We start from the raw sequence: 56,877 nt of genomic DNA, 5'->3' as shown, positions 1-56,877 counted from the left end.
CATCTGCCGGCTACGGCTGGCACCACGGTGCTGGCGTTGATCGGGCTGTTCAATGTATTCGGCACCTACACGGCCGGCTGGCTGGGTGGGCGCATGTCCAAGCCGCGTTTGCTCACCGGCTTGTACCTGTTGCGCGCGGTGGTGATCGTGCTGTTCCTGTGGGCGCCGGTCACCGAAGTCACGGCTTACCTGTTTGGCATGGCAATGGGGTTCCTGTGGCTGTCTACCGTGCCGCTGACCAACGGCACTGTTGCGACCTTGTTCGGTGTACGCAACCTCTCGATGTTGGGTGGGATCGTGTTCCTGTTCCATCAACTCGGTTCGTTCCTCGGTGGCTGGTTGGGCGGGGTGGTCTATGATCGAACCGGTAACTACGATTTGATCTGGCAAGTGGCGATTCTGCTCAGCCTGCTCGCGGCGGCCCTGAACTGGCCGGTGCGTGAACGGCCAGTGGCGCGCGTGCAGGCGCAAATGGAGGCGGCATGAGTGCAGCACTGCGGTGCACGGCCCTGGTGGCAGGGCTGATGTTGTTGCTGTTGGCCTGGTGGGGCTGGCAGCACGGCGGCCTGGCGTTGATGCAGTTGGGCATGGCGATCTGTTAAGTTCTATGTCTGAACCCATGCGAGGACTTTTCACATGTTGATGCGCTGGCTCGCTGTACCCGTCCTGATGGCTGCTGGCAGCGTGGCCCTGGCCGCCAGTTGCCCGCCGTTGCTCGAGGGCCAATTGCCCAAGCTGCGGGCCAAGGAATCCATTGACCTGTGCCAGCGTTTCGCGGGTAAGCCCCTGGTCATCGTCAACACGGCGAGCTTCTGCGGCTTCGCCCCGCAATTCAAAGGCCTCGAAGCGTTGTACCAGCGCTATAAGGGCCAGGGCCTGGAGGTGATTGGCGTGCCGTCCGACGACTTCAAGCAGGAAGCCAAGACCGGCGAAGAAACCGCCAAGGTCTGCTACGTGAACTACGGCGTGACCTTCACCATGACCGAACCGCAGAAGGTCAAGGGACCGGACGCGGTCAATTTGTTCAAGGTGCTGGCGCAACAGACCGACGCGCCGCCCAAGTGGAATTTCTACAAGTACGTGGTGGATCGCCAGGGCAAAGTCATCGCCAATTTTTCCAGCCTGACCAAACCCGACAGTCCGGAGTTGATCGAAGCAGTGGAAAAGGCGTTGGCGTCCAAACCCTGATCGCCGCCCATTGAAAAGCCCCGCCTCCTGTACAGGAGAGCGGGGCTTTTTTATACCGCAACGAATCAGAAGCGGTAGGTCATGCCCAGGCCGAAACCGTTGGCACTGTTTTCATACTTGGCGTTGTAGCTGGCCAATTGGTTGGAGCGTGCAACCTTGACGTCCTCTTCCTTCAGGTAGGAGTAGGCCACGTCGATGGTCATGTTCGGCATGACCTCGTAGCCCAGGCCCAGACTGAAGATGGTGCGGTCGCCGGTAGGAATGCGCGGCGAGCGATCAGTGTTGTTGGTCGGCGACTGGTCGAACGTCAGGCCGGTACGCAGCACCACTTGCTTGGTCAGCTGGTACGAAGTACCCAGGGCGTAAGCCCAGGTGTCGTGCCAGTTCTGGTCTTCCTTGATGGTGCTTACCAACGCTGGGGCCAGCGCACCACCGGTTGCGCCGGTGACACCGTCGTTCTTGACGGTGATGTCTTTCAGGCGGCTCCAGCGGGTCCAGGTTGCACCGGCATAGAGTTTCCATGCGTCGGTCAGGTCTTGGGTCACCGACAGGTCGTAGGACTCAGGCGTATCGATCTTCAGCGAAGCGTCGTAACGGTTGCTGCGCAGGAATGGAGAGGTCGCGGTCGGCGCGGTGACTTCGGTGTGGCCCTCCAGCTTGTAGCTGACCTTGGAGTGATAGGTCAGGCCGACGCGGGTGGTATCGGTGGCTTGTACCAGCACACCGACGTTGAAACCCAGCGCGGTGTCGTCACCCTTGATCTTGATATTGGTGTCCGGCGCGGCAGGGTTCAGCGTGATGTCCGATTCCAGGGTGCCGCCAATACGGTTGATGGTCGGGCCGAAGCCGACGGAAACGCGATCGTTGAAGGCGTAGCTGACCGTTGGTTGCAAGGTGATGACTTTCACTTCGCTCTTGCTGCCAAAGCCACGGCCCTGGAAGCCGCTTTCGTAGTCGGTTATCAGGCCGAACGGCGCATACACGCCAAAGCCGACAGCCCACTGGTCGTTGAGCTTATTGGTGTAGAACCCAAAAGGTACGGCGGTGAATGGCACCATGTCGCCTTTGTTGCTGCCACGAGAGCGACCGCTTGTGTCGCTGAGATCGGTAGAGGCATCGATGGCTGCAACACCGCCGGTGATCTGCTGGCCGTTCAGGCGAGCCATACCGGCAGGGTTACCGTAGACAGTGCTTGCGTCATCGGCAGAAGAAGAGCGACCTGCGAAGCCAGTACCCATTCCGCTGACGCTCTGTTCGTTCAGGGCGAAGCCGCTGGCGAACAGTTGGGAGGAGGCCATGGCAACGGCGAGGCTAAGTGTGGTCTTGAGCATTACTTTTTTCATTATTAGAACTCCGTGTGATCACCGCTGCGGAAAGTATCAATAAATTTAACATCGCGCTATAGGCTGTAATGCAGGAGATAGAGCGGTTTTGTAGGACAATCCGACCAAATTTCCGGTTTTTTGGCGAATCTTGCAATTTGCCCGGTCAACAGGCCACCTGTTTCATTGGGCTGACACAGCTTTGCCAGGCCTGGGAGAAATCTCGCAGGCGGCCTTGAGGGTGAAATATTTCTTTCCAGATACGTGCCATCGCCAATACATCGCCGGGCGCGGGCAGGGCAGGACGGTGTTGTTCCACCAGCAACCAGGCGATTGCCGTGGCGTAACGCAGGTTCACCGTCAGTTCCAACTGGGGCGCACTGAGGAACGCATGTTGGCTGGCCAACCCGCGCACCAGGCTTGCACGTTCAGGGTCGAGTGCCAGGTAGGTATCCCAGAGGGCGCGATGACGTGGTTCGGTGATGCTGTAGAGGCCATGGCCGCGTCGATCATGCAGGGCCGAGCCCAGTTCCGACTGGCTCGCGGCGATGCCCAGCAGCAGGGCTTCGGCGGTCGGGTTATGGCGGCCGAGGTACAGCAAGGTCGGCCTGATCACATAACGACACAATTCGCTGGCGGCAATACCCATACAAACCTCAGTCCGTGGGAATGAATGACGAGCCTGAGAAGGAGGGCTTGGCAGCGGTGGATCGGATCTCAGGCCCGTCGCAAGCGGATCATGCCGCTTGAGTTGAAGTGTAGTGTCATATTCATCCTGTAAAGGACTGTTTTTAAAACATCTTCTTTATCCGGTTATAACGTTTATATCTATTCGTGCTTAGTAAAAAATTCCGCGAGTAAATACCAGGCAATAAAAAACCCTGTTTTTCAGACAGGGTTTTTGTGTTTCAGCGACTCGGGTCGATCAGGCGATCAGTGCCTGACGGGTACGCTCGATCACGGCCTGCAGCGGTTCTGCGCTGGAGTATTGATCGGGGTACAGGCGTTCGCTGTGACGTGCGATGCCGTGTTCGTTGACCAGGGTGAAGCTGAAGCAGCCTTTGCGAGCGGCCATGATCAGGCAGTTCATTGGGGCAAAAGCGTTGGTGAGGGTGCGGATGGCATCCTGAGTGTGGATTTGAGCGTTCATATTATTGGTGTTCCTACAAATGACACGGATAAGAACCGTGCAACGTTAAAACGTTCCAGAAACGCTGATCACCATTGATCAAGCGAAAGAACCTAGTCTGGAACAAAGCAGCCAGTTTGAAGCGCTATTGGATTAGGCGCGCTTGGGCTGGCAGGTAGGTACTTAGGAGGGCAGGCAACACAACAGGGGCAAAGGTTCTGGGCCCAGGGTGAAGATCCTGATCAATTTGCAGGTTGGTTCGGTCAGAGTATGCAGACTTCGCGGCACCCTTTGCTTGTTCAAAGGCAGTGTCGTCGCAAGTGATACCTGGAAACCATCGAGGTGGTCGATCCCATGAAGTTCTAGGGATATGTCGACCAGAATTGACTTTCAGCTTGGTACTAACGCTGCGGATAGTAACGGATCAAAACAAGGAAAGGAAGTGGCTTGGCAAAAAAACCATCAGCCGTCCACCCTCCAGTTTCCTGGCAGTAACATTTCCTGAGCGTGTCGGATCAAAAAACGCCGGGGATATAACCGTTGGCTGGGTACTTGTGCACATTAGTCGCAGCGCCGGTAACTTCGCTGGTAACTGTCCTGAAGCCTGCCCATTTGCCTGCAATCAAAATTTAAGTCAATGAAAAATCTCGCTTTTTTTTATTGGTGAAAAAATCGTCAGTTTGACTGCGGCCCCCATTCCATGGGCCTTTGCGCGAGTTAAAGGCGGGTTGTCCACTGAGTTATCCACAGCTTCTGTGGATTGTCCCAAGCGCTTGCTCTAGAACGGGCGTGCCGGGTTTTTTCAGCTTTACCTGTACGAAAAAAAGAGTAGAGTGGCGCGCCTTCCGTTCTGTCCCACAGTGCTTTATGAAGTTTCGCTCAGTATCACCTTCTGTTACCGACACTCCCCAGACTGTTACCGCGCCCAAGCGTTTCTCTTTGAAAGTCGCCTTGTGGCTCCTCGACAGCCCGCGCCTGGGGCAGAGTACCAACGTCAAGCACCTGGCTGGCCGCCTGCTCAAGCAGCCTGCCCGCGAAGGCGTGGTGGCCGCGCAGAGCCGCCTGGGCCAATTGATGTGCCGTGAGTGCGAAAATGCCCGCGACCGGCGCATCGGCCAGGATCTGTTGCGTTCGGCGGCCCGCGCCGGCGACCGTCGCGCCCAGCGCGAACTGGGCCAGGTCGAAGACTGAGCTGTCCTCCCGGGCATTGCTTGGTTAACCTTGCTCTTTTTTGGTGATGGCAGAAATGGCTATGGTTTTCGACTGGACCAGTGTCGCCCTCGGGCTTGCTGGCGCCGCGCTGCCGTTATTGGCGTTGTGCTGGCAGATTCAACGACGGCTGACCGCGCGCACCACCGGCTGGGAATTGCTGGAGGAGCGCCTGGCGACCGCGCAATTGGCCCAGGAAGGGCTTGCCGCCCAACTGGACGCCAGCCGCGACGAAATCAGCGATCTGAGCCACGCCAATGCCGCCAAGCAGGCCGACCTGGCTGCGGTGCGCCGCGAAGTCGAGCTGTTGCAGATCGACCGCGATAACGCCCGCGACGCCGCCCACGCCTGGAACCTGGACCGCAGCGCCAAGGAAACCGAGCTGCGCCGGCTTGACGCCTTGGCCGCCGCCTTGCGCGCCGAGCTGCGTGAACAGCAGGATAGCCATCAACAACGCCTCGCCGACCTGCAGGGTTCCCGGGACGAGCTGCGCGCGCAGTTCGCCGAACTGGCCGGGAAGATTTTCGATGAGCGTGAGCAACGCTTTGCCGAAACCAGCCAGGAGCGCCTGGGGCAACTGCTGGACCCGCTCAAGGAACGCATCCAATCCTTCGAGAAGCGCGTTGAAGAAAGCTACCAGAACGAAGCCCGCGAGCGGTTTTCCCTGGCCAAAGAGCTTGAGCGCCTGCAGCAATTGAACCTGCGCCTGTCGGACGAAGCCACCAACCTGACCCGCGCCCTCAAAGGCCAGAAAACCCAGGGTAACTGGGGCGAGCTGATCCTCGAGCGGGTGCTGGAGCATGCGGGCCTGGAGAAAGGCCGCGAATACCAGACCCAGGTCAGCCTCAAAGGCCCGGATGGCGAACGCTTCCAGCCCGACGTGCTGATCATGTTGCCGGGCGACAAGCAGGTGGTGGTGGACTCCAAGGTCAGCCTGACCGCCTATCAGCAGTACGTTGCGGCGGATGACGAGGTAATTGGCCAGGCGGCGTTGAAGCAGCATGTGCTGTCCTTGCGCAATCACGTCAAAGGCTTGGCCGGCAAGGATTACAAGCGCCTGGAAGGTTTGCACAGCCTGGATTTCGTGCTGCTGTTCGTGCCGATTGAGGCAGCGTTTTCCGCAGCGCTGCAAGCCGAGCCGAACCTGTTTCAGGAAGCCTTCGACCGTCATATCGTGATTGTCAGCCCCACCACCTTGCTCGCCACCCTGCGGGTAATCGATAGCCTATGGAAGCAGGAACGCCAGAGCCAGAACGCCCGGGAAATCGCCGAACGCGCCGGTTGGCTGTATGACAAGTTCGTGCTGTTTATCCAGGATCTGGACGAAGTAGGTAACCGCTTGCAGCAGTTGGACAAGGCTTACAGCGCAGCGCGTAACAAGCTGACCGATGGACGCGGGAATCTGGTCAGCCGCACCGAGCAACTGCGCCTGCTGGGCGCGCGTGCCAGCAAAAGCCTGCCGGCGGATTTGCTCGAGCGCGCGATGACCGATTCGGATGGCGTGGCGCATTCCCCTGAATAAAACATGATCAAAATGTGGGAGGGGGCAAGCCCTAATGCCAGTCAGTTAAGGCTTTTTGTAGGAGCGAGGCGGGCGGCTAGCCCTTGCTCGCGAAAAACTCACAGGCACCGCGTTCATTCAGAAAGCACGCGTTATCGTTGACGTTTTTCGCGAGCAAGCTCGCTCCTACAGACGGCGGTGTACCCTTAACTGACTGGCATTAGGGCTTGCCCCCGATTGCGGTGGGTCAGCCGAAACATCTATGACTGACACTCCCTCATTGGGGCATAGGTATCTACACATTTTTGTAGCAGCAGCCTACGCTAACCACGATGCGAAGCGAGCCGCTCTTGATCTTGCTCTTGATCTAGGCGCCCCGTTAAACCACGCTGGCCGTAATCCGATATTGATTTGGCGGGTAAACCGGCAGGGATGCCGGTTTAGCCGCCCCGCGCCATGGATGGCGCGTGGCGGCGGCCCCCCAAATCAATGTCGGATTACGGGCACACCGAGCCTAGGCGAGGTGCCGAGTGGTGGGGCAAGAGCGTTTTGCTTACTTTTGCGCTTTTCAAAAGTGAGACGCCGTAAGGGCGGAACCCATAGCAGCCGTTACCGCAGCAACGGATATGTACTCGCTCTGATCCAGCATCTCGGTCGGCTGTCAGGCCGCCATCGGGAGCAAGCCCCCTCCCACATTTGGAACGCGGGGCATCAGTTATAGAGGCTTCGGGTCCCGAGCCGCCACAGGTTCAGGGCCATACCAAAGTTGTGTAGATACCCATGGCAATTGGGAGCAAGCCCCCTCCCACATTTTTATCGAGTACATCCCGTCTACAGAGGCAGGTGCCTACTTAACAGCGCCCGCAACGCCGCCGGCTTCACCGGCTTGGCCAGATAATCCAGCCCTGCTCCATGCACCTGCGCCACCATTTCCGGGCGCCCGTCTGCACTGATCACCACGCCGGGAATCGGCTCGGCCAATTGCGCCCGCAGCCAACTCATCAGTTCGGTGCCGGTTTCGCCGTGGTCCAGGTGATAATCCACCAGCGCCAGTTGCGGGCGCATGCCTTCGGCCAACAGGGCCGCGCACTCGGCCTGGCCGGTGGCGGTCCAGACTTCGCAGCCCCAGCGCGTCAGCAGGCTGCGCATGCCGATCAAGATACTTTCCTCGTTGTCCACACACAGCACCCGTGCGCCGCTCAAGGGCACGCCGTTTTCTACGGTGGCCTTTGGCTGCGGGCTGACCTGGCTGCGGGCCAGCGGCACACGCACGCTGAACACGCTGCCCTTGCCCGGCCATGAACGTACGCTCAGGCGGTGGCCCAGCACGCGGCACAAACCGTCGGCGATCGCCAGACCCAGGCCCAGGCCCTTTTCGGCGCGGGTCTGGTGGCTGTCGAGGCGCTTGAACTCTTCGAAAATCACTTTCTGTTTATCCGGCGGGATGCCAGGGCCACGGTCCCAGACTTCCAGGCACAATTGGCCCTGGCGGCGACGCACGCCCAGCAGCACCGGGCCATCGGCATAGCGGAAGGCGTTGGTCAGGAAATTCTGCAGGATCCGTCGTAACAATTTGATGTCGCTGTCCACCCGCAGGCGACTGCCGCGCAAACGAAAGCGCAAACCCTGTTCATGGGCGAGTGCCTTGAATTCGGCGCCCAGGGTGTCGAACAGCTCGTTGAGGACAAACGGCTGGCGTTGGGGATTGATCTTGCCGTTTTCCAAGCGCGAGATATCCAGCAGGTCGCTGATCAGATCCTCGGCCGAGCGCAGTGAACTGTCCAGGTGCTGCACCAGTTGCCGGGCCTCGCTCGAGAGGCCTTCGTGCTGGTGGGAGAGGGCGGCGGAGAACAGCCGCGCGGCGTTCAGCGGTTGCATCAAGTCATGGCTGACGGCCGCCAGAAAGCGGGTCTTCGACTGGCTGGCGGATTCGGCCACACCCTTGGCCTCGGTCAACGCGACATTGAGTTGCGACAGTTCATGGGTGCGCTCGGTCACCCGTTGTTCCAGGCCTTCATTGGCCTCGGTCAGCGCTTGTGCGGCTTCGCGGAACGCGGTGATGTCGGTGAAACTCATGACGAAACCGCCACCGGGCATCGGATTGCCGATCAGCTCGATCACGCGCCCGTTGGGGAACAAGCGCTCGGAGGTATGCGCACGGCCCTGGCGCATCCAGTGCAGGCGTCGCGCCACATGCACTTGGGCTTCACCGGGGCCGCACAGGCCGCGCTCGGCGTTGTAGCGAATAATGTCGGCAATCGGCCGGCCGACACTGATCAAGCCGTCGGGGTAGTTGAACAGCTCCAGGTAGCGTCGGTTCCAGGCCACCAGCTTGAGCGACTGGTCAACCACGCTGATGCCCTGGGTGATGTTCTCGATCGCGCCTTGCAGCAGGGCGCGGTTGAACTGCAGTACCTCGGACGCCTCGTCGGCGATGCGTACTACGTCCTCCAACTGCATTTCCCGTCCTTCAATCGCCGCTTTCACCACTGCTCGCGTCGAGGACGCACCGAGCACGCCCGCCAGCAAACGCTCGGTGTGGGCGATCCAGTCGTTGTCGGCATTCTGGTTGGGGTTGAAGCCTTTGCCCTGGCGATAGGCGAAACGGATAAAGCTCTGCTGCGCCCGTTCTTCGCCGACAAAGCGTGCGGACAAGCTGAGCAGGTCGCTGATCTGTACCGACAACATGGAGCGAGCGCTGGTGCGCTGGCTGGTTTCCTGGCCGATGAAGCGGCCGGCCTGCCAATGCTCGGACACCCGCGTGCGCGACAGCATCGACACCCACACGAACAGCGTGAAATTACCGGCAAGCGAGAATACGGTGCCCAAGGTCAGTGAGGTCACGGAAAACCCGAACGGGTGCGAGTGCATCCAGGTCAGGCCGGGGAAAAGGCTCAGCGACCAGCCCAGGCTTTTCGCGGTCACCGGTAGGACCAGGGTGTAGAACCACAGGAAGGTACCCGCCGCCAAGCCCGCAAAGACCCCGCGCCGGTTGGCCTGCTTCCAGTAGAGCGCGCCGAGCATCGCCGGTGCCAATTGGGTCACGGCGGCAAAGGCGATCTGGCCGATGGTCGCCAGGCTTGCGGTGGAGCCCAGCAGCCGGTAACTCACATAGGCCAGCAACAGGATGATCACGATGCTGACCCGGCGCACCGACAGCATCCAATGGCGGAACACTTCAAAGGGTCGTTCGGCGCTGGAGCGGCGCAACAGCCAGGGCAGCAGCATGTCGTTGGAGACCATGGTCGACAAGGCGATGCTGGCCACGATCACCATGCCGGTGGCCGCCGAGGCGCCGCCGATGAACGCAAGTACCGCGAGGGCCGGGTGGGCTTCGGCCATCGGCAGGCTGATCACGTAGGAGTCCGGCAGCACCGAACCGGGCAACAGCATCTTGCCGCCCAGGGCGATGGGCACCACGAACAACGCGGCAAGGATCAAATACGCCGGGAACACCCATTTGGCCAGGCGCAAGTCCTGCGGGTCGATATTCTCCACCACCGTCACATGAAATTGCCGGGGCAGGCAGATGATCGCCATCATCGCGACGCCGGTCTGCACCACCATCGACGGCCAGTTGATGGTCTCTTTCCAATATTCCTCCAGGCGCGGTGCAAGCATCGCCTGGCTGAACAGATCGCCGAAACCGTCGTACAGTCCGTAGGTCACAAACGCACCGACCGCCAGAAACGCGAACAGCTTGACCAAGGATTCAAAGGCAATCGCCAGCACCATGCCCCGGTGGTGTTCGGTGGCGTCGAGGTTGCGCGTACCAAACACGATGGTGAACAGCGCCAGCACCAGCGACACAATCAGCGCGGTGTCCTGGGCCCGGGTGCCCGTGGTGTCGGGTCCGGAGCCGATCAACAGGTTCACGCCGAGCACGATGCCCTTGAGCTGCAGGGCGATATAGGGCAGTACCCCAACCAGGCAGATCAACGCGACCACGACCGCCAGGGATTGGGATTTGCCGTAGCGCGCGGCGATAAAGTCGGCGATGGAGGTGATGTTTTCCTGCTTGCTGATCAGAATCATCTTCTGCAGCACCCAGGGCGCCAGCACCAGCAACAGCACCGGTCCCAGGTAGATCGGCAAGAACGCCCAAAGCTGTTCGGCAGCCTGGCCTACGGCGCCGAAGAAGGTCCAACTGGTGCAATACACCGCCAGCGACAGGCTATAGACCCACGCGCGCACACGCGGCGGCAGCGGCGCATGGCGGCGGTCACCGTAAAAGGCGATGGCAAACATGATGGCCATATAGGCCAGGGCAACGGCGGCGATCAGCCCGCTGGACAGCGTCATGGTAACTCCGAGCATAAGAACACCGGGCATTCCGGGCCCGGTTGGACAGTCTCGCATGATGCCTGGGGTTAGTCAGTGTCGACCAAGGTCGTGTGAGGGCGAATGTCGCAGGCGTGTTCAGCGAGGGGGCAGGGTTTTCTGGCGCAGGATGTAAATCGTCACCAGCACCGCGCTGGTCAGCATGAAGCCCCGTGCCCACGGCAATGGCACCAGGTAGCAGGAAATGGCGATGCTCAGCCACATCAAGCCGATGGCATAGACCTTGCCCTTGAGCGGGATGCCGTTACCGTCGAGGTAATCACGAATCCACGGGCCCAGGCGCGGGTGGTCCACCAGCCAGTGGTAGAAACGCGGGGAGCTTCGAGCGAAGCAGGCGGCAGCCAGCAGGAGAAAGGGTGTAGTCGGCAATACCGGCAGGAAAATGCCGATCACCCCAAGCGCTACGCTAAGCCAGCCGACGGCCAGCAGCGCGTAACGCAGGAGCGGCGAACGCTTGCCCATGGGGTCCACGGGCAAGCGACTCAGTGGTGACGTGGCTTGAGGATCGCCGGTTTTTCGTCAGGCGCGTTGCACAGCAGGTACAGCGCGGTGAGGGCTTCGGGGATCTGCACGATCATATCGTCCATCAGGTTGGCGTCGGCGGCGATATCGGAAAACTCCGGCTGGTCGTCGAACAGGCCCGAACCGACCATGATCGGCAGCAGCATTTCGCTGACTTCTTCCTCGGCGGTTTCGAACCAGGCGGCTTCGCGCAGGAATACGCCTTCCATGAAACCAATGCACCAGCCGCGCAGGTCGGAGTCGTCCGGGTCTTCACCCAGGTCCAGCTCGCAAGGCAGCTCGAATTCTTCATCGGAGGCCAGTTGGCGACCGATGTGGGCCTTGAGGGCCAGCAGGGTGGCTTCGATTTCTTCGCGCTGGGCGTCGTCGGCGTAGTGAGGTTCTTCGGCGAACAGCGCGTCGATCCATTCACGCTCGGGCACGTCTTCAGAGCAGATCGACAGGGCGGTCAGGTAGCCGTGGGCGGCCACGTAGTCCAGCGCCTCGTCATGCAGCTCATCGGCGTCGAGGAAGGCTTGCAGGCGGGTTAGTTGCTCAGCGAAGGACATTGAAGGGCTACCTTGGGAATAAACGATGCTGAATTCTAGGCTTTCTTGAGCGCCCAGGCCAGCCGCACGGCATTTTTGCCCGGTTTTAGACAGAGGCGCTCTATTCGTCAGTCGCGCCCTTTGCCGGTGAACGCTCGGGTATACTGCCGCGTTTTGTGATGCCCCTGCAGGCCACGCAGCAATCCGGGAAAACTTCGCTTACGGATTATTTTCCATGAAAGCGGGTTTTTTCGGCCAGCCTGTACAGAGGGATTTGCGCACCATTTTGGAGTTTTACATGCTCGAGCAGGCTCAACGCGTCCTCAAGGACATCTTCGGCTACGACAGTTTTCGTGGCCGCCAGGGTGCGATCATTGAGCGCGTGGCCAATGGCGGCGATGCCCTGGTCCTGATGCCGACCGGTGGCGGCAAATCGTTGTGCTTCCAGGTGCCGGCGCTGTTGCGCAATGGCCTGGCTGTGGTGGTGTCGCCGCTGATTGCATTGATGGACGATCAGGTCGCCACCCTGGAAGAACTCGGTGTCGCCGCCGCTGCCTTGAACTCCACCCTGAGTGCCGAGCAGCAGCGCGACCTGGCGGCGCGGATCAAGCGCGGCGAAGTGAAGATGCTCTACCTGGCACCGGAGCGGCTGGTGCAGCCGCGCATGCTGGCATTCCTGCAGAGCCTGGAAATTGCCCTGTTCGCCATCGACGAAGCTCACTGCGTATCGCAGTGGGGCCACGATTTCCGCCGCGAGTACCTGCAGCTGGGCCAACTGGCGGAGCTGTTCCCTGATGTGCCGCGTATCGCCCTGACCGCCACCGCCGACAAGCGTACCCGCGAAGAGATCGTCGAGCGCCTGCATTTGCAGAACGCAGAGCGCTTCCTGTCGAGCTTCGACCGGCCAAATATTTTCTACCGCATCGTGCCCAAGGAGCAGCCGCGCAAGCAGTTGCTGGCCTTCCTCTCGGAACGGCGCAGCGACGCGGGTATCGTCTATTGCCTGTCACGCAAGAAGGTCGATGAAGTCGCCGCGTTCCTCTGTGAACAAGGCTACCCGGCGCTGCCTTATCACGCCGGTTTGCCCAATGAAACGCGCTCGGCACACCAGAAGCGCTTCCTCAACGAGGAAGGCCTGATCATGGTGGCGACCATCGCCTTCGGCATGGGGATCGACAAGTCCAACGTGCGTTTCGTGGCGCACATGGACCTGCCCAAGTCCCTCGAGGCCTACTACCAGGAAACCGGCCGCGCCGGCCGTGACGGCCTGCCGGCGGATGCCTGGATGGTCTACGGCCTGCAAGATGTGGTGATGCTCAAGCAGATGCTGCAGAACTCCGAAGGCGATGAGCGCCACAAGCGCCTGGAGCAGCACAAACTCGACGCCATGCTCTCGCTGTGCGAAGAGACCCGCTGCCGCCGCCAGACGCTGCTGGCGTATTTCGACGAAGACATGCCGCAACCGTGCGGCCACTGCGACAACTGCATCGACGGTGTGCAGACCTGGGACGCCACCGAGCCGGCGCGCCAGGCATTGTCGACGATCTACCGCACCGGCCAGCGCTATGGCGTGGGCCATCTGGTGGATGTGTTGCTGGGCAAAGACAACGAAAAAATCCGCAGCTTCGGCCACGAGAAACTCTCGGTCTACGGCGTCGGCAAGGCCCGCGCCGAAGGCGAATGGCGCTCGCTGTTCCGCCAGATGGTCGCGCGCGGGCTGGTCGACATCGATATCGAAGGCTACGGCGGCCTGCGCTTGAACGACAGTTGCCGGCCTTTGCTCAAGGGCGAAGTCAGCCTGGAGCTGCGCCGCGACCTCAAGCCGCAGACCACCGCCAAGAGCAGCACCAGCCAGGCCAGCCAGCTGGTGCGTGGCGAAGAGCGCGAACAGTGGGAAGCCTTGCGTACCCTGCGGCGCAAACTGGCGCAGGAACACAGCGTGCCGCCGTATGTCATCTTCCCTGACTCCACATTGCTGGAGATGCTTCGCGAGCAGCCCACCACCATGGCCGAGATGGCCAGGGTCAGCGGTGTGGGAGCGCGCAAGCTGGAGCGTTATGGCCAGGCATTCCTCGAAGTACTCGGCGGCCAGGTCGAAGCACCGAAGGAAATCGCCGATATTCGCCACGAGCTGATCAGCCTGGTTCGCGCCGGCATGACCCCGATCCAGATCGCCGGCCAGCTGCAATGCTCGGAAAAGAACGTGTATACGTTGCTGGCCGAAGCCATCGGCAAGCAGCAATTGTCGTTGGAGCAGGCTCTTGATTTGCCTGAAGATTTGCTCGGTGAAATCCAGGATGCATTTCTCGACGGGGAAGGCGAATTGCCACCTGTCGCGGAAATCGCGCCGTTGTTTACCGGGCGTGTTCCCGAGGGCGTTTTGTACTGCGTACGCGCCGCTTTGCAGTCTGAATTCGAAATTTAGTGTGCCAATTACGACAATGTAACGAATCAGTACATACGGGGCCTTGCCTACTGGCATGGCTCATGCTTAGCTGACTAATAATTAGCCACACTTTGTTTTCAGTCTAAAACATGAGTTTTTTATGCCGTTAACCGATCAACACCGATTTGGCATGCAGTTGGCGCAAATGTCCCGAGGTTGGCGCGCCGAGTTGGACCGCCGTCTGGCGGGGCTGGGCTTGTCCCAGGCGCGATGGCTGGTACTGCTGCACCTGGCCCGTTTTACCGAAGCACCGACTCAGCGTGAACTGGCACAAAGTGTCGGGGTAGAAGGCCCGACCCTGGCGCGTCTGCTCGACAGCCTGGAAGGCCAAGGCCTGGTTCAACGCCAGGCAGTAGTGGAAGACCGTCGCGCCAAACGTATCCTGTTGTGTGATACCGCTCGGCCCCTCATCGACCAGATCGAGACCATTGCCACGGCGTTGCGCCATGAGCTGTTTGTTGGGGTGGACGAAGAGGATTTGCGCGTATGCATGCGCGTGCACGGGCACATTTTGGCGAATCTGGAAAAGTCCTGATTCCTGACACAACGACGATCAAAGTGTGGGAGGGGGCTTGCCCCCGATGGCAGAGTGTCAGTCAGGTATTCATTGACTGACACACCGCCATCGGGAGCAAGCCCCCTCCCACATTTTTTATTCTGCGTTGTGTCAGAAAGTCTGGCCCAGGTTCAGATACACCGCTTTCTGGTTGTCATCATTGAATCCATAGCTGAAATTCAGCGGGCCCAGCGGTGTATCGAAGCCCAGGAAAACACTCGCCGCGTTGATATACCCGCTGTCGAACTGGTTGTCGTTGTTCCACGCCCGACCCCGTTCCACCGAGGCTCCCAGGTACAACGGGAAATCCAGCGGCAGGTACGAGCGCGGTGTCAGCCGGCGGTAGTACACCGCGCGCATCAGGCTGACGTTCTGGCCCGAGATCGCGTCCTCGCGAAAGCCTGACAATTGCCGTGCGCCACCCAACAGGAAGCTGGAGATCACCACGTCGGATTTATCCAGGGTGCGTCCGTAGCGTCCGCCCAGGATCAACGTGTCGGGGCCGTGACTCATGGCTTTGTCCAGCTTGAACTCCCACTGGCGGTAGCGCTGGTCGGAACCCAGCCCCGGCTCGAACTCACGGTAAGCCAGGGCGATGTCTTCGCCGGTGTGCGGGAAGTACACGTTATCGAAAGAGTCGAACGAGTATTTCAGCTCATAGAAGCCCTCGCTGAAACTCACGCTCGGCAGGTCGCGGTCGCCGATACGCACGTCCGCCTTGCCCCAGGCTTCGCCCACGCCAAAGCGAATCTCGCCGCTGTTGCCGATCTGCCGCCCGACGTTCAAGCCGAAACCGTAGCGCTCCAGCCGATATTCCGAGATGGGGTCGTTGTCCATGATCAGCTCGACGTTCTGCGCCTGGGCACGGATGTAGGGCGCGACGAAGTAGCGCGAGCCTGTGTCCATGGGTTGGTAGAACTCGCTGTACAGCTCCTGGCGATCACCGATCTGCACCCGCGTCAGCCATTCGGCGCCGAGGCGGTTGATACCGTTCATCCGGTAGCTGGCGCCAAGGTTGAAGGCGCTGTCGCCGCGCATGTCATCCGACAGGTTCAAACCCAGGCGCAGGTAGTCGGTGCCGCTGCGCTTGCCGCGTGCGCTGATGACCAGGGTATTGTCCTTGGCTTTTTTCACCACGCGGTATTGCACCTGTTCGAAGTAGTCGAGGCCGTACAGCGTGCCCATGTCCGATTGCAGGCGGCCGAGGTTGAGCGGTTCGCCCAGCTCCTGGCGGATGTAATAGCGGATCACGTCGTCGCTGACTTTGGAGTCGTTTTCCACCTTGATCGCAGTGATGATCGGGGTGCGTTCGCCGGGCGTGCGCGCGGCGGTCAGTTGCGGGTCTATCGGTTCGGCGGGCCGCAGGTGCGCCAGGCGCAGGTCGAGGGCACGCGTGGCGCGGTAGCCGGCATCGATCATGTCCTTGGCGCGGCCGAAATCCGTCACGCCGTAGGCTGCCAGGGACGGTTGGATCAACACGTCCCTGGGGTGCAAGGCCTTGAGTTGTTCCTCGGAATTGCGCCGGGTCATCAAGGTGATGGACTGGTTGAGCACATCGACCACGGTCGCCAATTGCTTGCGTGAGCGTAGCGGTGTGCCGATGTCCACCACGATGGCGATGTCGACGCCCATTTCCCGCGCCACGTCCAGGGGAATGTTGTCGGTCATGCCGCCGTCCACCAGCAGGCGCCCGTCCAGCTCTACCGGAGCGAACACGGCGGGGATCGACATGCTGGCGCGTATCACCTGGGGCAGGTGGCCCTTGCTGAACACTACTTTTTCGCCGGTGGTGATGTCGGTGGCCACAGCCCGGAACGGAATCGGCAGCTTGTCGAAGTTACGCGTGTTGCTGCTGTGGGCGAACATGCTTTCCAGCAGCAATGCCAGGTTCTGGCCCTGGATCACGCCCAGCGGCAGGCCGAGGCTGCCGTCGTCGCGAAAGCTGAGTTTCTGTTTGACCAGGAAATCGCGGTCATCCTGCTTGCGCCTGAACGGCACGTCTTCCCGGGGCGGTGCATCGGACAATGCCTGTTGCCAGTCGATATTCAGGGCGAGCTTCTCCAGCTCGTCGATCTTGTAACCCGAGGCGTACAGCCCGCCAATCACCGCGCCCATGCTGGTGCCGGCAATCGCGTCAACCTGGATGCCCTGTTCTTCCAATGCCTTGAGCACACCGATATGGGCCAGGCCACGGGCGGCGCCGCCCGACAGCACCAGGCCGATTTTCGGGCGCGGGCTTTCAACGGCGTCGGCGAGAAGGGGGAGCAGGCAGAGGAACAGGCAGGACAACAGGCGGCGCATCATGAATCTCGAGGCTGGGCGATAAAGGCCGGTATTATAGCCATGCGATCCACTGACGCCGTCACGCAGGAGCCTTTCACGTTATGTCCGCAAGCAAACCCGAGATCGTCATCACCTATTGCACCCAGTGCCAGTGGCTGTTGCGTGCCGCCTGGCTGGCCCAGGAATTGTTGAGTACGTTTGCCGAGGATTTAGCCAAGGTGTCCCTGGCGCCCTCCACCGGCGGCGCGTTTCGCATCACCTGCGACAACGTACAGATCTGGGAGCGCAAGGCCGATGGCGGCTTCCCGGAGGCCAAGGTGCTCAAGCAGCGCGTGCGCGATCAGATCGACCCGCAGCGCGACCTTGGGCATAACGACCGTACGCCGTGACGTCAGGCCGCAGCCGGCGGCTTGGCCTGGCTGGCGCTGCCCATCAGGCCGGAAAGCACGATGGCGACGATAATCAGCGCGCCGCCCAGCAGCATGCGCAGGGTGGGCGTCTCGGCGAACAGTAGCCAGGCCACGGTGATGCCATAGACCGGTTCCATGGCAAACACCACCGACGCGGTGCGCGCCTTGATCACCGCGAGGCTGGCGACAAACAGGCTATGGGCCAGGCCGGTACAGAACACGCCCAGCAGGCCGATCCACAGCCAGTCCAGCGCACGCACGTCCGCAAGCCCCGGTGCCGCCACGGGCAACAGGCACGCAGCAACCACCAGGTTCTGGCACAACGCGGCCTGTACCGCCGGAATGCGCCCGGAGCTGGCGCGGTTGTTCAGCGACAGCAACGAGAACAGCAGCCCGGAAGCAATTCCCCACAGCAGGCCGCCGGTGGCTTCGCTGGCCAGGTTGAAGTCCGGGGTGACCAGCACCAGCCCCACGGTGACCAATACCACCAGCAGCACTTCATTGGCGCGAATGCGCTCACGGAAAATCAACCCTTCGAGCATCACCGTAAACGCCGGGAAGGCGGTAAACCCCAACGTTGCGACCGCCACGCCGGCCACTTTTACCGCAATAAAGAACGTCACCCAATGCGCCGCCAGCAGTACACCGCTGACCAACAAGCGCTGCCAGTCACGCCACTCAAGCCTCTTCCAGGGCGCGTTGCTGGCAAAGCGGGCAAAGACCGCCAGGGCTATCACGGCGAACGCGGCACGCCCGAATACGATGATGGCGGGGGAGGCGGCCGCCAGTTTGCCGAAAACACCGGTGAGGCCAAACATCAATGCGCCGATATGCAGGGCGCCGAGGGCTGAGCGGGGAGTCATTGCGATCCTTGGACCAAGGGGTAACAGGGGCGCAGTCTACAACGCCTGGTGGCGAATGCGCTGTCATCAGACTGACGCACAGCTGTCATGGGCTATTCACTGCCGGGGCGCAAGCTCGCGAAAACAGCGTCGAGGGACACCCATGACCCGTGCCGAATTCGCCAAGCCCAGCCGCAAGCAACGGGTGCGTACCCTGTGGATTTCCGACGTGCATCTGGGCACTCGGGATTGCCAGGCTGAGCACTTGTCGCACTTTCTCAAGGGCTACCACGCCGACAAGGTGTATCTGGTCGGCGACATTATCGATGGCTGGAAAATGCGTGGCGGCATGTATTGGCCGCAAGCCCACACCAACGTCATTCGCCGCCTGCTGACCATGGCCAAACGCGGCACCGAGGTGATCTACGTCACCGGCAACCATGACGAGTTTCTAAGACGCTATTCCAAGCTGATCCTGGGCAATATCCAACTGGTGGACGAGGCCGTGCACGTGACCGCCGACGGTCGCCATCTGCTGGTGATCCATGGCGATCAGTTCGATGTGATCACCCGTTATCACCGCTGGCTCGCCTTCCTGGGCGACTCGGCCTACGAATTCACCCTCACCCTGAACCGCTGGCTCAATCACTGGCGAGCGCGCTATGGCTATGGTTATTGGTCGCTGTCGGCGTACTTGAAACACAAGGTGAAAACCGCCGTGAGTTTTATCAGCGATTTCGAAGAGGCCATCGCCCACGAAGTGACCAAGCGTGAGCTGCACGGGGTGGTGTGCGGGCATATTCACCATGCCGAAATCCGCAAGGTGGGGGAGGTGGATTACCTCAATTGCGGCGATTGGGTGGAGTCGTGCACGGCGTTGATTGAGCACTGGGATGGGCATATCGAGTTGTATCGGCTGGCGGATGCGCAGGCCAGGGACGCGCAGTTGAAAGCTGAGATGGTTGTAGGCTAGAGGTCAACTCAATCCAAATGTGGGAGGGGGCAAGCCCTAATGCCATTCAGTCAAGCGTACACCGCCCTCTGTAGGAGCGAGCTTGCTCGCGAAAAATGTCAACGATAACGCGTGCTTCCTGAATGAACGCGGTGCCTGTGAGTTTTTCGCGAGCAAGCTCGCTCCTACAAAAAGCCTTAACCCCTCCCACATTTAGTTCCCGGTTTATTCAGTTGGAGACGTCGGCGATGGCCTGGGCCAGCAGCGTCAAGCGCGTGGCGTCCACCCCCGCCACGTTGGCCCGTCCCGTACTGACCATATACACACTGTGCTTTTCACGCAGTTGCTGGACCTGTTCGGCACTCAACCCGGTATAGGAAAACATCCCACGCTGCGTCCCGATATGCGCATACAGCTCGGCCAAGCCGTGGGGCGCCAGCGCTTCCACCAGCCCGGCGCGCAGTTGCGCAATGCGCGAACGCATGGCCTCCACTTCATCGCTCCACTGCTGTTTCAGCGCGGCATCGCCGAGGATGGTCGCGACCACGGCGGCACCATGGTCCGGCGGTGTAGACCACAAATTGCGCGCGATATTGGCCAGTTGACTGCGCACATCCGTGAGCTTTTGCGCATCGGCCGCGCACACGATCAATGCGCCAACGCGGTCGCGGTACAAACCAAAGTTCTTCGAGCACGAACTGGTGATCAACACTTCCGGCAGCTCGGCGGCGAACAGGCGCACCGCCCAGGCGTCCTGCTCCAGGCCATCGCCGAAGCCTTGGTAGGCGAAGTCGATCAGCGGCAGCAATTGGCGTTCGCGCACAATCTGCAGCACCTGGCGCCAGTCATCCTGGGACAGGTCGAAGCCGGTCGGGTTATGGCAGCAGGCGTGCAGCAAGACCACGTCGCCCTCGGGCACGCTGGACAGGGTGGCAAGCATCGCCTCCACATCCAGGCGATTGTCGCTGCCCACATAAGGGTAGTGACTGACGTTCAGCCCGGCTTTGGCGAAAATGGTTTCATGGATCGGCCAGGTCGGATCGCTCAGCCACACGCCACGGCCGGGCAGGTTGTGGGCGATAAAGTCGGCGCTCAGGCGCAGGGCCCCGGTGCCGCCGGGCGTCTGGGTGGCGCCGGCACGCTGTTCACGCAGCAGCGCCGAATCGGCGCCCAGCACCAGCTCGCTGATCAGTGCGCCGAACGCTGCATCGCCGTGACCGCCGATGTAGGTCTTGGTGGTTTGCCTATCGACCAGGCGTTGCTCGGCGAGTTTTACCGAGTGCGGAATCGGCGTCAGGCCCTGGTCATCCTTATAGACGCCCACGCCGAGGTCGAATTTGTTCGGGTTGGCATCCTGGGCATACAGGTCCATCAGCCCGAGGATCGGGTCGCCGGGCACGCGGCCAATCGCGTCGAAATGCATTACTTGCGGCCCTCGGCGCTGTTGGCCACTTCATCGGTGCGCGCGGCCATGATGAAGTCGTTGCGGTGCAGGCCCTTGATGGAGTGGCTCCACCAGGTCACGGTGACTTTGCCCCATTCGGTGAGCAGGCCAGGGTGATGGCCTTCGGCTTCGGAGATTTCACCCACGGCATTGGTGAAGGCCAGGGCGAACTTGAAATTCTTGAACAGGAAAACCTTTTCCAATTGCATCACGCCGTCGCGCACTTCGATGTTCCAGTCCGGGATCTGTTTGATCAGCACCGGCAGTTCTTCATCGCTGACTTGTGGGGCGTCGGCGCGGCAGGCTTCGCAATGGGCTTGGTTCAAGGTGGTCATGTGGGGTGTCCTGAATTCGAATGATTGAAGATCAGTGGGCGTTACCCTAAAGCAACGCGCGGCCAGGGAACAGACTCACCTAGCCTCGAAATGTAAGTGTCACGCGGCTTTGGGCTTTGGTGGAAACTTCGGTGCGTGCAGACCCAACTGCATACCGCGCTCGACCATGCCCATGATGTCTTCCTGCGCCACGTCGAACAGGCGCTTGAGCTCGGGCAGCACGAAGTACAGCGGCTGCAGGATGTCGATGCGATACGGCGTGCGCATCGCCTCCAGCGGGTCGAAGGCCTGGTGTTCGGGTTCGTCCGACAGGCAATACACGCTTTCCTTGGGTGATGACAGAATACCGCCACCGTAGATGCGCCGGCCTTGGGGCGTATCCACCAAACCAAACTCGATGGTCATCCAATACAGGCGCGCCAGGTACACCCGTTGCTCCTTGGTGGCCGCCAGGCCCAGCTTGCCGTAGGTGTGGGTGAATTCGGCGAACCAGGGGTTGGTCAGCAGCGGGCAGTGGCCGAAGATTTCGTGGAAAATATCCGGCTCTTGCAAGTAGTCCAGTTCCTCGCGGGTACGAATGAAGGTCGCCACCGGAAACTGCTTGCTGGCGAGCAATTCGAAGAAGGTCTGGAAAGGGATCAGCGCCGGCACGCGGGCGACTTGCCAGCCGGTGGTATCGGCCAGCACTTTGTTGATCTCGCCCAACTGTGGGATGCGATCCAGGGGCAGGCCAAGCTTGTCGATGCCGTCCAGGTATTCCTGGCAGGCACGGCCCTCGATCACTTTCAACTGGCGTGTGATCAGGGTGTTCCACACCGCGTGTTCTTCCGGCGGGTAGTGGATAAAACCTTGCGCATCGGGCTCGCGGGCCACGTAGTGCGTCTGCTTCATACGGCTCTCCTGCTAGGCATTCGTTCTTGTTATGTCCTGCTGTGTGTCTATTGATAACCCGCGCAGCGCAGGTTTTCAGCGGCTTCACAGGCCCTTGAGTAGGAAAAATCACTGAATTTTGTAAACTATTCGTTACGGATGCGGCGCTCGTCGTTGCCTTGGGCTGGGAAAAGCGCCCGAGCTGTCACATAATCTTGACGACTATCTGCGCCCAGCGGCAAAAAGATGCGGCGCCTACCCACTTTTCGGGCCTTTTCATGCGTATCAAAGTGCATTGCCAGAACCGCATCGGCATCCTGCGGGACATCCTCAACCTGTTGGTGGAGTACGGCGTGAACGTCGCCAAGGGCGAGGTCGGCGGCGAGCATGGCAATGCCATCTACTTGTTCTGCCCAAACCTGGTGAACATGCAGTTCCAGGCGTTGCGCCCGCAGTTTGAGGCGATCGCCGGGGTATTCGGCGTGAAAAGGGTAGGGCTGATGCCCAGCGAGCGTCGGCACATGGAACTCAATGCGCTGCTGGGCGCCCTGGAGTTTCCGGTGCTGTCCATCGACATGGGGGGCTCCATCGTTGCAGCCAACCGTGCGGCGGCGCAGTTGCTCGGGGTGCGGGTGGACGAAGTGCCGGGCATTCCCCTGTCGCGCTACGCCGAAGACTTCGACTTGCCGGAGCTGGTGCGCGCCAGCAAGTCGCGGATCAACGGGCTGCGGGTCAAGGTCAAGGGCGATGTGTTCCTGGCGGATATCGCGCCGCTGCAATCCTCCGAACACGATGACAGCGAAGCCATGGCCGGCGCGGTGTTGACCCTGCACCGCGCCGACCGGGTTGGCGAGCGTATCTACAATGTGCGCAAGCAGGAACTGCGCGGCTTCGACAGCATCTTCCAGAGTTCCAAGGTGATGGCCGCCGTGGTGCGCGAAGCCCGGCGCATGGCGCCGCTGGATGCACCTCTATTAATAGAAGGCGAAACCGGAACCGGCAAGGAACTGCTGGCCCGTGCCTGTCACCTCGCCAGCCCGCGCGGCCAGTCGCCATTGATGGCGCTCAACTGTGCGGGCTTGCCTGAGTCGATGGCCGAGACCGAGCTGTTTGGCTACGGCCCCGGCGCGTTCGAAGGCGCACGGGCCGAAGGCAAGCTCGGGCTGCTGGAACTGACCGCGGGCGGTACGTTGTTTCTCGATGGAGTGGGGGAAATGAGTGCACGCCTGCAGGTAAAACTGCTGCGCTTTCTGCAGGACGGGTGCTTTCGTCGCGTCGGCAGCGATGAAGAGGTGTACCTCGACGTGCGGGTGATCTGCGCGACCCAGGTCGATTTGTCCGAACTATGCGCCCGTGGCGAATTTCGCCAGGACCTGTATCACCGCTTGAACGTACTGTCGCTGCATATCCCGCCCTTGCGCGAATGCCTGGACGGCCTCGGGCCATTGGTCGAGCACTTCCTCGATCAAGCCAGTCGGCAGATCGGTTGCCCACTGCCCAAGCTGGCGCCTGCCGCGATGGACAAACTCAGCCACTATCACTGGCCGGGCAATGTACGGCAGTTGGAAAACGTGCTGTTCCAGGCGGTTTCGCTGTGCGAGGGCGGGACGGTCAAGCTTGAGCATATTCGCTTGCCGGATTACGGCGTGCGCCAGCCGCTTGGTGATTTCTCGCTGGAAGGCGGGTTGGACGCCATCGTCGGGCGGTTTGAAAAGGCCGTGCTCGAAGCGCTATATGCCGAGCATCCGAGCAGCCGGCAGCTGGGCAAGCGCCTGGACGTGTCCCACACCACTATCGCCAACAAACTGCGTGACTACGAAATCCTCAAGGCCAGCAAATAACAACTGGCACAACTTGGTCCAAAAATGTGGGAGGGGGCTTGCCCGATAGCGGTGTGTCAGCCACGGATTGATCGACTGACCCACCGCCATCGGGAGCAAGCCCCCTCCCACAGTTTTGATTGGGTTGTGTCAGCTCCTTCGCTTGAAGAAGCTGGGGATTCAAGTCGGCAAAATTTTCCGCTGACACCCTGCGGTTAAAATGTGGGAGGGGGCTTGCCCCCGATAGCGGTGTGTCAGCCACAGATTGATGAACTGACCCACCGCCATCGGGAGCAAGCCCCCTCCCACAGTTTGATTTGCGTCGCCTACAAGACCGAGGCTTGCCGTTAGCGGCAGTAGTCCGCCGTTTTTTCGACTCTCACCCCACGCTCGGAATCTTGCGGTTCACCCGAAAACCCCCGCCCTGCCTGCTCTTCAGCCAATTTTAAGAAGTTGGTTCGCAAATTGCTTAAGCCTCATCAGTACAGCGGTGGACGGCAAGCGTCCGTCAGAAAGAGGATAGAGCGTGGACAAGTACCTTTACGTGGCAATGACCGGCGCCAGCCAGAATGCTCTGGCGCAGAAGGCCCATGCCAACAATCTGGCGAACATTTCCACCAACGGTTTCCAGCGCGACCTGGAGCAGGCGCGGTCGATGCCGGTGTTCGGTGACAGCTTTCCGGCGCGGGCTTTTGCCCTGACCGAACGGCCGGCCACCGACTTCACGCCCGGCGCGATGATCGAAACCGGACGTGACCTGGACGTGGCCGTCAGCGGCGACGGCTGGATGGCCGTGCAAACCCCGGATGGCAGCGAAGCCTACGTGCGCAGCGCCAGCATGAACGTGGATGCGCTCGGTGTGCTGCGGGCCGGCAACGGTATGCCGATCATGGGCAACGGCGGCCCGATTGCCGTGCCGCCCCAGCAGAAAATCGAAGTGGGCGCCGACGGCACCATCAGCATCCGCGCCATGGGCGAAGGCCCGCGGGTGATGGCCGAAGTGGACCGTATCAAGCTGGTCCAGCCCGACCTCAAGAACATGAACAAAGGTTTGGACGGCACCATCCACACCAAGGATGGCCAGCCGGCCCAGGCCGACGCGAACGTCAAGCTGACCTCGGGCTTCCTGCAGGCGAGCAACGTCAATGCGGTTGAGGAAATGACCGCGGTACTGGCGCTCTCCAAGCAGTTCGAGCTGCACATCAAGATGATGAACACCGCCAAAGAAGATGACCAGGCCATGACCCGCGTCTTGCAGATGAGCTAACAGCCTTAATTGGCTTTTAAATAAACAGCGCAGCACGGCGCCAACAAACAGGCGCACGAAGGAGAACAGCATGCTTCCGGCTCTATGGGTTGCCAAGACAGGCCTGTCCGCCCAGGACACTAACCTGACCACCATTTCCAACAACCTGGCGAACGTGTCGACCACGGGTTTCAAACGTGATCGCGCCGAATTCCAAGACTTGCTCTATCAGATCAAGCGCCAGCCAGGCGCCCAGTCGACCCAGGACAGCGAACTGCCGTCGGGCCTGCAACTGGGTACCGGTGTGCAGATCGTCGGCACCCAGAAAAACTTCAGCGCCGGTAACCTGCAACAGACCGGCCAGCCGCTGGACATGGCGATCAACGGCCGTGGCTTCTTCCAGATCCTGCAACCGGATGGCACTACGTCCTACACCCGTGACGGTACCTTCCACTTGGACTCCAACGGCCAGATCGTGACCGCCAACGGTTTTGCCCTGGAGCCAGCCGTGGTGGTCCCGGCAGACGCCAAGACCTTCACCGTCGGCAACGACGGCACCGTGTCCATCACCGTGGCCGGCAACCCTGCGTCGCAAGTGATCGGCAACCTGCAAACCGCCGACTTCATCAACCCGGCCGGCCTGCAGGCCATGGGCAACAACCTGTTCCTGGAAACCGCTTCCAGCGGCGCGCCGCAAATCGGCACCCCTGGCCTGAACGGTTTCGGCACCACGCTGCAAAGCACCCTGGAAACCTCCAACGTCAGCACGGTTGAGGAGATGGTCAACATGATCACCACCCAGCGCGCCTACGAGATGAACTCCAAGGTGATTTCCACCGCCGACCAGATGCTTTCGTTCGTAACGCAGAATCTGTAATCAGTCTATGGGGCGCCTTGAAAGCGCCTGCAACACCGTGAGGTAGGGTCATGAATCGCATTGTTTCTGTTCTGGCATTGAGTGGGATCGCCGTGCTTGCGGGCTGTGTCGCCCCGTCGCCGAAACCCAATGACCCGTACTACGCGCCGGTGTTGCCGCGCACGCCGTTGCCGGCGGCGGCCAACAATGGCTCGATCTATCAGGCCGGTTTCGAGCAGAACCTGTACAGCGACCGCAAGGCGTTCCGGGTCGGTGACATTATCACCATCACCCTGAACGAGAAGACCCAGGCCAGCAAGAACGCCAACTCGCAGATCGGCAAGACCAGCAAGACCGGTATCGGCCTGACGTCGCTGTTCGGCGGCGGCCTGACCACCAATAACCCGTTGGGTGACGGTGACCTGAGCCTCAGTGCCGGCTACAGCGGCGACCGCGCCACCAACGGCAAGAGCGCGGCGGGGCAGGGCAACAGCCTGACCGGCTCGATCACCGTGACCGTGGCCGATGTGCTGCCCAACGGCATCATCGCCGTACGCGGTGAAAAGTGGATGACCCTCAATACCGGCGACGAGTTGGTGCGCATTGCCGGCATGGTGCGTGCCGATGATATTTCCACCGACAACACCGTGCCGTCGACGCGGATTGCCGATGCACGGATTACCTACTCGGGTACAGGTTCGTTTGCTGATGCAAGCCAGCCGGGCTGGTTCGACCGTTTCTTCCTTAGCCCGCTGTTCCCTTTCTAGGTGGCCATTTTGAACTTCAAGCAGTTGATGGCGGCGGTCGTGTTGCTGTGCCTGAGCGCCGTCGCCCAGGCCGAACGCCTGAAAGACATCGCCAGCATTTCCGGCGTGCGCAGTAACCAGTTGATCGGTTATGGCCTGGTGGTGGGGCTCAATGGCACGGGTGACCAGACCACCCAGACCCCGTTCACCCTGCAAACCTTCAACAACATGCTGTCGCAGTTCGGCATCAAGGTACCGCCAGGCTCGGGCAACGTGCAGTTGAAGAATGTCGCGGCGGTGTCGATCAGTGCCGACTTGCCGGCGTTCGCCAAGCCGGGGCAGGTGGTGGACATTACCGTGTCGTCCATGGGCAACTCCAAGAGCCTGCGGGGCGGTACGTTGCTGATGACGCCGCTCAAAGGTATCGACGGCAACGTCTACGCCATCGCCCAGGGCAACCTGGTGGTGGGCGGGTTCGACGCCGAGGGCCGCGACGGTTCGAAGATCACCGTCAACGTACCGTCGGCCGGGCGTATTCCCGGTGGCGCCACGGTTGAACGCACCGTGCCGAGTGGTTTCAACCAGGGCAACAGCCTGACCCTGAACCTCAACCGTTCCGACTTCACCACCGCCAAACGCGTGGTCGACAAGATCAACGACATGCTCGGCCCAGGCGTCGCCCAAGCCATCGATGGCGGTTCGGTGCGCGTCACCGCGCCCCTGGATCCCAGCCAGCGCGTGGACTACCTGTCGATCCTGGAAAACCTGGAGGTCGACCCCGGCCAGGCAGTGGCCAAAGTCATCATCAACTCGCGCACCGGCACCATCGTGATCGGCCAGAACGTCAAGGTCTCGCCGGCGGCGGTGACCCACGGCAGCCTGACTGTGACCATTACCGAAGACCCGATTGTCAGCCAGCCGGGGCCATTGTCCAACGGCCAGACGGCGGTCGTCCCGCGTTCGCGGGTCAATGCCCAGCAGGAAGCCAAGCCGATGTTCAAGTTCGGCCCCGGTACCACCCTGGACGAGATCGTCCGCGCGGTGAACCAAGTGGGCGCGGCCCCTGGCGACTTGATGGCGATCCTCGAAGCCCTGAAACAGGCCGGCGCTTTGCAAGCCGACCTGATCGTGATCTGAGGCCATGGTCATGGATATGCGCAAGAGCGGGATCAGCAGCACGGCGGACTCGGGGTCTTACTCCGACCTGAACCGGCTTAACCAGCTCAAGGTCGGCGCCGACAAGAACAGCGAAGGCAACATGCGCAAAGTCGCGCAGGAGTTCGAGTCGTTGTTCCTGAGCGAGATGCTCAAGTCCATGCGCTCGGCCACCGAGGCCCTGGGCAAGGACAACCCGATGAACACCCCGGCGGCCAAGCAGTACCAGGAAATGTACGACCAGCAACTGGCGGTGTCGATGTCCCGCGAAGGCGGTGGTATCGGCCTGGCCGACGTGCTGATGCGCCAGATGCAGAAGAACAAACCGGTGGACGCCCAGGCGGCCACCCTGCAGGGCCCGGCAGCCGATGCGCCGGCGAAGAAAGCCGACGTGCCGACGGAAATTGCCGCCGGCACCCAGGCGCAAGGCCCGCTGGGTCGCTCCAACGGCCAGCGCCCGTTGTGGGCCTACCGCGTGGCGGTGCCCGAAGGCGCCAGTGCGCATGCCAACGATATGGAGCTGATGAACCAGCGCCGTATCGCCTTGCCAAGCAAACTGACCGACCGCCTGCTCGCGGGCATCGTGCCGAGCACGCCGGTCGCTGCGCAAACCACCAGCGCGCCACTGCGCAACAGTGCTGCCGACGACAACGTGGTCAACAGCAGCGCCCGCAGCGTTGCCGTGCCGAGCGGCAAGATGCAGGTCTACGGCCGCGCCATCGCCCAGCCACCGTTGGCACCGGCGAAAAAAGCCTTCAGCTCGCAGGATGAATTCGTCGCCACCATGCTGCCGATGGCCAAGGCCGCCGCCGCGCGTATCGGTATCGATCCGAAGTACCTGGTGGCCCAGGCCGCCCTGGAAACCGGTTGGGGTAAATCGGTGATGCGTGCCGAGGACGGCAGCAGCAGCCACAACCTGTTCGGCATCAAGGCCGGCCAGAGCTGGCAGGGCGGCCAGGCGCGTGCGATCACCAGCGAGTTTCGCGACGGCGCGATGGTCAAGGAGACGGCGCAGTTCCGCTCCTACAGCTCCTACCAGGACAGCTTCCATGACCTCGTGACCCTGCTGCAAAGCAATGATCGCTATAAAGAAGTTGTGAAATCAGCCGATAACCCGGAACAGTTTGTACGCGAGTTGCAAAAGGCCGGTTATGCAACTGATCCGGCCTATGCCAGCAAGATTTCGCAGATCGCCAAAAACATGAACAGTTACCAGAACTACGCTGCCGCTGGCGCAACCACACATTTATAAGGTCTGAACCATGAGTTTGCTCAGTATCGGGATGTCAGGGCTCAATGCCGCTCAAGGATCGTTGTCGGTCTTGAGTAATAACATCGCCAACGCCAACACCTCGGGTTATTCGCGTCAGCAGACCACGCAGAATGCCAATGCCAACAACCCTTACGGCGGCGTGTACATCGGCAGCGGCACGACCCTGGCCGATGTGCGCCGGGTGTATAACGAATTCCTCGACGCGGCCTACCAGAACAGCACGGCGCTCAACAACGACGCCAAGGCCTATTCCAGCCAGGCCAGCGCCATCGACAAGACCCTGTCGGACAAGACCACCGGCATGTCTTCGGTACTCAGCGCGTTCTTCGCCGCTGTGCAGACTTCGGCGGCCAACCCCAGCGATGTGTCCGCCCGGCAAGTGCTGCTGACCAGCGCCCAGACCCTGAGCAACCGTTTCAACTCGATCTCCAGCCAATTGAATGAGCAGAAAGAGTCGATCAACGGGCAGTTGGTGACCATGAGCGATCAGGTCAACCAGTTGACCTCCTCGATTGCTTCCCTCAACAAGCAAATCACTCTGGCCCAAGGCTCCAGCAACAGCGCCCCGGCCAACCTGCTGGATGCGCGTAACGAGGCAGTGCGTTCGCTCAATGAACTGGTCGGCGTGACCACCAGCGAAAAGAACGGCGTGTTCAGCGTCAGCACCGGCACCGGCCAATCCCTGGTATTGGGCGATCAGTCCAACACGATTTCGGCGGTATCGAGCAGCAACGATCCAAGCCAGTACACCATCCAGCTCAATGCCGGCGGCGGTACGGCGATCGACCTGGGCAACGTGCTCAGTGGCGGCAGCATTGGCGGTTTGTTGCGTTATCGCAGCGACGCCCTGATGCCGGCCATCAATGACTTGGGGCGCATCGCCCTGGCGACCGCCGATACGGTCAACAGCCAACTGGGCCAGGGCCTGGATCTGAACGGTGACTTCGGTGCGTCGCTGTTCAAGGACATCAACAGCGCGGCCGCGATTGCCCAGCGCAGTCAGGGCTCGATGGGCAACAGCACTGGCTCCGGCAACTTGAACGTGAGCATCAGCGACACCAGCAAGCTGTCGACCTACGACTATAAAGTCACCTTTACCAGCGGCAACAACTACACCGTGGTGCGTTCCGACGGCAAAGCCATGGGCGCGTTCGACACCACTACCACGCCGCCACCGGTGATCGACGGCTTCACGCTGGCCCTGGATGGCAAGGGGCCGATCGCGGCGGGCGACAGTTTCAAAGTCAGCCCGACGGCCACGGGCGCGGCAACCATCGGCACCGCGTTGACCGACGCCAATAAAATCGCGTTCGCCGGGCCATTGCTGGGCGAGGGCAGCAAGACCAACCAGGGCACCGGCACCTTTACCCCGCCGACCCTGACCTTGCCCATCGATATTCACGATGGCGCCAACACCGCGCAGCTGCGTACCGGTATTGAACATTCGATGCCGGTGAAGATGGTGTTCGGCAAGCCTGCGGCTGATGGCACCCAGGGCTACACGCTCAACGATGCCCAGGGTAACTCGATCGGCACCGGCACCATCGTGCCGGGCCAGGGCAACAAGATCACCGTCGACGTACCGATGCGCGATGCCAACGGCACGCTGCTGGTGCCGGCAAAGAGCTTCAAGTTCGACACCACCGTCGCCGGTTCGCCAGCCGATGGCGACAGCACTACGTTTTCCTTCAACGCCTCGGGCAAGTCGGATAACCGTAACGCCCAGGCCTTGCTCGACCTGCAGACCAAAACCACGATCGGCCTGTCCGATGGCACTGGCGGCGGCGTGAGCCTGGTGGCGGCCAACAGCCGCCTGGTCTCGACCGTGGGCGCCAAGGCCGCTTCGGCCAATACCGACACTACCGCCACCGGCGCCTTGCTCAAGGCCAACCAGGACGCGCGCAACTCGGTGTCCCAGGTCAACCTGGATGAAGAGGCGGGCGACATGATCAAGTTCCAGCAGTACTACACCGCGTCGTCGCAGATCATCAAGGCTGCGCAAGAAACCTTCAGCACGCTGATCAATAGTCTTTAAGGGAGCCTGGGACGATGCGTATTTCTACCGCTCAATATTTCGAAACCAGTTCCGCCAAGTATTCGGATAACTACTCCAGCGTGGTGAAAGCGCAGGAGCAGGCCTCTACGGGTGTGCGTGTGCAAACCGCTTCCGATGACCCGATCGCGGCGGCGCGTTTGCTGATGCTGCAACAACAGAAAGACATGCTCAGCCAGTTCAACGGCAACATCACCAGCCTGAAAAACTCCCTGACCAACGAAGAAAGCGTGCTGGGTTCCATCAATGATGCGCTGCAAAAGGCCAGCGAGCTCGCCCTGCGCGCCGGCGGCTCGCTCAGCGATGCGGATCGCAAGTCGATTGCCGGTGAGATCGGTGCCATCGAGGACCAGGTATTGGGCTTGCTCAACAGCAAGGACTCGTCGGGTAATTATCTGTTTTCCGGCTCAAGGACTTCGACCCCGCCCTACAGTCGCAACAGCGATGGCACTTACAATTACCAGGGTGATGAAACGCCTCTGAGCCTGCAGGTTTCCGACACGCTCAAAGTCAACGCCGGTGATACCGGCAAGAGCATCATGGGTGGCGCCATCAACTCGGGTCGCACCCAGGCGACGTGGATTCCGCCTGCCGTGGTACCGCCGGCGACTGCGCCGGTGCCGAACGACAACAAAGTGGCGCTATCGGCTGGCCTGGTGACGTCGGAAACCGACTACACCAATAAATTCGCGGACGGCCAGCCTTACCAGCTGACGTTCACCAGCAGCACGCAGTTCAAGGTGTCCGATCGAAACGGCAATGACATCACCTCCGAAATTGCGGGCAATGGCAGTTTCGACGCCAGCAAGGAGGAGGGCGCCACGGTGAGCGTGCGCGGAGTGAATTTCGATATCACCCTTAACCTCAAGGATGTCGCCACCGGGCCGAATTCCGATGCGCTGGTCAAGGACCGTTCGTTCAGTCTGGCGGCCAAGCCGGACAGCTTCAGTGTCTCGCGTACGCCCAGCAACGCCTCTGCCGCGCAATTGACCAATGCCACCGTGAGTAACCAGGCGGCCTATGTCAGCACGTTCCCGGCCAACAATGGGGCGGTGATCAAATTCACCAGCGCCACTGCTTATGAAGTGTATGCCCAGCCCTATACCGCCGACAGCAAGACGATTGCCACGGGTGATACGGGCGGCGGCACGACAGTCACCGCTGCCGGGGTAAGCTTTGATGTCAGCGGCACGCCGCAGGCTGGTGATCAATTCGCGGTCTCGGCCAGCACCCAGAAGACCCAGAACGCGTTGGATACCTTGAGCCAGTTGCGCCAGGCCCTGGAGCAACCGGCCGACGGCAACCCGGCGGCGATGCTCAAGCTTCGGGACGTGCTGGATGCATCCATCAGTAACTTTTCCAACACCCGCACCCAGATCGACGGTGTGCGAGGCTCTATTGGTGCACGGCAGAATGCGCTGGATATACAGACCAGCGAAAACACCAGCATCGGCCTGGCCAACACCAGTACCATGAGCGATCTTGGCAATATCGACACGGCACAAGCGGCGATCAACCTGACGTTGCAGCAGACCATGCTGCAAGCTTCGCAGTTGGCTTTCGTGAAAGTCTCTCAGTTGAGCTTGTTCAACAAGATGTAAGCGCGCAACAGAGCAGCCCGACGGCCCAGCCTGGAAACAGGCTGGGCCGTTGTCGTTCATAGGCTTAATTGTTTGAAGGTTTTGCATAAACCACACAAAATTGAGTGACCTGCGAGTCATAAAGCGCATCTTCACTGTATCGTGTGAAAAGGATAAGTCGCCTTGCTGTGGTTATTGCGCGGCTTTCAGCGAAATTTTTATGGGGTTATCCCCTTTATTGTCAGCACTTCGGGCGCAGTCCCTGGGGTGTTCTCCAGCTATTTAGTATTGGGAAGCCACAATGATTGGCATAAAAAGCATCGCCAGTTACGTGCCGGCGGACGGTATCGATAACTACGCCCAGGGTGCCAAATTCGCCAAGGATGAAGAATTCATCATTGGCAAGATCGGTTCGGCGTTCCTGCCGCGCAAGGAAGCCGCGCAGGAAACCTCCGATCTGTGTGTCGAGGCGGTCAACGCTTTGTTTGCCAACAACCCGGACTTGAAGCGCGAGTCCATCGACGCCGTAATTGTCGTCACGCAGAACGGCGATGAAGAAGGGCTGCCCCACACCGCAGCCATCGTCCAGGACAAACTGGGCCTGCCAACCCACGTGGCCGCCTTCGATATTTCCCTGGGCTGTTCCGGTTACGTGTACGGCATCTACGCGATGAAGGGCTTCATGGAAGCCACCGGCCTGAAAAACGGCCTGCTGATCACCGCCGACCCGTATTCGAAGATCGTCGACCCGGAAGATCGCAACACCACGATGCTCTTCGGCGACGCCGCCACCGCCACCTGGATGGGCGAAGACGCGCCGTGGTTGCTGGGCAAATCCAAGTTCGGCACCGACGGTTCCGGCGCGCCGCACCTGAAGGTCAGTGATGGCGTGTTCTTCATGAACGGCCGCCAGGTGTTCAACTTCGCCTTGCTCAAGGTGCCGGCGCATTTGCACCAGCTGCTGGATGAGTCAGACCTCAAGGCCGATGACATTGATGCGTTCTGTATTCACCAGGGCAGTGCGGCGATTGTCGACGCCGTGGCGCGACGTTTTGAAGATGCGCCGGTGGACAAGTTCATCAAGGACATGGTCGAGACCGGCAACACCGTGTCGTCGAGCATTCCGTTGCTGCTGGAAAAGCACGTGATGGACGCCACCTGGAAGCGCGTGGCGATCAGTGGTTTTGGCGTGGGCCTGTCCTGGGGCTCGGCGATTCTGTATCGCCCCTGACCCTTTAAGAGCGCATAGCAAAACGCCGATGATCGAAAGATCATCGGCGTTTTTTATTTGGCGCCAGAAAAACCAATAAACCCTGGGTTTTCGGCAGTGCTAACCCCTTGAAATGCAAGGGCTGGCACAGGGCTAGTAAAAAAAATCAAAAAAACCCTCAAGCAACCGGCTACCACGACGATAACTATTACGTAGGTTCTCAGGCCACACCCGGCGGTTGCCAGGGCCGGAAGCCGCAGTATCCATCCATCGAGGATTTCGTCATGGCTTTAACAGTAAACACCAACATTGCTTCCATCACTACCCAGAACGGCCTTGGCAAAGCGGCCAACTCGCTGCAAACCTCCATGCAGCGTCTGTCCACTGGTCTGAGCATCAACAGCGCTAAAGACAACGCCTCGGGCCTGCAGATCTCCAACCGTCTGACCAGCCAAATCAACGGCCTGGGCCAAGCTGTAAAGAACGCCAACGATGGTATCTCCATCGCGCAAACCGCTGAAGGCGCAATGCAGGCTTCGACCGACATTCTGCAAAAGATGCGTACCCTGGCTCTGTCCTCGGCTACCGGCTCCCTGAGCGACGCTGACCGTACTTCCAACCAGGAAGAATACCAGGCGCTGACTTCGGAACTGACCCGTATCTCGCAAACCACTACCTTCGGTGGCCAGAAACTGCTCGACGGTTCGTACGGCACCAAAGCCATCCAGGTTGGCGCCAATGCCAACGAAACCATCAACCTGTCCCTGGACAACGTTGCTGCTAACAACATCGGCTCGCAGCAGATCAAGAGCGTCGGCGTTGCACCTAGCACCACAGGTGTTGCCGGTGGCGATATCGGTATCACCGGTAACGGCCAGACCGCTACTGTTACCGTAGCAGCAGGCGCATCGGCGAAAACCATCGCCAGCCAACTGAACGGCGCTGTAGGTGGCCTGAGCGCTTCCGCCAGCACTGAAGCTCAATTCAGCGTGGGTGCTGCCGCCAAGACCGCGCCTGCTACCTTCACCATGACTGTTGGCGGCCAAGCCACCACTTTCACCGGTGTAACCGATACCGCCAGCCTGGCTGACCAACTGAAATCCAACTCTGCAAAACTGGGTATCAGCGTCAACTATGACGAATCCAAAGGCACTTTGTCGGTCAAGTCCGACTCCGGTGAGAACCTGAACTTCAGCGCCTCCACTGACGCCGGTTCGATCACTGTTGCTACCAAAGACGGTAAAGGTGCCTTCGGTACCGGCGTCGCTCTGGCCGACGGCCTGATCGCTACCGGTGCAGTGAACCTGGATTCGTCCAAAGGCTACGCGCTGAACGGTGCTGGTGTGACCGGTCTGTTCGCCGCAGCAGGTACTGCCGCAGCTTCGGCCAAGACCACTGTTGCACAGACCGACGTAAGCAGCGCTTTCAACGCACAGGCTGCTATCGCGGTACTGGACAAGGCTATCGGCGGCATCGATAGCACTCGTTCGGGCCTGGGTGCTGTTCAGAACCGTCTGACCACTACTGTAGACAACCTGACCAACATTCAGAAAAACTCCACCGCTGCACGCTCCACCGTTCAAGACACCGACTTCGCTGCTGAAACAGCTGAGTTGACCAAGCAACAAACCTTGCAGTCGGCTGCTACCGCGATCCTGTCGCAGGCCAACCAACTGCCATCCGCTGTACTGAAGCTGCTTCAGTAATAACGGCGCTTGGTAACTGACGGAAGGGCGCGTTTACGTGCCCTTTCGTCTTTTCGGTTGTAGAGGAGATTGGACATGGACATGAGTGTAAAGCTGGCCTCGTCTTATCCACCGGTAGCCCCTCAAGGCCCGGCCACCGCGGTGGTTGCGGACAAAGACAAAACCAAGGTCGAGGCGATCGTGCCGACCGCCGGTGAGCCGAAACGGGCTGACCTGGAAAAAGCAGTCACCGATATTCGAGAGTTCGTACAAGCGGCCCAGCGCAAACTGGATTTTTCCATTGATGATTCCACCCATCGGGTCGTGGTCAAGGTCATCGCCACTGAAAGTGGTGAAGTGATCCGCCAGATTCCGTCGGAAACGGCCTTGAAGCTGGCACAAAATCTGGCCACCGCCAGTCATGTGCTGTTCGATGAAAAGGTCTGAACTGGCATGAAACTTGTTGCGCTGTTTTCTTGAAGTGCGGTTCGTCAAGAAAACGCCAGCAGCCGTATTAGGAGAAAGACGATGGCGAGTACAACGGTAAACGGTGTGGGTTCTGGCATCGACATCCAGGGCATCGTAAAAGCTTTGGTCGACGCCGATCGGGCGCCGAAGCAGACCCAGATCAATACCCAGTCACAGAAAGCGACTACCCAGCTGTCGTCGATCGGCAAAATCCAGTCGGCGCTGGACGCTTTCCGTGGCGCCATCAAAAGCATGACCGACGACAACAGCTTCAGTGGCCTGACCGGCACTTCGTCAAATGAAAAGGTCGCGACCATGACCACCGCCCAGGGCGCTGCCAACGGCAGCTTCAACCTGGTGGTCAATAAACTCGCCCAGCCTTCCAAACTGTCCACGGTCACCCTGGCTGGCGGCGCTTCGACAGTGGTTAACAAGGGCGATACCGCAACCACCCTGACCATCTCCCAGTCGGGTAAAAAGTTTGATCTGAGCGTGCCGCCGGGCGCAACCCTGCAGCAGGTGCGTGACTCGATCAACACCCAGTTCGGCACCGTCGGGCTTAGTGCCAACATCGTTACCGACTCCACCGGCTCGCGCATGGTGTTGACTTCCACCACGGGTGGCGTCGGCTCGGACCTGACGTTGTCGGGCAACTCGGGTATTGATACCGGCTACAAAGTGATCGATACGCCGCAGAACGCCGAGTACACCATCGATAACGTGCCCTATACGTCCAAGACCAACAACATCACGGACGCGGTGAGCGGGGTCAGCATCAAGCTGCTGTCGGTTTCACCGCCCGTGGATACGAAGGACCCGGACGGGCCGAAGGCAACCACGACGATTTCCGTGAGTACCAGCACCGCGGCGCTCAAGTCCGGGGTCAAAGGCTTTGTCGACAGCTATAACGCTTTGCTCAAGGCGATGAATGCCGAAACCAAGGTGACCAAGGACGCGGCGGGTAACTCGGTATCGGCGACCTTGACCGGTGACGCCAACATGCGCTCGCTGCAAAGCTCCTTGCGCGCCGAGTTCAACGCCTTGTCCGGGAATGGCACCATCAAGTCCCTGGCACAATTCGGTATCAGTACCGACTCCGGTACCGGTCTGTTGACCATGGATGACAAAACCTTCGACAAGATTGCGCTGACCAACTCGGCAGATATCAGCAGTATGTTCAGCGGCAAGACCGGGTTGCTGGCACGCATGACCAATGCCACTGAAGGTTATGCCAAAGCGACCACCGGTATCTTCGCGACGCGCACGACCGCTCTATCCGATAGTCTCAAGACCTTGAGCAAGGACCAGGCGGAACTAGACGTGCATGTGGCGGATCTGCAAGCCAGCCTGACACGCAAATACGCGGCGATGGATTCGCTGGTCGCCCAGTTACGCCAGCAAAGTAACAACATCATGGGCACGCTCAACGCGCTGAACAACCAGAAAAACAATTGACTGAATGCATGAAAAAAGCCCGGGTCATCTGACCTGGGCTTTGTTTTTTACAGGACCATCGGGGTTAAAGTTTCTAGCAGCCCAGTCGACATAATGGTTACTGAAATCCTTTTCGCTGTCGCCTGTCACGAGGTAGAACCATGAATCCCATGCGAGCCCTTCGCCAATACCAGAAGGTTAATTCCCATGCCCAGATCTCCGAGGCGAGCCCGCATCGCCTGGTGCAGATGCTGATGGAAGGCGGTCTGGACCGCATGGCCCAGGCCAAAGGGGCGCTGGCGCGTGGCGACATCGCTGCCAAGGGCCTGATGCTCGGCAAGGCGATTGATATCGTGATCGGCCTGCGTGACGGCCTGGATGCAGAAAAGAGTGATAACCCGGCCTACGTTCAGCAGTTGGAAAGTTTGTATGCATATATGACTAACCGCTTGATGGAAGCGAACCTGCATAACGACGCCGACATGATCGACGAAGTGGCTCGTTTGCTGATCACCGTAAAAGAAGGCTGGGACGCCATTGCGGCGCAACAGGCAGTAGCAGAATAAGGCCTGAAGCCTTAAGGAGCACGTCATGAGCCACGCACTGCAACGCATTGATGAAACCCGTGAAGCCCTGGTCGACGCACTGGCTGCGCGCAACTGGGACGCCATTGGCGAGTTGGACCTGGGGTGTCGCAACGTGATCGATAACGTGCTCAGCGAAGCGCCGGTGGACGAGAATGCGTTGCGGGAGAAGCTGGAGGCACTGTTGGCGGTGTACCAGCAGTTACTTGAGGTGACGACCGGCGAGCGCCAGGCGATATTCGAAGAGATGTCGCAGATCAACCAAGCGAAAAATGCGTCAAAGGTTTACCATCTGTTCGGCTGATAGGGGCGCGGTTGGTCCGAACGGCGCGTCATATATTTGACTGTGCCAGCATTTTTGACTTAACTAGTGCTGTTTTCAGATTTCAGACGTCTAGTAGAAGATAAGTCTTACAGACGTCTTGATTGCCTTCATTCCGGGGCAGGAAGTTTTACTAGGGAAGTTGCTATTGCATGTGGCGTGAAACCAAAATTCTGCTGATCGATGACGATAGCGTTCGCCGCCGCGATTTAGCGGTGATTTTAAATTTTCTCGGTGAAGAAAATTTACCCTGCGGTAGCCATGACTGGCAGCAGGCGGTCAGCTCGTTGGCGTCGAGCCGTGAAGTCATTTGTGTGCTGATCGGGACGGTAAACGCTCCTGGCGCTGTTTTGGGCTTGTTAAAGACACTGTCAACCTGGGATGAGTTCCTTCCCGTGTTGCTGATGGGCGATATTTCTTCCGTGGACCTGCCGGAAGACCAGCGCCGCCGGGTACTTTCCACCCTGGAAATGCCGCCCAGCTACAGCAAGTTGCTCGACTCCCTGCACCGCGCCCAGGTCTATCGCGAGATGTACGACCAGGCCCGCGAGCGCGGCCGTCACCGTGAACCCAACCTGTTTCGCAGTCTCGTCGGCACCAGCCGGGCGATCCAGCACGTGCGCCAGATGATGCAGCAAGTGGCCGACACCGACGCCAGCGTGCTGATCCTGGGCGAGTCGGGCACCGGCAAGGAAGTGGTCGCGCGCAACCTGCATTACCATTCCAAGCGTCGCGACGGGCCGTTCGTGCCGGTCAACTGCGGGGCGATCCCGGCAGAGCTGCTGGAAAGCGAATTGTTCGGCCACGAGAAGGGCGCCTTTACCGGCGCGATCACCAGCCGTGCCGGGCGCTTCGAACTGGCCAATGGCGGCACGCTGTTTCTCGACGAAATCGGCGATATGCCGTTGCCAATGCAGGTCAAGCTACTGCGCGTGTTGCAGGAGCGCACCTTCGAGCGCGTGGGCAGCAACAAGACCCAGAGCGTGGATGTGCGCATCATTGCCGCGACCCACAAGAACCTCGAAAGCATGATCGAGGTCGGCAGCTTCCGCGAAGACTTGTATTACCGCCTCAACGTATTCCCCATCGAGATGGCGCCGCTGCGTGAGCGCGTGGAAGACATCCCTTTGTTGATGAACGAATTGATTTCGCGCATGGAGCACGAAAAACGCGGCTCCATCCGTTTCAACTCCGCCGCGATCATGTCGCTGTGCCGCCACGGCTGGCCGGGCAACGTCCGCGAGCTGGCCAACCTGGTGGAACGCATGGCGATCATGCACCCCTACGGTGTGATCGGCGTGGTCGAGTTGCCGAAGAAATTCCGCTACGTCGACGATGAAGACGAGCAACTGGTCGACAGCCTGCGCAGTGACATGGAAGAACGCGTGGCGATCAACGGCCACGCGCCGGACTTCGGCGCCACGGCCATGCTGCCGCCGGAAGGCCTTGATCTGAAGGACTACCTCGGCAACCTGGAACAAGGCCTGATCCAGCAGGCCCTGGACGACGCCAACGGCATCGTCGCGCGTGCCGCCGAGCGCCTGCGTATCCGTCGCACCACCCTGGTGGAAAAGATGCGCAAGTACGGTATGAGCCGCAAAGAGGGCGATGAACAGGCGGATGATTGACGCCTGTTTTTCAACCAGTTGATTCTTAGGTAGTTTTTTTTCGGCACGGGTATTGCTACAGCCCTCGCAACGTTCCGTTTAACTGACGGTCAGCCAAGCGAGAGAGCATGATGCCCCACGCCGCCCAACTATCTCCGGCCCCTGCCATCCAGGGGCTGGTTTCGCCTGTAGAGCCGCCGACCCGCCAGGGTCTTGAACAGGCGTTCTCGCAGTTCAACCAGATGTCGAGCCAGCTGACCGATTCCTACAGTCTGCTTGAAGCCAGGGTGTCTGAGCTTAAAGGCGAACTCGCGGTGGTCAGCGCCCAGCGCATGCAGGAACTGGCCGAAAAAGAGCGCCTGGCCAACCGCCTGCAGAATCTGCTTTCGCTGTTGCCCGGTGGCGTGATCGTCATTGATGACCAGGGCCGTGTGCGCGAAGCCAACCCGGCGGCCTGCGACTTGCTCGGCCTGCCGCTGGAAGGCGAGCTTTGGCGCCACGTCATCACCCGCTGCTTCGCGCCGCGTGAGGATGACGGCCACGAAGTGTCCCTTAAAGACGGGCGCCGCCTGTCCATCGCCACGCGGTCCCTGGATGCTGAACCGGGCCAGTTGGTGCTGCTCAACGACTTGACGGAAACCCGTCACTTGCAAGACCAACTGGCGCGGCATGAGCGGTTGTCGTCGTTGGGGCGGATGGTCGCGTCTCTGGCGCATCAGATCCGCACGCCGTTGTCGGCGGCGTTGATCTACGCCAGTCATTTGACTGATGAGCAATTGCCGGCTGCCACCCACCAGCGTTTTGCCGGGCGTCTCAAAGAGCGCCTGCATGAGCTGGAACATCAGGTGCGCGACATGCTGGTGTTTGCCCGTGGCGAATTGCCGTTGACCGACCGCCTGACCCCGGCCGGTTTGATGCAGGCCCTGCAAGCGGCAGCCGCTACGCATATCCAGGGCGCCAACCTGCGCTGGCAGTGCGACAGCCACCACGGCGAGTTGCTGTGCAACCGTGACACCCTGGTCGGCGCGCTGCTCAACCTGATCGAAAACGCCACCCAGGCCAGCGGCCCCGGGGCACGCCTCAAGGTGCACCTGTATCGCCGCGAGCAAACCCTGCGCCTGTGCATCAGCGATAGCGGCAGCGGTATCGCGCCGGCCGTGCTGCAGCGCCTGGGCGAACCTTTTTTCACCACCAAGACCAACGGCACCGGCCTCGGCCTGACCGTGGTCAAGGCAGTGGCCCGTGCGCATCAGGGAGAATTGCAGTTGCGCTCCCGGTTGGGGCGCGGCACCTGTGCATTGATGACCTTGCCGCTGTTTTCCAGCGCGGCGAGCGCGGAGTAAAAGGATCATGGCTATCAAGGTTCTATTGGTTGAAGACGATCGCGCCCTGCGTGAAGCATTGGCTGACACGCTGCTGTTGGCGGGCCATGACTACCGCGCGGTCGGCTCTGCCGAGGAGGCCTTGGAGGCGGTGCAGCAGGAGGCGTTCAGCCTGGTGGTCAGCGACGTGAACATGCCCGGCATGGACGGCCATCAGCTGCTCGGCCTGCTGCGCGCGCGCCAGCCGCAATTGCCGGTGCTGCTGATGACCGCCCATGGCGCCGTGGAGCGGGCCGTGGACGCCATGCGTCAGGGCGCGGCGGATTACCTGGTCAAACCGTTCGAACCCAAGGCGTTGATCGAACTGGTCGCCCGGCATGCCCTGGGCGTCATCTCGGCGGTGGCGGGTGAGGGCCCGATCGCCTTCGAACCGGCCAGTGCACAACTGTTGGAACTGGCGGCCCGTGTGGCGCGCAGCGACTCCACGGTGTTGATTTCCGGCGAGTCCGGCACCGGCAAGGAAGTGCTGGCGCGCTATATCCACCAACAATCCAGCCGTGCCCAGCAGCCGTTTATCGCGATCAACTGCGCGGCGATCCCGGACAACATGCTCGAAGCCACCCTGTTTGGCCATGAGAAGGGCTCGTTCACCGGGGCTATCGCGGCCCAGGCCGGCAAGTTCGAGCAGGCCGACGGCGGCACCATTCTGCTCGACGAAATCTCGGAAATGCCCCTGGGTCTGCAAGCCAAGTTGTTGCGCGTGTTGCAGGAGCGAGAAGTCGAGCGGGTGGGCGCACGCAAGCCGATCCAGCTGGATATCCGCGTGGTCGCTACCACCAACCGCGACTTGGCGGGCGAAGTGGCGGCGGGGCGCTTTCGCGAAGACTTGTTCTATCGCCTGTCGGTGTTCCCGCTGGCCTGGCGCCCGTTGCGCGAACGCCCGGCCGATATCATTCCCCTGGCCGAGCGCCTGCTGAACAACCACGTCAAAAAAATGAAGCACGCCCAAGCGCGGCTGTCGGCCGAGGCCCAGGCCTGCCTGGTCGCTTACCCCTGGCCGGGGAATGTGCGCGAGCTGGACAATGCGATCCAGCGCGCGCTGATCCTGCAGCAGGGCGGCTTGATCCAGCCCCAGGATTTCTGCCTGGCCATGGGCAATGGCGTGGCGCCGTTGCCGAGCCTGGCGCCGGCACCGGTGCTTGCCGAAGCCGAATCGGCCGGCGCCCTGGGCGATGACCTGCGCCGGCGCGAATTCCAGATGATCATCGACACCCTGCGCGCCGAGCGCGGCCGCCGCAAAGAAGCGGCCGAGCGCCTCGGCATCAGCCCGCGCACCCTGCGCTACAAGCTGGCGCAGATGCGCGACGCGGGCATGGATGTGGAAGCGTATCTTTTCGCCACCTGAGCAAAGCCCAGGCTGACAAGCTTTGTCGGCTTTTCTTACGAGTCGCAACGAAGCTGGCACCCTTGTTGCACCTCCCCTGGTAACCGCTGCGTAGTGTCAAAAAATTGCGGGTCGTCGGAGAGAGAAGGTCATGAGCCAGGGTATTGAGTTCAATCGGTTGATGTTGGATATGCGCTCCATGCAAATGGATGCCATGGCTCAACCGAAATCTGTCGCGCCAGCGCCGGAATTGGGCCAAAGCAGTTTTGCCGACATGCTCGGTCAGGCAATCAATAAAGTCAGTGATACCCAGCAGGCGTCCAGCCAGTTGGCGACCGCGTTCGAGATCGGTAAAAGCGGCGTGGACCTCACCGATGTGATGGTCGCCTCGCAAAAGGCCAGTGTTTCCTTCCAGGCCTTGACCCAAGTGCGTAACAAGCTGGTTCAGGCTTACCAAGACATCATGCAGATGCCGGTTTAAGGGCGAGATTTAAGTCATGGCAGAAGCAGTCGTGGACAACGTACCCGCCAAGACAGACGGCAAGCCGCCGCTGTTTGGCCTGTCGTTCCTGGAAAACCTCTCCGAAATGACCATGTTGCGTCAGGTGGGCCTGATGGTCGGCCTGGCTGCCAGCGTGGCGATTGGTTTTGCCGTGGTGTTGTGGTCGCAGCAGCCTGATTACCGGCCGCTGTACGGCAGCCTGGCGGGCATGGATTCCAAGCAGATCATGGAAACCCTCGCCGCCGCTGACATCGCCTACACCGTGGAGCCCAACTCTGGTGCCTTGCTGGTCAAGGCCGACGATGTGGCGCGTGCGCGAATGAAACTGGCGGCCGCCGGCGTCACGCCGTCCGACAGCAATATCGGCTTTGAAATCCTCGACAAGGACCAGGGCCTGGGCACCAGCCAGTTCATGGAAGCCACCCGCTACCGTCGTGGCCTGGAAGGCGAGCTGGCGCGGACCATTTCCAGCCTGAATAACGTCAAGGGTGCCCGCGTACACCTTGCCATCCCGAAAAGCTCGGTGTTCGTGCGTGACGAACGCAAGCCGAGTGCCTCGGTATTGGTCGAACTGTTTTCCGGCCGCTCCCTGGAGCCTGGCCAGGTATTGGCGATCATCAACCTGGTAGCCACCAGCGTGCCGGAGTTGAGCAAGTCGCAGATCACCGTGGTCGACCAGAAGGGCAACCTGCTGTCCGACATGGCCGAAAACTCCGCGCTGACCCAGGCCGGCAAGCAGTTCGACTACAGCCGTCGCATGGAAAGCATGCTCACCCAGCGCGTGCATAACATCCTGCAGCCGGTGCTGGGCAACGACCGCTACAAGGCTGAAGTATCTGCCGACGTAGACTTCAGCGCCGTCGAATCGACGTCCGAGCAATTCAATCCGGACCAGCCCGCCCTGCGCAGCGAGCAGTCCACCAGTGAACAACGCACCGCCAGCAACGGCCCGCAAGGCGTACCGGGGGCCCTGAGCAACCAGCCGCCGGCACCTGCTTCCGCCCCGCAAACCACCGGTGGCGCCGCTGCCACCGCTGGCGCGATTGCGGCCGGCCAACCGCTGCTGGACGCCAACGGTCAGCAGATCATGGACCCGGCCACCGGCCAGCCGATGCTCGCCCCGTACCCGGCGGACAAGCGTAACCAGTCCACCAAGAACTTCGAGCTCGACCGCTCCATCAGCCACACCAAGCAGCAGCAGGGCAAGATCAATCGCCTGTCGGTGTCGGTGGTGGTCGATGACCAGGTCAAGGTCAACGCCGCTGACGGTGCCGTTACCCGCGCGCCATGGAGCGCCGACGAATTGGCGCGCTTCACCCGCCTGGTGCAGGACGCCGTCGGCTTCGACGCCAGCCGTGGCGACAGCGTCAGCGTAATCAACATGCCATTCTCCGCCGAGCGCGGCGAAGTGATCACCGACCCGGCGTTCTACACCCAGCCGTGGTTCTGGGACATCGTCAAGCAAGTGCTGGGAGTGTTGTTCATCCTGGTGCTGGTGTTCGGCGTGCTGCGGCCAGTGCTCAACAACATCACCGGGCATGGCAAGAAACAACTGGCATTGGCCGGTGGCGACGTCGAGTTGGGCGGCATGGGTGGCCTGGACGGCGAACTGGCCAACGACCGCGTCAGCCTGGGCGGCCCGCAAAGCATTCTGTTGCCGAGCCCGAGCGAAGGCTACGACGCTCAGTTGAACGCAATCAAAAGTCTGGTAGCAGAAGACCCCGGCCGTGTGGCCCAGGTCGTGAAAGAGTGGATTAACGCAGATGAGTGATCGAGCCGCTGTTGCCAAGCTCTCCCGGGTCGACAAAGCCGCCGTGCTGCTGCTGTCGTTGGGCGAAACCGACGCCGCCCAAGTGCTGCGCCACATGGGCCCCAAAGAGGTCCAGCGCGTCGGCGTGGCCATGGCGCAGATGCGCAATGTGCACCGCGAGCAAGTCGAACAGGTGATGAGCGAGTTCGTCGAGATCGTCGGCGACCAGACCAGCCTGGGCGTCGGCTCCGATAGCTATATCCGCAAAATGCTCACCTCGGCCCTGGGCGAAGACAAGGCCAATGGCCTGATCGACCGCATCCTGCTGGGCGGCAACACCAGTGGTCTCGACAGCCTGAAGTGGATGGAGCCGCGCGCGGTCGCGGACGTGATTCGCTACGAACACCCGCAGATCCAGGCCATCGTCGTGGCCTATCTGGACCCGGACCAGGCCGGCGAAGTGCTCGGCCACTTCGACCATAAAGTGCGGCTGGACATCATCCTGCGCGTGTCGTCGCTGAACACCGTGCAGCCGGCGGCGCTGAAAGAACTCAACACGATTCTCGAGAAACAGTTCTCGGGCAACTCGAACGCCTCGCGCACCACCCTGGGCGGGATCAAGCGTGCAGCCGACATCATGAACTTCCTCGACAGCTCGGTCGAAGGCCAGTTGATGGACTCGATCCGCGAGATCGACGACACCCTGTCCGGCCAGATCGAAGACCTGATGTTCGTGTTCAACAACCTCGCCGATGTCGACGACCGTGGCATCCAGGCGTTGCTGCGCGAAGTGTCGTCCGACGTGCTGGTGCTGGCCCTCAAGGGCTCGGACGAGGGCGTCAAGGAAAAGATCTTCAAGAACATGTCCAAGCGTGCTTCCGAACTGTTGCGCGACGACCTGGAAGCCAAGGGCCCGGTGCGCGTCAGCGACGTGGAAACCGCGCAGAAAGAAATCCTCACCATTGCCCGCCGTATGGCCGAAGCCGGAGAAATCGTTCTCGGCGGGAAGGGCGGCGAAGAAATGATTTAAGGCGCCCCGCATGTCGAACAAAGATGAGACGCCCAGCGACCTGATTCGCGCGCGGGATGTCGGCGGGTTCGACATCTGGTCGTTGCCCAACTTCGACCCCCACGTGCCGGAGCCAGAACCTGAGCCGGTGGAGGAACCGCCGGCGCAGATGGAGGAAGTGCCGCTGGAAGAAGTCCAGCCGCTGACCCTTGAAGAGTTGGAAGCCATCCGCCAGGAGGCTTACAACGAAGGCTTCGCGGCCGGTGAAAAAGACGGCTTTCGCAGCACTACCCTCAAGGTTCGCCAGGAAGCCGAAGAAGCCCTCAGTGGCCAATTGGCCAGCCTGGAGCGCTTGATGGGCAACCTGTTCGACCCCATCGCCGAACAGGACTCGCAGCTGGAAAAATCCATGGTCGGCCTGGTGCAGCACATCGCGCGCCAAGTGATCCAGCGTGAACTGGTGCTGGATTCCAGCCAGATCGAAGGCGTGATGCGCGAAGCCCTCAAGCTGCTGCCCCTGGGTGTCGGCAATGTGCGGCTGTATATCAACCCGCAGGATTTCGAGCAGGTCAAAGCCTTGCGCGAGCGCCATGAAGAAACCTGGCGCATCGTCGAGGACGCGGCCTTGCAGCCTGGCGGCTGCCGCGTCGAGACCGAGCACAGCCGCATCGATGCCACGGTGGAAACCCGCATCAGCCAGATCATGACCAAATTGCTCGACCAGTTGCATGAGCAGGTGCTGCACCCGGCCGAGCCTGACCTGAGCGTTGACCTGGACGCCACCGATGCGCCTTGACCGCACCAGCTTCGCCAAGCGCCTGGGTAGCTACGCCGAGGCCACCGAGTTGCCCGGCCAGCCCATCCTTGAAGGGCGTCTGTTGCGCATGGTCGGCCTGACCCTTGAAGCCGAGGGCTTGCGTGCCGCCATGGGCAGCCGCTGCATGGTGATCAACGACGACAGCTACCACCCGGTGCAGGTCGAAGCCGAAGTGATGGGCTTTTCCGGCAACAAGATTTTCCTGATGCCGGTGGGCAGCCTCGCCGGTATCGCCCCCGGCGCCCGCGTAGTGCCCCTGGCCGACACCGGACGCCTGCCGATGGGCATGAGCATGCTCGGCCGCGTACTCGACGGCGCCGGTCGCGCGCTGGATGGCAAAGGCGGCATGAAGGCTGAGGACTGGGTGCCGATGGATGGCCCCACCATCAACCCGCTCAACCGTAACCCCATCAGCGTGCCGCTGGACGTGGGTATTCGCAGCATCAACGGTTTATTGACGGTCGGTCGCGGCCAGCGCCTGGGCCTGTTCGCCGGTACCGGTGTGGGTAAATCGGTGTTGCTGGGCATGATGACGCGGTTTACCGAGGCCGACATCATCGTGGTCGGGCTGATCGGCGAGCGTGGCCGTGAGGTCAAGGAATTCATCGAGCACAGCCTGGGTGAAGAAGGCCTCAAGCGCTCGGTGGTCGTCGCCTCGCCGGCGGATGACGCACCGCTGATGCGCCTGCGCGCCGCCATGTACTGCACGCGCATCGCTGAATATTTTCGCGACAAGGGCAAGAATGTCCTGTTGCTGATGGACTCGCTCACCCGTTTCGCCCAGGCCCAGCGCGAGATCGCCCTGGCCATCGGCGAGCCGCCGGCGACCAAGGGCTATCCGCCGTCAGTGTTCGCCAAGCTGCCCAAGCTGGTGGAGCGGGCCGGTAATGCCGAGGCCGGCGGGGGCTCGATCACCGCGTTCTACACCGTGTTGTCCGAAGGCGATGACCAGCAGGACCCGATTGCTGACTCGGCGCGGGGCGTGCTTGACGGGCACATCGTGCTGTCGCGGCGACTGGCCGAAGAAGGGCACTACCCGGCCATCGATATCGAGGCGTCCATCAGCCGGGTGATGCCGGCGGTGGTCACGCCGGAGCACATGGCCCGTGCGCAATACTTCAAGCAGCTGTGGTCGCGTTATCAGCAGAGCCGCGACCTGATCAGCGTCGGCGCCTACGTGGCCGGCGGCGATCGCGAGACCGACCTGGCCATTGCGCTGCAACCGCAGTTGGTGACCTACCTGCGCCAGGGGCTGAACGACAAGATCAGCATGGGCGAAAGCGAAGCACATCTGCAGTCCATCTTCGCCCCCGCGCCAGGCGGCTAAGCCATGGCCAACAGCCGCGCCGCGCGCCTGGCCCCGGTGGTGGAAATGGCCGAAAAGGCCGAAAAAACCGCCGTGCAGCGCCTGGGCTATTTCCAGGGCCAGGTGCGCCTGGCGGAAAGCAAGCTGGGCGACCTCGAGCGCTTTCGCCTCGAGTATCAGCAACAGTGGATCGAGCGCGGCAGCAAGGGCGTGTCGGGCCAATGGCTGATGGGGTACCAGGGCTTTCTCAACCAACTGGAAACCGCCGTCGGCCAGCAGCGCCAGAGCCTGGCCTGGCACCAGAACAACCTCGATAAAGCGCGCGAAAGCTGGCAAGCGGCGTTCGCCCGCGTCGAAGGTTTGCGCAAGTTGGTGCAGCGCTATCTCGACGAAGCGCGAGCCCTTGAGGATAAGCGTGAGCAGAAGCTGCTCGACGAGCTGTCCCAGCGCCTTCCTCGCCAGGAACAGTTCTAACCAGGGAAACAGGGCACATTTGAACTACTGTGTTGCTCAGATCGAATTCGCCTGCTACACCTTGTGTCTAGTGCCAATGACAAGGAAGCAGTCACATGTCGATCGAGCCAGATGTATCCCTGGATGGGAAGAAGTTGACGATCACGATCAAGGGCCGATTCGATTTCGGCAGCCACCAGGCATTTCGTGATGCCTACGAGCGGTTCTATAAGGTGCCTGAGTCGTACGTCGTGGACCTGAAAGAAACCACTTATATGGACAGCTCGGCCCTGGGCATGCTTCTGCTGCTGCGGGACCATGCCGGTGGCGATAATTCAGATGTGCGCGTGACCAACAGCAACACGGACGTGCGCAAAATCCTCGCCATTTCCAATTTCGACAAGCTTTTCGATATCTCGTGAGAGTCCTGGCGCCCTTATCCGAGCCGCTGACCATCCTGATTGCCGAAGACAGTGCCGCCGACTTGCTGTTGTTGTCGACCATCGTGCGGCGTCAGGGTCACCATGTGCTCACCGCGACCAATGGCGAGCAAGCCGTTGAGGTGTTTGCGCGCGAGCGCCCGCAGTTGGTGTTGATGGACGCGATGATGCCGGTGATGGATGGTTTTCTCGCCGCGCGTTGGATCAAGCAATTGGCGGGCGAGCAGTTGGTCCCCATCATCTTCCTGACCTCGCTGCGCGAAAGCGCCGCACTGGCCGAGTGTCTGGACGCCGGCGGCGACGATTTCCTGCCCAAGCCCTATAACCAGTTGATTCTGGCCGCCAAGATCAACGCCATGGACCGCCTGCGGCGGCTGCAAGCCACGGTGCTGCAGCAGCGTGACCAGATCGCCCGTCACAACGATTACTTGTTACATGAGCAGCGCACCGCCAAGGCCGTGTTCGACAAGGTCGCGCATTCGGGTTGCATCAACGCGGCGCCGAATATCCGCTACCTGCAATCGCCCTATGCACTGTTCAACGGGGACCTGTTGCTGGCGGCCTATACGCCGTCCGGCGACATGCACGTGTTGCTCGGCGATTTCACCGGCCACGGCCTGCCGGCGGCCATCGGTGCCATGCCCCTGGCCGAAGTGTTCTATGGCATGACCGCCAAGGGCTATGGGCTGACGCAGACCCTGCGCGAGATGAACGCCAAGCTCAAGCGCATCCTGCCGGTGGACATGTTCTGCTGCGCCACACTGTTGTGCCTGAGCACCGAGCGGCGCGTGGTGGAGGTGTGGAACGGCGGCATGCCCGAGGGCTATGTGCATGAGGTGGCTACCGGCAAGCGCACGCCGTTGATGTCGCGGCATCTGCCGTTGGGCGTGCTGTCGGCCCAGGCATTCGATGACAGCACCGAAGTCTGGCCCATGGCCCTGGGCGACCGGGTGTTCCTGCTCTCCGATGGGGTGCTGGAGACCGCCGACGCCAACGACCAGTTGTTCGGCGCCGAGCGTTTGCAGCAGGTGTTTGCCGCCAACCGCGAGCCCGACCGCTTGTTCGAGGATATCGAGCAGGCGCTGGCGGCCTTTCGCGGTGAGGCACGGGACGACGTCAGCATGGTTGAAATCACCTTGCTGTCCGGCCAACCGCTGCGCGTGGCGGAACCTATGTATTCCGACAGTGGCCAGTCGTGCCCGCTGAATTGGTCGGCGAGTTTTGAATTTCGCGCGCAGACCCTCAGGCGCTACAACCCATTGCCCTATCTGCTGCAATTACTGTTGGAGGTCCACGGCCTGCGTGAGCAGAGCGGTGCGCTCTACACGGTGATGGCCGAGTTGTATGCCAATGCCCTCGAACATGGGGTACTGGGGCTGGATTCACAGCTCAAGCAAGATGCCGAAGGGTTTGCGCAGTACTACCGCCTGCGCAACGAGCGGCTGGCGCAATTGAACAGCGGCCATATCCGGATACATGTGCAGGTGTCCCCGACTGCAAAGGGCGGCAAGATGACGTTGCGTGTCGAGGACAGCGGGCCCGGCTTCGATGTTGACGAGGTGCTGACGCGGCCGCTGGATGCTGACCGTCTGTCTGGCCGCGGCTTGAGCCTGGTGCGTCAACTTTGCAGCGCGGTACGCTGGTCCGATGGCGGGCGCAGTGTCTGCGTGGAGTTTTGCTGGGAGGCTCTGGCATAATCCGCCGATTCTTGATCAAGGAGCGAGCAAGTGGCTGAGATTCATCTGGACCCCGACGTGCTGTCGGGCTTGCAGGAGGTGATGGAGGACGAGTACCCACGGTTGCTGGAGACCTTCCTTCATGACTCCGAAGAGCGCGTCACCGCCTTGCGCAAGGCGCGTGATGACGCCAAGGCGCTGGGGCGCATCGCCCATAGCTTCAAGGGCAGCAGCGGCAACCTTGGGGCGGTGCGACTGGCGCAGTTGTGTCAGCGCCTGGAAGTGGAGTCCGTTGGCACGACGGCGGACCTCGGGGCCTTGGTCGATCAGATCGATCATGAGTTTGCCTTGGTCCGGCCGCTGTATGAGTCGGAGCGGCAGCGCTTCAGTCTCTGAAGCACTTCAAACCGCGATTTAGCTGCCCTGGGCGACTTGGCCCGACTCTTGCTCTATCTCTGGATACTGCATCCCCGACCCCCATGCAGTGGAGACCTTTACCTATGCCAGTCGCCCCTAATTCGCTCCTTCAGGCTGCCCCCGCGGCCAAGCCTCAAGCGCCTGCTGCCACCCCTGCGGCAGCGGCTGCGGACCCACGGGACAAGGGCCCTGGCTTCGCTCAAGTGTTCGCCAACCAAGGCGCCAAACCGGCCTTGAAAACCGCCGACGCCCCAGGCAAGTCCGCGCCGACGGCGGCTGACGATCAATCTGCCGCCAGCACGCCGGCGGTTGCCGATAGCGGCAATCCCTTGCCTGCCAAGCCGGCCAAGGCCGACGAGGAGGCCGCCGACACGCCCGCCGACCCGTCCCTGGCGCAGCAGCCCCCGGCCGATCCGCCGGTCGATCCCGCGCTGATCGCCACGGTCACACCCGTTGCCGTGCCGGTGGAAACGCCAGCGCCGGCGGCGGCAGTGGAAGATGACAAGCCCCAGCCGGTCGCCGCCGCCTCCGTCGCAGTGGTCGACACGGCCAAGTCACCCGCCTTCGACCCCGAAGCCGACCCATTGGATGCGATGCCCGCCGTACGCTTGGCGATGGAGCAGGGCGGCCATGTGTCGGCCAGCAGCCAGGCGCCGCAGAAAACTGCGCCAGCCACGCCGCTGGATCAACCAACCGCCGCGCAGAACTTCGCGGCAGGCCTGGTCACCATGGTCGATCAACAAACCACCAAGGACAGCACCGGCCAGGGCGGCGACAAAGCCTTCGGCGCGCTGATTGATGACGGCCTCAAGGACCTCAAGGACGCCAGCAGCGACACCCGCGTGGATGACTTCGCCAACCGCCTCGCCGCGCTGACCCAGGCCGCCACGCCGAAAACCGCCAACGCCCTGCCGCCGGTGACCAACGCCCCGCTGGTCATGCACCAGAGCGGCTGGACCGAAGAAGTGGTCAACCGCGTGATGTACCTTTCCAGCGCCAACCTCAAGTCGGCCGAAATCCAGCTGCAGCCGGCCGAACTGGGGCGCCTGGACATCAAGGTCAACATGACGCCCGACCAGCAGGCCCAGGTGAGCTTCATGAGCGGCCATGCGGTGGTTCGTGAAGCGCTGGAAAGCCAGTCCGGGCGCCTGCGCGAGATGTTCGCCCAGCAAGGCATGGGGCAGGTGGACGTGAATGTGTCCGACCAGCCTCGCGGGCAGGAGCAGCAGCAACAGCAGAGCCAGGCGCGGGGCGTGAGTGGCGGCCGGAGTAGTTCTGGCGATGCTGCCGACTCTGTCGACGTGGCGGTCGCCGTCGCGCCGGTGGTGAGCAGTGTGATCGGCTCCAGCGCCGTCGACTACTACGCCTGACCCAAGCCGAACAGAGATCAAAATGTGGGAGGGGGCTTGCTCCCGATTGGGGTACATCAGTCATGGATTTGCTGACTGACACACCGCAATCGGGAGCAAGCCCCCTCCCACATTTGATCTGTGTTGTCCTGTTGCCCTGGTGCCAGACAACTCTGGCATAACACTTGCTCTTGCCTTTCCGTAGATCTATGAATCCCAGAATAGTGACGGATTATTGGCATGGCGAAGAGCGACGACGCAGCAACTCCCCCCGCAGGCAAAGGCAAGCTCAAGCTGATCCTGCTGATTGTGCTGGGCCTGCTCCTGGCCATTGGCGCCTCGGTGGGTGGCACCTGGTACATCATGCACAGCAGCGCCAGCAAGCCGGCCCCCGCTGCCGACGCCGCCACGAACGTCAAGCAACCGGCAATCTTCGAGCCGATGCTGCCGGCGTTTGTCGCCAACTACAACCAGAACGGTCGCCAACGCTACTTGCAGGTGAGCATCACCTTGCTGGCGCGCAACCAGGCGGACCTGGACGCGCTCAAGGTGCACATGCCGGTGATCCGCAACAACCTGGTGATGCTGTTCTCCGGGCAGAGCTTCGACAGCCTGGCCACTGCGGTCGGCCAGGAAATGCTGCGCCAGAAGGTCACTGCCAGCGTGCAGGAAGTGGCCCAGAAAGAGCTCGGCAAAGTCGTGGTCGAGCAGGCGCTCTTCACTAACTTCGTATTGCAGTAGGACCACGACATGGCCGTGCAAGACCTGCTGTCCCAGGATGAAATCGACGCGCTGTTGCATGGCGTCGACGATGGTCTGGTACAGACCGAAATGGCTGCCGAACCCGGCAGCGTCAAAAGTTACGACCTGACTACCCAGGATCGCATCGTCCGTGGACGCATGCCGACTCTGGAAATGATCAACGAACGTTTCGCCCGATACACCCGTATCAGCATGTTCAACATGCTGCGCCGTTCGGCGGACGTGGCGGTGGGCGGCGTGCAGGTGATGAAGTTCGGTGAATACGTGCATTCGCTGTACGTTCCCACCAGCCTTAACCTGGTCAAGATCAAGCCGTTGCGCGGCACCGCGCTGTTCATCCTCGACGCCAAGCTGGTGTTCAAGCTGGTGGACAACTTCTTCGGTGGCGACGGCCGTCACGCCAAGATCGAAGGCCGTGAATTCACGCCCACCGAACTGCGCGTGGTGCGCATGGTGCTGGAGCAGGCCTTCATTGACTTGAAGGAAGCCTGGCAGGCGATCATGGAAGTCAATTTCGAGTACATCAACTCGGAAGTGAACCCGGCCATGGCCAACATCGTCGGGCCGAGCGAAGCCATTGTGGTGTCGACGTTCCACATCGAACTCGATGGCGGTGGCGGCGACCTGCACGTGACCATGCCGTACTCGATGATCGAGCCGGTACGCGAAATGCTCGACGCCGGTTTCCAGTCCGACCTCGACGACCAGGACGAACGCTGGGTCAAGGCCCTGCGCGAAGACCTGCTCGACGTCGACGTGCCCCTGAGCGCCACCGTGGCCCGTCGCCAGTTGCGCCTGCGCGACATTCTGCACATGCAGCCGGGCGACGTGATCCCCGTCGAACTGCCGGAAGAACTGATCATGCGCGCCAACGGTGTGCCGTCGTTCAAGGTCAAGCTCGGTTCCCACAAGGGCAACCTGGCGTTGCAGGTGATTGAGCCAATCAATCGCCGCTGATGCACCCCTATTCATGATTGTTTGCTGCGCCGAGGACATGTAATGGCTACCGAACACGAAAACACTTCCGCCGAAGACCAGGCCCTGGCTGACGAGTGGGCTGCGGCCCTGGAAGAAACCGGCGATGTCGGCCAGGACGACATCGACGCGCTGCTGGCCGCCGACGCTGCCTCCGCGCCGGCCGGCAAACGCCTGCCAATGGAAGAATTCGGCAGCGTGCCGAAAAACAACGACCCGGTGACCCTCGACGGCCCTAACCTGGACGTGATCCTGGACATTCCGGTGTCGATCTCCATGGAAGTGGGCAGCACCGAAATCAACATCCGCAACCTGCTGCAGCTCAACCAGGGCTCGGTGATCGAGCTTGACCGCCTGGCCGGCGAGCCGCTGGACGTGCTGGTCAACGGCACGCTGATCGCCCATGGCGAGGTGGTGGTGGTCAACGAGAAGTTCGGCATTCGCCTGACGGACGTGATCAGCCCGAGCGAACGCATCAAGAAGTTGCGCTGAAATGAAGTACAGCATGGCGGGACTGTTGCTGGCGCTGCCCTTGGGCGCCCTGGCGGCTGAGCCGATCGCGCAAGCGGCTGCGGCACCTGCGGTCGGCAGCGTCGGCGGGCAGTTGACGCAACTGATGCTCGGCCTGTTGCTGGTGGTCGGCCTGATTTTCGTGCTGGCCTGGCTGATGCGCCGTGTGCAGCGTATCGGCCCGGGCAATGCCCAGGTCATCGAGCTGATCGGCTCGCGTGCCCTCGGCCCGCGCGATCGCCTGGTGCTGGTGCAGGTCGGCGAGGAGCAGATCCTGCTCGGCCTCACTCCCGGCCGCATTACTCCGTTGCACGTACTCAAGACACCGGTGGACGCGGCCAAGACCGAGGCCGCCACGCCAGAATTCGCCCAGCGCCTGATGGAATTGCTGGGCAAGGATCAGAAGGATAAGAAGTAATGCGCGTGTTCCTGACGCTCATGCTGTTGCTGGCCGCGCCGATGGCCCTGGGCGCCGACCCGTTGTCGATCCCGGCGATCACCCTGGGCACCAATGCGGCCGGCGCGCAGGAATACTCGGTCAGCCTGCAGATCCTGCTGATCATGACCGCGCTGAGTTTTATCCCGGCGTTCGTCATGCTGATGACCAGCTTCACGCGGATCATCATCGTGTTCTCGATCCTGCGCCAGGCCCTGGGCCTGCAACAGACGCCGTCGAACCAGATCCTCACCGGCATGGCGTTGTTTTTGACGCTGTTCATCATGGCGCCGGTGTTCGACAAGGTGAACCAGCAAGCCCTGCAGCCCTACCTGGCGGAGAAAATGACCGCCCAGGACGCGATCGACAAGGCCCAGGGTCCGATCAAGGACTTCATGCTGTCGCAGACCCGCTCCAGCGACCTCGAGCTGTTCATGCGCCTGTCCAAGCGCACCGACATCGCCACGCCGGACCAGGCCCCGCTGACCATCCTGGTGCCGGCCTTCGTCACCTCGGAATTGAAGACCGCGTTCCAGATCGGCTTCATGATTTTCATCCCGTTCCTGATCATCGACCTGGTGGTGGCGAGCGTGCTGATGGCGATGGGGATGATGATGCTCTCGCCGCTGATCATTTCGTTGCCGTTCAAGATCATGCTGTTTGTGCTGGTGGACGGCTGGGCGCTGATTATCGGCACCCTGGCCGGCAGTTTCGGAGGGGTATAGCGCGATGACCCCAGAAGTTGCCGTCGACCTGTTTCGCGAAGCGCTGTGGCTGACCACCCTGATGGTCGCCGTGCTGGTGGTGCCGAGCCTGCTGGTCGGCCTGCTGGTGGCGATGTTCCAGGCCGCCACCCAGATCAACGAACAGACCCTGAGCTTCCTGCCGCGCCTGCTGGTGATGTTGATCACCCTGATCGTCGCCGGCCCGTGGCTGGTGCAAACCTTCATGGAATACATCCTGCAGCTGTACGGCAGTATTCCGCAGTTGATCGGCTGAGCCGATGCAATCGTTACTGGCCTTGACCGACACCCAGATCAGCACCTGGGTGGCCTCGTTCATCCTGCCGCTGTTTCGCGTCACGGCCATGTTGATGGCCATGCCGGTGTTCGGCACCACCCTGGTACCACGGCGTGTGCGCCTGTATTTCGCGGTGGCGATCACCGTGGTGATCGTGCCCGGCTTGCCGCCGATGCCGCCGGTCAACGCTCTCGACCTCAGCGCATTGATGCTGATCGCCGAACAGATCCTGATCGGCGCCATGCTGGGCTTTTCCCTCAGCCTGTTCTTCCAGGCGTTTGTGGTCGCCGGGCAAATCATCTCGGTGCAGATGGGCATGGGCTTCGCGTCCATGGTCGACCCCACCAACGGTGTGTCGGCGGCGGTGATCGGGCAATTTCTGACCATGCTGGTGACCTTGCTGTTCCTGGCCATGAACGGCCATCTGGTGGCGTTCGAGGTCATGACCGAAAGCTTCACCACCTTGCCGGTGGGCTCGGGGCTGGTGGTCAACCACTTCTGGGAACTGGTGGGGCGCCTCGGCTGGGTGCTGGGCGCGTCGTTGCTGCTGGTGTTGCCGGCGATCACAGCGTTGCTGGTGGTCAACATCGCGTTTGGCGTGATGACCCGCGCGGCGCCGCAGCTGAACATTTTCTCGATTGGTTTCCCCTTGACCCTCGTGTTGGGCATGGGGATTTTCTGGGTCGGCCTGGCTGACATTCTCAATCAGTATCAACCGCTGGCGACCGATGCCTTGCAGTTCCTACGTGACCTGGCACGGGCGCGCTGAGCCATGGCCGAGAGCGAGAGTGGTCAGGACAAGACAGAAGACCCCACGGAGAAACGTAAAAAGG

The 56,877-nt window shown here is 61.1% G+C and carries 54 protein-coding genes (2 of these 54 only partly in view); 43 read left to right on the top strand and 11 right to left on the bottom strand.

The window, feature by feature from the left end; all coding sequences use genetic code 11:
• Together C4J87_RS18040 and C4J87_RS18035 are read left to right on the top strand one after the other, a co-directional pair.
• Positions 1-486, top strand: partial view of an MFS transporter gene (locus C4J87_RS18040; protein WP_124367868.1) — the end only. The gene continues 723 nt to the left of window position 1, outside the view; 486 of the gene's 1,209 nt are visible here — the last part of the coding sequence; the start codon falls outside the window, past its left edge; it ends in the stop codon at positions 484-486.
• Between the two features lie 150 nt (positions 487-636).
• Positions 637-1,188, top strand: a complete 552-nt coding sequence (locus C4J87_RS18035) for a glutathione peroxidase (RefSeq protein WP_124367867.1) — start codon at positions 637-639, stop codon at positions 1,186-1,188.
• 65 nt (positions 1,189-1,253) lie between these two features.
• On the opposite strand, the gene C4J87_RS18030 is transcribed toward C4J87_RS18035, so the two are convergent.
• From C4J87_RS18030 to C4J87_RS18020, 3 genes are all read right to left on the bottom strand, one after another.
• A complete protein-coding gene (locus tag C4J87_RS18030) occupies positions 1,254-2,531 on the bottom strand; it encodes an OmpP1/FadL family transporter (RefSeq protein ID WP_124363811.1) in 1,278 nt (425 codons plus the stop codon).
• A 145-nt stretch (positions 2,532-2,676) separates the two neighbouring features.
• Positions 2,677-3,159: a hypothetical protein gene (locus tag C4J87_RS18025; protein ID WP_124367866.1), complete on the bottom strand. Its 483-nt coding sequence runs from the start codon at positions 3,157-3,159 to the stop codon at positions 2,677-2,679.
• Positions 3,160-3,435: 276 nt separating this feature from the next.
• Complete coding sequence (locus C4J87_RS18020) at positions 3,436-3,660, bottom strand: hypothetical protein (RefSeq protein WP_010208698.1); 225 nt, start codon at positions 3,658-3,660, stop codon at positions 3,436-3,438.
• An 846-nt stretch (positions 3,661-4,506) separates the two neighbouring features.
• Here C4J87_RS18020 and C4J87_RS18010 point away from each other — a divergent pair.
• Together C4J87_RS18010 and rmuC are read left to right on the top strand one after the other, a co-directional pair.
• A complete protein-coding gene (locus tag C4J87_RS18010) occupies positions 4,507-4,830 on the top strand; it encodes a sel1 repeat family protein (RefSeq protein WP_124367865.1) in 324 nt (107 codons plus the stop codon).
• Positions 4,831-5,005: 175 nt separating this feature from the next.
• Positions 5,006-6,370, top strand: coding sequence for a DNA recombination protein RmuC (rmuC, locus tag C4J87_RS18005; protein WP_164485291.1), 1,365 nt, complete (start codon positions 5,006-5,008; stop codon positions 6,368-6,370).
• An 810-nt stretch (positions 6,371-7,180) separates the two neighbouring features.
• Here rmuC and C4J87_RS18000 read toward each other — a convergent pair.
• The 3 genes from C4J87_RS18000 to C4J87_RS17990 form a co-directional block, all read right to left on the bottom strand.
• Complete coding sequence (locus C4J87_RS18000; protein WP_124367864.1) at positions 7,181-10,651, bottom strand: hybrid sensor histidine kinase/response regulator; 3,471 nt, start codon at positions 10,649-10,651, stop codon at positions 7,181-7,183.
• A 117-nt stretch (positions 10,652-10,768) separates the two neighbouring features.
• Positions 10,769-11,152, bottom strand: a complete 384-nt coding sequence (locus C4J87_RS17995; protein WP_124367863.1) for a YbaN family protein — start codon at positions 11,150-11,152, stop codon at positions 10,769-10,771.
• Positions 11,153-11,172: 20 nt separating this feature from the next.
• A complete protein-coding gene (locus C4J87_RS17990) occupies positions 11,173-11,760 on the bottom strand; it encodes a YecA family protein (RefSeq protein WP_124363806.1) in 588 nt (195 codons plus the stop codon).
• 277 nt (positions 11,761-12,037) lie between these two features.
• Here C4J87_RS17990 and recQ point away from each other — a divergent pair, with 277 nt between their 5' ends.
• Together recQ and C4J87_RS17980 are read left to right on the top strand one after the other, a co-directional pair.
• A complete protein-coding gene (gene recQ / locus C4J87_RS17985) occupies positions 12,038-14,164 on the top strand; it encodes a DNA helicase RecQ (protein WP_124367862.1) in 2,127 nt (708 codons plus the stop codon).
• Positions 14,165-14,285: 121 nt separating this feature from the next.
• Positions 14,286-14,720, top strand: a complete 435-nt coding sequence (locus C4J87_RS17980) for a MarR family transcriptional regulator (protein ID WP_065884521.1) — start codon at positions 14,286-14,288, stop codon at positions 14,718-14,720.
• Positions 14,721-14,852: 132 nt separating this feature from the next.
• Here C4J87_RS17980 and C4J87_RS17975 read toward each other — a convergent pair whose 3' ends face one another.
• On the bottom strand, positions 14,853-17,042 hold the full coding sequence (locus C4J87_RS17975; protein ID WP_124369004.1) for a patatin-like phospholipase family protein: 2,190 nt from the start codon (positions 17,040-17,042) through the stop codon (positions 14,853-14,855).
• Positions 17,043-17,125: 83 nt separating this feature from the next.
• On the opposite strand from C4J87_RS17975, the gene C4J87_RS17970 reads away from it, so the two are divergent.
• Positions 17,126-17,413, top strand: a complete 288-nt coding sequence (locus tag C4J87_RS17970; RefSeq protein WP_124363804.1) for a SelT/SelW/SelH family protein — start codon at positions 17,126-17,128, stop codon at positions 17,411-17,413.
• Positions 17,414-17,415: 2 nt separating this feature from the next.
• On the opposite strand, the gene C4J87_RS17965 is transcribed toward C4J87_RS17970, so the two are convergent.
• On the bottom strand, positions 17,416-18,297 hold the full coding sequence (locus C4J87_RS17965) for a DMT family transporter (protein ID WP_124367861.1): 882 nt from the start codon (positions 18,295-18,297) through the stop codon (positions 17,416-17,418).
• A 142-nt stretch (positions 18,298-18,439) separates the two neighbouring features.
• On the opposite strand from C4J87_RS17965, the gene C4J87_RS17960 reads away from it, so the two are divergent.
• Positions 18,440-19,249 carry a UDP-2,3-diacylglucosamine diphosphatase gene (locus tag C4J87_RS17960; protein ID WP_124367860.1) on the top strand — a complete coding sequence of 270 codons (810 nt, stop codon included), beginning with the start codon at positions 18,440-18,442 and terminating at the stop codon, positions 19,247-19,249.
• Positions 19,250-19,457: 208 nt separating this feature from the next.
• Here C4J87_RS17960 and C4J87_RS17955 read toward each other — a convergent pair whose 3' ends face one another.
• The 3 genes from C4J87_RS17955 to phhA all read right to left on the bottom strand — a co-directional run bounded on the left by C4J87_RS17955 (position 19,458) and on the right by phhA (position 21,898).
• Positions 19,458-20,651 carry an amino acid aminotransferase gene (locus tag C4J87_RS17955; protein ID WP_124367859.1) on the bottom strand — a complete coding sequence of 398 codons (1,194 nt, stop codon included), beginning with the start codon at positions 20,649-20,651 and terminating at the stop codon, positions 19,458-19,460.
• Positions 20,651-21,007 carry a 4a-hydroxytetrahydrobiopterin dehydratase gene (locus C4J87_RS17950; protein ID WP_124363799.1) on the bottom strand — a complete coding sequence of 119 codons (357 nt, stop codon included), beginning with the start codon at positions 21,005-21,007 and terminating at the stop codon, positions 20,651-20,653. The genes C4J87_RS17955 and C4J87_RS17950 overlap by 1 nt, the downstream gene beginning before the upstream one ends.
• Before the next feature lie 99 nt (positions 21,008-21,106).
• Positions 21,107-21,898, bottom strand: a complete 792-nt coding sequence (gene phhA / locus C4J87_RS17945; RefSeq protein WP_003192992.1) for a phenylalanine 4-monooxygenase — start codon at positions 21,896-21,898, stop codon at positions 21,107-21,109.
• Positions 21,899-22,155: 257 nt separating this feature from the next.
• On the opposite strand from phhA, the gene C4J87_RS17940 reads away from it, so the two are divergent.
• From C4J87_RS17940 to flhB, 35 genes are all read left to right on the top strand, one after another.
• The gene (locus C4J87_RS17940) at positions 22,156-23,718 is read left to right on the top strand and encodes a sigma-54-dependent transcriptional regulator (protein ID WP_124367858.1); all 1,563 of its coding nucleotides are present in this window, start codon (positions 22,156-22,158) and stop codon (positions 23,716-23,718) included.
• Between the two features lie 505 nt (positions 23,719-24,223).
• Positions 24,224-24,964, top strand: a complete 741-nt coding sequence (locus tag C4J87_RS17935) for a flagellar basal body rod protein FlgF (protein WP_124363796.1) — start codon at positions 24,224-24,226, stop codon at positions 24,962-24,964.
• Between the two features lie 70 nt (positions 24,965-25,034).
• Positions 25,035-25,820: a flagellar basal-body rod protein FlgG gene (flgG, locus tag C4J87_RS17930; RefSeq protein WP_057721328.1), complete on the top strand. Its 786-nt coding sequence runs from the start codon at positions 25,035-25,037 to the stop codon at positions 25,818-25,820.
• A gap of 50 nt (positions 25,821-25,870) precedes the next feature.
• Positions 25,871-26,566: a flagellar basal body L-ring protein FlgH gene (flgH, locus tag C4J87_RS17925; protein ID WP_124363795.1), complete on the top strand. Its 696-nt coding sequence runs from the start codon at positions 25,871-25,873 to the stop codon at positions 26,564-26,566.
• A gap of 6 nt (positions 26,567-26,572) precedes the next feature.
• Positions 26,573-27,682 carry a flagellar basal body P-ring protein FlgI gene (locus C4J87_RS17920; protein WP_372237507.1) on the top strand — a complete coding sequence of 370 codons (1,110 nt, stop codon included), beginning with the start codon at positions 26,573-26,575 and terminating at the stop codon, positions 27,680-27,682.
• A gap of 4 nt (positions 27,683-27,686) precedes the next feature.
• Entirely contained in the window at positions 27,687-28,952 is a 1,266-nt protein-coding gene (flgJ, locus tag C4J87_RS17915) for a flagellar assembly peptidoglycan hydrolase FlgJ (RefSeq protein WP_124367857.1), read from the top strand.
• Between the two features lie 10 nt (positions 28,953-28,962).
• A complete protein-coding gene (gene flgK / locus C4J87_RS17910; RefSeq protein ID WP_124367856.1) occupies positions 28,963-31,008 on the top strand; it encodes a flagellar hook-associated protein FlgK in 2,046 nt (681 codons plus the stop codon).
• Between the two features lie 14 nt (positions 31,009-31,022).
• Positions 31,023-32,627: a flagellar hook-associated protein 3 gene (locus C4J87_RS17905; RefSeq protein WP_124367855.1), complete on the top strand. Its 1,605-nt coding sequence runs from the start codon at positions 31,023-31,025 to the stop codon at positions 32,625-32,627.
• Positions 32,628-32,907: 280 nt separating this feature from the next.
• Positions 32,908-33,837, top strand: coding sequence for a ketoacyl-ACP synthase III (locus tag C4J87_RS17900; protein ID WP_124367854.1), 930 nt, complete (start codon positions 32,908-32,910; stop codon positions 33,835-33,837).
• Positions 33,838-34,100: 263 nt separating this feature from the next.
• The gene (locus C4J87_RS17895) at positions 34,101-35,522 is read left to right on the top strand and encodes a flagellin (protein WP_124367853.1); all 1,422 of its coding nucleotides are present in this window, start codon (positions 34,101-34,103) and stop codon (positions 35,520-35,522) included.
• Positions 35,523-35,597: 75 nt separating this feature from the next.
• Positions 35,598-35,948 carry a flagellar protein FlaG gene (locus C4J87_RS17890; protein WP_124367852.1) on the top strand — a complete coding sequence of 117 codons (351 nt, stop codon included), beginning with the start codon at positions 35,598-35,600 and terminating at the stop codon, positions 35,946-35,948.
• Between the two features lie 81 nt (positions 35,949-36,029).
• The gene (gene fliD / locus C4J87_RS17885; RefSeq protein ID WP_124367851.1) at positions 36,030-37,424 is read left to right on the top strand and encodes a flagellar filament capping protein FliD; all 1,395 of its coding nucleotides are present in this window, start codon (positions 36,030-36,032) and stop codon (positions 37,422-37,424) included.
• Positions 37,425-37,564: 140 nt separating this feature from the next.
• Positions 37,565-37,969, top strand: coding sequence for a flagellar export chaperone FliS (gene fliS, locus C4J87_RS17880; protein WP_124367850.1), 405 nt, complete (start codon positions 37,565-37,567; stop codon positions 37,967-37,969).
• Positions 37,970-37,994: 25 nt separating this feature from the next.
• Positions 37,995-38,291 (top strand): flagellar protein FliT, encoded by a 297-nt coding sequence (gene fliT / locus C4J87_RS17875; RefSeq protein WP_124367849.1) that lies wholly within the window; start codon positions 37,995-37,997, stop codon positions 38,289-38,291.
• A gap of 170 nt (positions 38,292-38,461) precedes the next feature.
• Positions 38,462-39,937: a sigma-54 dependent transcriptional regulator gene (locus C4J87_RS17870; protein ID WP_124363784.1), complete on the top strand. Its 1,476-nt coding sequence runs from the start codon at positions 38,462-38,464 to the stop codon at positions 39,935-39,937.
• A gap of 110 nt (positions 39,938-40,047) precedes the next feature.
• Positions 40,048-41,259: a PAS domain-containing sensor histidine kinase gene (locus C4J87_RS17865; RefSeq protein ID WP_124369003.1), complete on the top strand. Its 1,212-nt coding sequence runs from the start codon at positions 40,048-40,050 to the stop codon at positions 41,257-41,259.
• Positions 41,260-41,266: 7 nt separating this feature from the next.
• A complete protein-coding gene (locus C4J87_RS17860; RefSeq protein WP_124367848.1) occupies positions 41,267-42,643 on the top strand; it encodes a sigma-54 dependent transcriptional regulator in 1,377 nt (458 codons plus the stop codon).
• A 130-nt stretch (positions 42,644-42,773) separates the two neighbouring features.
• The gene (gene fliE, locus C4J87_RS17855; protein ID WP_017134937.1) at positions 42,774-43,103 is read left to right on the top strand and encodes a flagellar hook-basal body complex protein FliE; all 330 of its coding nucleotides are present in this window, start codon (positions 42,774-42,776) and stop codon (positions 43,101-43,103) included.
• A gap of 16 nt (positions 43,104-43,119) precedes the next feature.
• Positions 43,120-44,895, top strand: coding sequence for a flagellar basal-body MS-ring/collar protein FliF (fliF, locus tag C4J87_RS17850; RefSeq protein ID WP_124363782.1), 1,776 nt, complete (start codon positions 43,120-43,122; stop codon positions 44,893-44,895).
• Positions 44,888-45,904: a flagellar motor switch protein FliG gene (gene fliG, locus C4J87_RS17845; RefSeq protein WP_124367847.1), complete on the top strand. Its 1,017-nt coding sequence runs from the start codon at positions 44,888-44,890 to the stop codon at positions 45,902-45,904. The genes fliF and fliG overlap by 8 nt, the downstream gene beginning before the upstream one ends.
• Positions 45,905-45,914: 10 nt before the next feature.
• On the top strand, positions 45,915-46,679 hold the full coding sequence (gene fliH / locus C4J87_RS17840; protein ID WP_124367846.1) for a flagellar assembly protein FliH: 765 nt from the start codon (positions 45,915-45,917) through the stop codon (positions 46,677-46,679).
• A complete protein-coding gene (gene fliI, locus C4J87_RS17835) occupies positions 46,669-48,027 on the top strand; it encodes a flagellar protein export ATPase FliI (protein WP_124363780.1) in 1,359 nt (452 codons plus the stop codon). Before fliH ends, fliI begins: the two co-directional genes overlap by 11 nt.
• Positions 48,028-48,030: 3 nt before the next feature.
• A complete protein-coding gene (gene fliJ / locus C4J87_RS17830) occupies positions 48,031-48,480 on the top strand; it encodes a flagellar export protein FliJ (protein ID WP_124363779.1) in 450 nt (149 codons plus the stop codon).
• 95 nt (positions 48,481-48,575) lie between these two features.
• Positions 48,576-48,881 carry an STAS domain-containing protein gene (locus tag C4J87_RS17825; protein WP_124367845.1) on the top strand — a complete coding sequence of 102 codons (306 nt, stop codon included), beginning with the start codon at positions 48,576-48,578 and terminating at the stop codon, positions 48,879-48,881.
• On the top strand, positions 48,878-50,596 hold the full coding sequence (locus tag C4J87_RS17820) for a fused response regulator/phosphatase (protein WP_124367844.1): 1,719 nt from the start codon (positions 48,878-48,880) through the stop codon (positions 50,594-50,596). The genes C4J87_RS17825 and C4J87_RS17820 overlap by 4 nt, the downstream gene beginning before the upstream one ends.
• A 30-nt stretch (positions 50,597-50,626) precedes the next feature.
• A complete protein-coding gene (locus C4J87_RS17815; protein ID WP_124367843.1) occupies positions 50,627-50,971 on the top strand; it encodes an Hpt domain-containing protein in 345 nt (114 codons plus the stop codon).
• A gap of 104 nt (positions 50,972-51,075) precedes the next feature.
• Complete coding sequence (locus tag C4J87_RS17810) at positions 51,076-52,362, top strand: flagellar hook-length control protein FliK (protein WP_124367842.1); 1,287 nt, start codon at positions 51,076-51,078, stop codon at positions 52,360-52,362.
• Positions 52,363-52,581: 219 nt separating this feature from the next.
• On the top strand, positions 52,582-53,082 hold the full coding sequence (gene fliL / locus C4J87_RS17805; RefSeq protein ID WP_124363774.1) for a flagellar basal body-associated protein FliL: 501 nt from the start codon (positions 52,582-52,584) through the stop codon (positions 53,080-53,082).
• A 9-nt stretch (positions 53,083-53,091) separates the two neighbouring features.
• Positions 53,092-54,060, top strand: a complete 969-nt coding sequence (fliM, locus tag C4J87_RS17800; protein ID WP_124363773.1) for a flagellar motor switch protein FliM — start codon at positions 53,092-53,094, stop codon at positions 54,058-54,060.
• A 42-nt stretch (positions 54,061-54,102) separates the two neighbouring features.
• Entirely contained in the window at positions 54,103-54,570 is a 468-nt protein-coding gene (gene fliN / locus C4J87_RS17795) for a flagellar motor switch protein FliN (protein ID WP_053257298.1), read from the top strand.
• Between the two features lies 1 nt (position 54,571).
• The gene (gene fliO / locus C4J87_RS17790; RefSeq protein ID WP_124367841.1) at positions 54,572-55,006 is read left to right on the top strand and encodes a flagellar biosynthetic protein FliO; all 435 of its coding nucleotides are present in this window, start codon (positions 54,572-54,574) and stop codon (positions 55,004-55,006) included.
• A complete protein-coding gene (fliP, locus tag C4J87_RS17785) occupies positions 55,006-55,749 on the top strand; it encodes a flagellar type III secretion system pore protein FliP (protein ID WP_124363771.1) in 744 nt (247 codons plus the stop codon). Before fliO ends, fliP begins: the two co-directional genes overlap by 1 nt.
• A 4-nt stretch (positions 55,750-55,753) precedes the next feature.
• On the top strand, positions 55,754-56,023 hold the full coding sequence (gene fliQ / locus C4J87_RS17780) for a flagellar biosynthesis protein FliQ (protein WP_057721355.1): 270 nt from the start codon (positions 55,754-55,756) through the stop codon (positions 56,021-56,023).
• A 4-nt stretch (positions 56,024-56,027) separates the two neighbouring features.
• Entirely contained in the window at positions 56,028-56,813 is a 786-nt protein-coding gene (gene fliR, locus C4J87_RS17775) for a flagellar biosynthetic protein FliR (protein ID WP_124367840.1), read from the top strand.
• A 3-nt stretch (positions 56,814-56,816) separates the two neighbouring features.
• Positions 56,817-56,877, top strand: the start of a protein-coding gene (flhB, locus tag C4J87_RS17770) for a flagellar biosynthesis protein FlhB (RefSeq protein WP_124363769.1). Its footprint extends 1,076 nt past the window's final position; only the first 61 of its 1,137 coding nucleotides appear in the window; it begins with the start codon at positions 56,817-56,819; the stop codon falls past the right edge of the window.

Origin of the sequence: Pseudomonas sp. R1-43-08 (assembly GCF_003852255.1) — a bacterium.
Lineage (GTDB): Bacteria > Pseudomonadota > Gammaproteobacteria > Pseudomonadales > Pseudomonadaceae > Aquipseudomonas.
Note: the sequence above shows the minus strand (reverse complement) of the source record. Positions and strands in the feature narration are given on the sequence as shown.

What these genes read in the sequence shown, in the direction of transcription:
- C4J87_RS18035 (WP_124367867.1), top strand. Translation starts at nt 637, where the DNA reads ATGTTGATGCGCTGGCTCGCTGTACCCGTCCTGATGGCTGCTGGCAGC.
- C4J87_RS18030 (WP_124363811.1), bottom strand. Translation starts at nt 2,531, where the DNA reads ATGAAAAAAGTAATGCTCAAGACCACACTTAGCCTCGCCGTTGCCATG.
- C4J87_RS18025 (WP_124367866.1), bottom strand. Translation starts at nt 3,159, where the DNA reads ATGGGTATTGCCGCCAGCGAATTGTGTCGTTATGTGATCAGGCCGACC.
- C4J87_RS18020 (WP_010208698.1), bottom strand. Translation starts at nt 3,660, where the DNA reads ATGAACGCTCAAATCCACACTCAGGATGCCATCCGCACCCTCACCAAC.
- C4J87_RS18010 (WP_124367865.1), top strand. Translation starts at nt 4,507, where the DNA reads ATGAAGTTTCGCTCAGTATCACCTTCTGTTACCGACACTCCCCAGACT.
- C4J87_RS18000 (WP_124367864.1), bottom strand. Translation starts at nt 10,651, where the DNA reads ATGACGCTGTCCAGCGGGCTGATCGCCGCCGTTGCCCTGGCCTATATG.
- C4J87_RS17995 (WP_124367863.1), bottom strand. Translation starts at nt 11,152, where the DNA reads ATGGGCAAGCGTTCGCCGCTCCTGCGTTACGCGCTGCTGGCCGTCGGC.
- C4J87_RS17990 (WP_124363806.1), bottom strand. Translation starts at nt 11,760, where the DNA reads ATGTCCTTCGCTGAGCAACTAACCCGCCTGCAAGCCTTCCTCGACGCC.
- recQ (WP_124367862.1), top strand. Translation starts at nt 12,038, where the DNA reads ATGCTCGAGCAGGCTCAACGCGTCCTCAAGGACATCTTCGGCTACGAC.
- C4J87_RS17980 (WP_065884521.1), top strand. Translation starts at nt 14,286, where the DNA reads ATGCCGTTAACCGATCAACACCGATTTGGCATGCAGTTGGCGCAAATG.
- C4J87_RS17975 (WP_124369004.1), bottom strand. Translation starts at nt 17,042, where the DNA reads ATGCGCCGCCTGTTGTCCTGCCTGTTCCTCTGCCTGCTCCCCCTTCTC.
- C4J87_RS17970 (WP_124363804.1), top strand. Translation starts at nt 17,126, where the DNA reads ATGTCCGCAAGCAAACCCGAGATCGTCATCACCTATTGCACCCAGTGC.
- C4J87_RS17965 (WP_124367861.1), bottom strand. Translation starts at nt 18,297, where the DNA reads ATGACTCCCCGCTCAGCCCTCGGCGCCCTGCATATCGGCGCATTGATG.
- C4J87_RS17960 (WP_124367860.1), top strand. Translation starts at nt 18,440, where the DNA reads ATGACCCGTGCCGAATTCGCCAAGCCCAGCCGCAAGCAACGGGTGCGT.
- C4J87_RS17955 (WP_124367859.1), bottom strand. Translation starts at nt 20,651, where the DNA reads ATGCATTTCGACGCGATTGGCCGCGTGCCCGGCGACCCGATCCTCGGG.
- C4J87_RS17950 (WP_124363799.1), bottom strand. Translation starts at nt 21,007, where the DNA reads ATGACCACCTTGAACCAAGCCCATTGCGAAGCCTGCCGCGCCGACGCC.
- phhA (WP_003192992.1), bottom strand. Translation starts at nt 21,898, where the DNA reads ATGAAGCAGACGCACTACGTGGCCCGCGAGCCCGATGCGCAAGGTTTT.
- C4J87_RS17940 (WP_124367858.1), top strand. Translation starts at nt 22,156, where the DNA reads ATGCGTATCAAAGTGCATTGCCAGAACCGCATCGGCATCCTGCGGGAC.
- flgG (WP_057721328.1), top strand. Translation starts at nt 25,035, where the DNA reads ATGCTTCCGGCTCTATGGGTTGCCAAGACAGGCCTGTCCGCCCAGGAC.
- flgH (WP_124363795.1), top strand. Translation starts at nt 25,871, where the DNA reads ATGAATCGCATTGTTTCTGTTCTGGCATTGAGTGGGATCGCCGTGCTT.
- flgJ (WP_124367857.1), top strand. Translation starts at nt 27,687, where the DNA reads ATGGTCATGGATATGCGCAAGAGCGGGATCAGCAGCACGGCGGACTCG.
- flgK (WP_124367856.1), top strand. Translation starts at nt 28,963, where the DNA reads ATGAGTTTGCTCAGTATCGGGATGTCAGGGCTCAATGCCGCTCAAGGA.
- C4J87_RS17905 (WP_124367855.1), top strand. Translation starts at nt 31,023, where the DNA reads ATGCGTATTTCTACCGCTCAATATTTCGAAACCAGTTCCGCCAAGTAT.
- C4J87_RS17900 (WP_124367854.1), top strand. Translation starts at nt 32,908, where the DNA reads ATGATTGGCATAAAAAGCATCGCCAGTTACGTGCCGGCGGACGGTATC.
- C4J87_RS17895 (WP_124367853.1), top strand. Translation starts at nt 34,101, where the DNA reads ATGGCTTTAACAGTAAACACCAACATTGCTTCCATCACTACCCAGAAC.
- C4J87_RS17890 (WP_124367852.1), top strand. Translation starts at nt 35,598, where the DNA reads ATGGACATGAGTGTAAAGCTGGCCTCGTCTTATCCACCGGTAGCCCCT.
- fliD (WP_124367851.1), top strand. Translation starts at nt 36,030, where the DNA reads ATGGCGAGTACAACGGTAAACGGTGTGGGTTCTGGCATCGACATCCAG.
- fliS (WP_124367850.1), top strand. Translation starts at nt 37,565, where the DNA reads ATGAATCCCATGCGAGCCCTTCGCCAATACCAGAAGGTTAATTCCCAT.
- fliT (WP_124367849.1), top strand. Translation starts at nt 37,995, where the DNA reads ATGAGCCACGCACTGCAACGCATTGATGAAACCCGTGAAGCCCTGGTC.
- C4J87_RS17870 (WP_124363784.1), top strand. Translation starts at nt 38,462, where the DNA reads ATGTGGCGTGAAACCAAAATTCTGCTGATCGATGACGATAGCGTTCGC.
- C4J87_RS17865 (WP_124369003.1), top strand. Translation starts at nt 40,048, where the DNA reads ATGCCCCACGCCGCCCAACTATCTCCGGCCCCTGCCATCCAGGGGCTG.
- C4J87_RS17860 (WP_124367848.1), top strand. Translation starts at nt 41,267, where the DNA reads ATGGCTATCAAGGTTCTATTGGTTGAAGACGATCGCGCCCTGCGTGAA.
- fliE (WP_017134937.1), top strand. Translation starts at nt 42,774, where the DNA reads ATGAGCCAGGGTATTGAGTTCAATCGGTTGATGTTGGATATGCGCTCC.
- fliF (WP_124363782.1), top strand. Translation starts at nt 43,120, where the DNA reads ATGGCAGAAGCAGTCGTGGACAACGTACCCGCCAAGACAGACGGCAAG.
- fliG (WP_124367847.1), top strand. Translation starts at nt 44,888, where the DNA reads ATGAGTGATCGAGCCGCTGTTGCCAAGCTCTCCCGGGTCGACAAAGCC.
- fliH (WP_124367846.1), top strand. Translation starts at nt 45,915, where the DNA reads ATGTCGAACAAAGATGAGACGCCCAGCGACCTGATTCGCGCGCGGGAT.
- fliI (WP_124363780.1), top strand. Translation starts at nt 46,669, where the DNA reads ATGCGCCTTGACCGCACCAGCTTCGCCAAGCGCCTGGGTAGCTACGCC.
- fliJ (WP_124363779.1), top strand. Translation starts at nt 48,031, where the DNA reads ATGGCCAACAGCCGCGCCGCGCGCCTGGCCCCGGTGGTGGAAATGGCC.
- C4J87_RS17825 (WP_124367845.1), top strand. Translation starts at nt 48,576, where the DNA reads ATGTCGATCGAGCCAGATGTATCCCTGGATGGGAAGAAGTTGACGATC.
- C4J87_RS17810 (WP_124367842.1), top strand. Translation starts at nt 51,076, where the DNA reads ATGCCAGTCGCCCCTAATTCGCTCCTTCAGGCTGCCCCCGCGGCCAAG.
- fliL (WP_124363774.1), top strand. Translation starts at nt 52,582, where the DNA reads ATGGCGAAGAGCGACGACGCAGCAACTCCCCCCGCAGGCAAAGGCAAG.
- fliM (WP_124363773.1), top strand. Translation starts at nt 53,092, where the DNA reads ATGGCCGTGCAAGACCTGCTGTCCCAGGATGAAATCGACGCGCTGTTG.
- fliN (WP_053257298.1), top strand. Translation starts at nt 54,103, where the DNA reads ATGGCTACCGAACACGAAAACACTTCCGCCGAAGACCAGGCCCTGGCT.
- fliO (WP_124367841.1), top strand. Translation starts at nt 54,572, where the DNA reads ATGAAGTACAGCATGGCGGGACTGTTGCTGGCGCTGCCCTTGGGCGCC.
- fliP (WP_124363771.1), top strand. Translation starts at nt 55,006, where the DNA reads ATGCGCGTGTTCCTGACGCTCATGCTGTTGCTGGCCGCGCCGATGGCC.
- fliQ (WP_057721355.1), top strand. Translation starts at nt 55,754, where the DNA reads ATGACCCCAGAAGTTGCCGTCGACCTGTTTCGCGAAGCGCTGTGGCTG.
- fliR (WP_124367840.1), top strand. Translation starts at nt 56,028, where the DNA reads ATGCAATCGTTACTGGCCTTGACCGACACCCAGATCAGCACCTGGGTG.